The organism is Microbispora sp. KK1-11 (assembly GCF_006874435.1).
GTDB classification, from domain to species: domain Bacteria; phylum Actinomycetota; class Actinomycetes; order Streptosporangiales; family Streptosporangiaceae; genus Microbispora; species Microbispora catharanthi.
This window is the reverse complement of record NZ_VIRJ01000035.1, coordinates 57,672-100,060: the sequence shown is the minus strand read 5'-3', so window position 1 is coordinate 100,060 and position 42,389 is coordinate 57,672. Positions and strand designations below refer to the sequence as shown.

The 42,389-nt window shown below is 71.0% G+C and carries 41 protein-coding genes, 1 tRNA gene and 1 pseudogene; 18 read left to right on the top strand and 25 right to left on the bottom strand.

Features of this window, described 5'->3' with window-relative positions; translation table 11 throughout:
• On the top strand, positions 1-470 hold a 470-nt coding region (locus FLW16_RS36195; protein ID WP_142565150.1), incomplete at its 5' end, for an IS5 family transposase.
• A gap of 8 nt (positions 471-478) precedes the next feature.
• On the opposite strand, the gene FLW16_RS36190 is transcribed toward FLW16_RS36195, so the two are convergent.
• Positions 479-1,264, bottom strand: a complete 786-nt coding sequence (locus FLW16_RS36190; protein WP_142565148.1) for a Bax inhibitor-1/YccA family protein — start codon at positions 1,262-1,264, stop codon at positions 479-481.
• Positions 1,265-1,671: 407 nt separating this feature from the next.
• Between FLW16_RS36190 and FLW16_RS36185 the strand changes: the two genes are divergently transcribed.
• Both FLW16_RS36185 and FLW16_RS36180 read left to right on the top strand, forming a co-directional pair.
• Complete coding sequence (locus FLW16_RS36185; RefSeq protein ID WP_142565146.1) at positions 1,672-2,007, top strand: hypothetical protein; 336 nt, start codon at positions 1,672-1,674, stop codon at positions 2,005-2,007.
• Positions 2,008-2,025: 18 nt separating this feature from the next.
• Positions 2,026-3,177: a HAMP domain-containing sensor histidine kinase gene (locus FLW16_RS36180; protein WP_142565144.1), complete on the top strand. Its 1,152-nt coding sequence runs from the start codon at positions 2,026-2,028 to the stop codon at positions 3,175-3,177.
• Between the two features lie 6 nt (positions 3,178-3,183).
• Here FLW16_RS36180 and FLW16_RS36175 read toward each other — a convergent pair whose 3' ends face one another.
• From FLW16_RS36175 to FLW16_RS36165, 3 genes are read right to left on the bottom strand one after another with little or no spacing between them, the layout of a single operon-like run.
• Positions 3,184-4,155, bottom strand: a complete 972-nt coding sequence (locus tag FLW16_RS36175) for an asparaginase (protein ID WP_142565142.1) — start codon at positions 4,153-4,155, stop codon at positions 3,184-3,186.
• Positions 4,152-4,973, bottom strand: coding sequence for a Clp protease N-terminal domain-containing protein (locus FLW16_RS36170; RefSeq protein WP_142565140.1), 822 nt, complete (start codon positions 4,971-4,973; stop codon positions 4,152-4,154). Before FLW16_RS36170 ends, FLW16_RS36175 begins: the two co-directional genes overlap by 4 nt.
• Positions 4,974-5,028: 55 nt before the next feature.
• On the bottom strand, positions 5,029-5,691 hold the full coding sequence (locus FLW16_RS36165; RefSeq protein ID WP_185949741.1) for a trypsin-like serine protease: 663 nt from the start codon (positions 5,689-5,691) through the stop codon (positions 5,029-5,031).
• 755 nt (positions 5,692-6,446) lie between these two features.
• On the opposite strand from FLW16_RS36165, the gene FLW16_RS36155 reads away from it, so the two are divergent.
• Positions 6,447-7,100 carry a class I SAM-dependent methyltransferase gene (locus FLW16_RS36155; RefSeq protein WP_142565134.1) on the top strand — a complete coding sequence of 218 codons (654 nt, stop codon included), beginning with the start codon at positions 6,447-6,449 and terminating at the stop codon, positions 7,098-7,100.
• A 348-nt stretch (positions 7,101-7,448) separates the two neighbouring features.
• On the opposite strand, the gene FLW16_RS36150 is transcribed toward FLW16_RS36155, so the two are convergent.
• The gene (locus tag FLW16_RS36150) at positions 7,449-7,730 is read right to left on the bottom strand and encodes a GntR family transcriptional regulator (RefSeq protein ID WP_260615972.1); all 282 of its coding nucleotides are present in this window, start codon (positions 7,728-7,730) and stop codon (positions 7,449-7,451) included.
• Positions 7,731-7,812: 82 nt separating this feature from the next.
• On the opposite strand from FLW16_RS36150, the gene FLW16_RS36145 reads away from it, so the two are divergent.
• On the top strand, positions 7,813-8,127 hold the full coding sequence (locus tag FLW16_RS36145) for a hypothetical protein (protein ID WP_142565132.1): 315 nt from the start codon (positions 7,813-7,815) through the stop codon (positions 8,125-8,127).
• Between the two features lie 45 nt (positions 8,128-8,172).
• Here FLW16_RS36145 and FLW16_RS36140 read toward each other — a convergent pair whose 3' ends face one another.
• The 5 genes from FLW16_RS36140 to FLW16_RS36120 form a co-directional block, all read right to left on the bottom strand.
• Positions 8,173-8,565, bottom strand: a complete 393-nt coding sequence (locus FLW16_RS36140; protein ID WP_142565130.1) for a hypothetical protein — start codon at positions 8,563-8,565, stop codon at positions 8,173-8,175.
• 75 nt (positions 8,566-8,640) lie between these two features.
• Positions 8,641-9,600: a hypothetical protein gene (locus FLW16_RS36135; RefSeq protein WP_142565128.1), complete on the bottom strand. Its 960-nt coding sequence runs from the start codon at positions 9,598-9,600 to the stop codon at positions 8,641-8,643.
• Positions 9,601-9,748: 148 nt separating this feature from the next.
• Entirely contained in the window at positions 9,749-10,123 is a 375-nt protein-coding gene (locus FLW16_RS36130) for a hypothetical protein (RefSeq protein WP_142565126.1), read from the bottom strand.
• A 685-nt stretch (positions 10,124-10,808) separates the two neighbouring features.
• Positions 10,809-11,756, bottom strand: a complete 948-nt coding sequence (locus tag FLW16_RS36125; protein WP_142565124.1) for a sulfotransferase domain-containing protein — start codon at positions 11,754-11,756, stop codon at positions 10,809-10,811.
• A 443-nt stretch (positions 11,757-12,199) separates the two neighbouring features.
• Positions 12,200-12,409: a hypothetical protein gene (locus tag FLW16_RS36120; protein ID WP_221891452.1), complete on the bottom strand. Its 210-nt coding sequence runs from the start codon at positions 12,407-12,409 to the stop codon at positions 12,200-12,202.
• Here FLW16_RS36120 and FLW16_RS36115 point away from each other — a divergent pair.
• Genes FLW16_RS36115 through FLW16_RS45640 form a run of 3 tightly spaced genes read left to right on the top strand, consistent with a single transcriptional unit; the run spans position 12,354 to position 14,598 of the window.
• Positions 12,354-13,601 carry a replication initiator gene (locus tag FLW16_RS36115; protein WP_260615970.1) on the top strand — a complete coding sequence of 416 codons (1,248 nt, stop codon included), beginning with the start codon at positions 12,354-12,356 and terminating at the stop codon, positions 13,599-13,601. The two genes, FLW16_RS36120 and FLW16_RS36115, sit on opposite strands and share 56 nt — an antisense overlap.
• A complete protein-coding gene (locus FLW16_RS36110) occupies positions 13,598-13,798 on the top strand; it encodes an AlpA family transcriptional regulator (RefSeq protein WP_260615969.1) in 201 nt (66 codons plus the stop codon). Before FLW16_RS36115 ends, FLW16_RS36110 begins: the two co-directional genes overlap by 4 nt.
• On the top strand, positions 13,795-14,598 hold the full coding sequence (locus tag FLW16_RS45640) for a hypothetical protein (protein ID WP_260615968.1): 804 nt from the start codon (positions 13,795-13,797) through the stop codon (positions 14,596-14,598). Before FLW16_RS36110 ends, FLW16_RS45640 begins: the two co-directional genes overlap by 4 nt.
• 697 nt (positions 14,599-15,295) lie before the next feature.
• Here the strand turns inward: FLW16_RS45640 and FLW16_RS36100 are convergent.
• The 3 genes from FLW16_RS36100 to FLW16_RS36090 all read right to left on the bottom strand — a co-directional run bounded on the left by FLW16_RS36100 (position 15,296) and on the right by FLW16_RS36090 (position 17,923).
• Positions 15,296-15,368: transfer RNA gene (locus tag FLW16_RS36100), tRNA-Leu, on the bottom strand.
• A gap of 241 nt (positions 15,369-15,609) precedes the next feature.
• Positions 15,610-16,968: an NAD(P)/FAD-dependent oxidoreductase gene (locus FLW16_RS36095; RefSeq protein WP_142565120.1), complete on the bottom strand. Its 1,359-nt coding sequence runs from the start codon at positions 16,966-16,968 to the stop codon at positions 15,610-15,612.
• Positions 16,969-17,119: 151 nt separating this feature from the next.
• Positions 17,120-17,923 carry a uracil-DNA glycosylase gene (locus tag FLW16_RS36090; RefSeq protein ID WP_142565118.1) on the bottom strand — a complete coding sequence of 268 codons (804 nt, stop codon included), beginning with the start codon at positions 17,921-17,923 and terminating at the stop codon, positions 17,120-17,122.
• 226 nt (positions 17,924-18,149) lie between these two features.
• Between FLW16_RS36090 and FLW16_RS36085 the strand changes: the two genes are divergently transcribed.
• Both FLW16_RS36085 and FLW16_RS36075 read left to right on the top strand, forming a co-directional pair.
• A complete protein-coding gene (locus tag FLW16_RS36085) occupies positions 18,150-19,355 on the top strand; it encodes a cytochrome P450 (RefSeq protein WP_260615967.1) in 1,206 nt (401 codons plus the stop codon).
• Positions 19,356-19,506: 151 nt separating this feature from the next.
• Complete coding sequence (locus tag FLW16_RS36075; RefSeq protein ID WP_142565116.1) at positions 19,507-19,935, top strand: MarR family winged helix-turn-helix transcriptional regulator; 429 nt, start codon at positions 19,507-19,509, stop codon at positions 19,933-19,935.
• Between the two features lie 14 nt (positions 19,936-19,949).
• Here FLW16_RS36075 and FLW16_RS36070 read toward each other — a convergent pair whose 3' ends face one another.
• The 9 genes from FLW16_RS36070 to mfd all read right to left on the bottom strand — a co-directional run bounded on the left by FLW16_RS36070 (position 19,950) and on the right by mfd (position 30,208).
• Positions 19,950-20,948, bottom strand: a complete 999-nt coding sequence (locus FLW16_RS36070; RefSeq protein ID WP_142565115.1) for an HAAS signaling domain-containing protein — start codon at positions 20,946-20,948, stop codon at positions 19,950-19,952.
• On the bottom strand, positions 20,945-21,274 hold the full coding sequence (locus FLW16_RS36065; protein WP_030507598.1) for a PadR family transcriptional regulator: 330 nt from the start codon (positions 21,272-21,274) through the stop codon (positions 20,945-20,947). Before FLW16_RS36065 ends, FLW16_RS36070 begins: the two co-directional genes overlap by 4 nt.
• A 73-nt stretch (positions 21,275-21,347) precedes the next feature.
• Positions 21,348-22,289, bottom strand: coding sequence for a Ppx/GppA phosphatase family protein (locus tag FLW16_RS36060; protein WP_185949740.1), 942 nt, complete (start codon positions 22,287-22,289; stop codon positions 21,348-21,350).
• A gap of 71 nt (positions 22,290-22,360) precedes the next feature.
• Positions 22,361-22,981, bottom strand: a complete 621-nt coding sequence (locus tag FLW16_RS36055; protein ID WP_142565110.1) for a DUF501 domain-containing protein — start codon at positions 22,979-22,981, stop codon at positions 22,361-22,363.
• Positions 22,978-23,439 carry a septum formation initiator family protein gene (locus FLW16_RS36050; RefSeq protein WP_260615965.1) on the bottom strand — a complete coding sequence of 154 codons (462 nt, stop codon included), beginning with the start codon at positions 23,437-23,439 and terminating at the stop codon, positions 22,978-22,980. Before FLW16_RS36050 ends, FLW16_RS36055 begins: the two co-directional genes overlap by 4 nt.
• 161 nt (positions 23,440-23,600) lie before the next feature.
• Positions 23,601-24,881, bottom strand: a complete 1,281-nt coding sequence (eno, locus tag FLW16_RS36045) for a phosphopyruvate hydratase (RefSeq protein WP_142565108.1) — start codon at positions 24,879-24,881, stop codon at positions 23,601-23,603.
• Between the two features lie 82 nt (positions 24,882-24,963).
• Positions 24,964-25,947 (bottom strand): MazG family protein, encoded by a 984-nt coding sequence (locus FLW16_RS36040; RefSeq protein ID WP_142565106.1) that lies wholly within the window; start codon positions 25,945-25,947, stop codon positions 24,964-24,966.
• Between the two features lie 66 nt (positions 25,948-26,013).
• Positions 26,014-26,658 (bottom strand): SurA N-terminal domain-containing protein, encoded by a 645-nt coding sequence (locus FLW16_RS36035; RefSeq protein WP_185949739.1) that lies wholly within the window; start codon positions 26,656-26,658, stop codon positions 26,014-26,016.
• A 52-nt stretch (positions 26,659-26,710) separates the two neighbouring features.
• Positions 26,711-30,208 (bottom strand): transcription-repair coupling factor, encoded by a 3,498-nt coding sequence (mfd, locus tag FLW16_RS36030; protein ID WP_142565102.1) that lies wholly within the window; start codon positions 30,206-30,208, stop codon positions 26,711-26,713.
• Between the two features lie 227 nt (positions 30,209-30,435).
• On the opposite strand from mfd, the gene FLW16_RS36025 reads away from it, so the two are divergent.
• Entirely contained in the window at positions 30,436-31,167 is a 732-nt protein-coding gene (locus FLW16_RS36025) for a methyltransferase domain-containing protein (protein ID WP_185949738.1), read from the top strand.
• 18 nt (positions 31,168-31,185) lie between these two features.
• On the opposite strand, the gene FLW16_RS36020 is transcribed toward FLW16_RS36025, so the two are convergent.
• Positions 31,186-32,448: a hypothetical protein gene (locus tag FLW16_RS36020; RefSeq protein WP_142565100.1), complete on the bottom strand. Its 1,263-nt coding sequence runs from the start codon at positions 32,446-32,448 to the stop codon at positions 31,186-31,188.
• Positions 32,445-32,963 carry a SigE family RNA polymerase sigma factor gene (locus FLW16_RS36015; protein ID WP_142565098.1) on the bottom strand — a complete coding sequence of 173 codons (519 nt, stop codon included), beginning with the start codon at positions 32,961-32,963 and terminating at the stop codon, positions 32,445-32,447. The genes FLW16_RS36020 and FLW16_RS36015 overlap by 4 nt, the downstream gene beginning before the upstream one ends.
• A gap of 104 nt (positions 32,964-33,067) precedes the next feature.
• Here FLW16_RS36015 and cysC point away from each other — a divergent pair.
• Positions 33,068-34,306, top strand: a pseudogene (cysC, locus tag FLW16_RS36010) (adenylyl-sulfate kinase); the annotation flags it as partial.
• 16 nt (positions 34,307-34,322) lie between these two features.
• Here the strand turns inward: cysC and FLW16_RS36005 are convergent.
• Positions 34,323-35,354, bottom strand: coding sequence for a glycoside hydrolase family 26 protein (locus tag FLW16_RS36005; RefSeq protein ID WP_142565094.1), 1,032 nt, complete (start codon positions 35,352-35,354; stop codon positions 34,323-34,325).
• Positions 35,355-35,675: 321 nt separating this feature from the next.
• Here FLW16_RS36005 and FLW16_RS36000 point away from each other — a divergent pair, with 321 nt between their 5' ends.
• From FLW16_RS36000 to FLW16_RS35975, 6 genes are read left to right on the top strand one after another with little or no spacing between them, the layout of a single operon-like run.
• Positions 35,676-36,926, top strand: coding sequence for a YveK family protein (locus FLW16_RS36000; protein ID WP_142565092.1), 1,251 nt, complete (start codon positions 35,676-35,678; stop codon positions 36,924-36,926).
• Positions 36,923-38,290, top strand: coding sequence for a hypothetical protein (locus FLW16_RS35995; RefSeq protein ID WP_260615963.1), 1,368 nt, complete (start codon positions 36,923-36,925; stop codon positions 38,288-38,290). The genes FLW16_RS36000 and FLW16_RS35995 overlap by 4 nt, the downstream gene beginning before the upstream one ends.
• Entirely contained in the window at positions 38,287-39,228 is a 942-nt protein-coding gene (locus FLW16_RS35990) for a hypothetical protein (RefSeq protein ID WP_142565090.1), read from the top strand. Before FLW16_RS35995 ends, FLW16_RS35990 begins: the two co-directional genes overlap by 4 nt.
• Positions 39,225-40,094 carry a sulfotransferase domain-containing protein gene (locus tag FLW16_RS35985; RefSeq protein WP_221891451.1) on the top strand — a complete coding sequence of 290 codons (870 nt, stop codon included), beginning with the start codon at positions 39,225-39,227 and terminating at the stop codon, positions 40,092-40,094. Before FLW16_RS35990 ends, FLW16_RS35985 begins: the two co-directional genes overlap by 4 nt.
• Positions 40,061-41,410 carry a lipopolysaccharide biosynthesis protein gene (locus FLW16_RS35980; RefSeq protein WP_260615962.1) on the top strand — a complete coding sequence of 450 codons (1,350 nt, stop codon included), beginning with the start codon at positions 40,061-40,063 and terminating at the stop codon, positions 41,408-41,410. The genes FLW16_RS35985 and FLW16_RS35980 overlap by 34 nt, the downstream gene beginning before the upstream one ends.
• The gene (locus tag FLW16_RS35975; protein WP_142565088.1) at positions 41,407-42,315 is read left to right on the top strand and encodes a sulfotransferase domain-containing protein; all 909 of its coding nucleotides are present in this window, start codon (positions 41,407-41,409) and stop codon (positions 42,313-42,315) included. The genes FLW16_RS35980 and FLW16_RS35975 overlap by 4 nt, the downstream gene beginning before the upstream one ends.
• Positions 42,316-42,389: the final 74 nt, after the last annotated feature.

The following is a 42,389-nucleotide window of genomic DNA, read 5'->3' as shown; positions in this document are numbered from 1 at the left end:
GCGGTGGCCTGTCGACCAAGCTGCACCTGGCCTGCGAGCAGGGCCGGCGGCTGCTGTCGCTGGTACTGACCGCCGGACAGCGGGGCGATGCCCCACAGTTCGAGGCGGTCATGGCCGGCATCCGCGTCCCCCGGCTCGGACCCGGCCGGCCCCGCACCCGGCCCGAGATCGTCCGCGCCGACAAGGCCTACTCCTCCCGGGCGATCCGCGCCCACCTACGCAGTCGCGGGATCAGGTGCACCATCCCCGAGCCAGCCGATCGCATCGCCGCACGCCTACGGCGCGGCAGCCGCGGCGGTCGACCCTTCACCTTCGACGCCCACGACTACCGCGCCCGTCATGCTGTGGAATGCGGCATCAACCGGCTCAAACGCCACCGCGCCATCGCAACCAGATACGACAAACTCGCCGTCCGCTACCAAGCCGCCATCCACATAACCGCCATCAACGACTGGCTCACCAGGCTTTGAGACAGGCCCTAGTCGTTGTTCGTGAAGTAGCTGATGAAGCGGAGGATCTCCAGGTAGAGCCAGACGAGGCTCAGGGTCAGGCCGAAGGCCATCAGCCACGAGTAGCGCTCCGGCACGCCGGCCCGCACCCCCTGCTCGATCTCGCTGAAGTCGAGCAGCAGGAAGAAGCAGCCGAGCAGGATCATGCCGATGCTGAAGACCCAGCCGATGGGGCTGTCGGTGCGCAGGCCCAGGCCACCGCTGACGAAGAAGCCCGCGATCCAGTTGATCAGCATCAGGCCGACCGCGCCGAACGCGGCGGCGATCACGTACTTGGCGAACTTCGGAGTGGGCCGGAAGATCTTCAGTGCGTACACGGCCAGCGTGCCGCCGAACGCGACCATCGTGCCGAGCACGGCCTGCAGGACGATGCCGTTGTAGACATAGTCGTACATGTGGCTCAGCACGCCGATGGCGACGCCGTAGCACACGGAGTAGCCGAGGATCAGCGCCGGATTCGTGCTCTGCCGGAACGACACGATGAGCCCGAGGATCAGGCCCACGATCATCGCCGGCGCCGCCAGCCCCCAGCCGACGTTAAAGTACCAGGCCAGGGCCGCCGACACGACGAGCGTGCCGAGGGTCATGAAGCCGCGCACCACGACGTCGTCGATCGTCATGGTCCGCGCCGCCGGGGGAGCGTACGAGGGGGTGGCGTACATCTGGTTCAGCTGCTGCACGCTGGGCGTCGGACCGGCCCACGCCTGCTGACCAGCCGCCCCGCGCCGACTGAATATGGGGTTCTTGCTCTCCATTCGCTTCCTCCAGGACGCGACTCACTGATCAGCCGCTGCGCGGCCTAGTGGGATGGTGCCCGAGGAGCGGTACCCCTACAAGTGGGAGCGCCACTCCACCATAGTGGCAACGATCAGACTTCCGGGCGAGTTCCCGCCGTCGCCCACGGACGGAAACGACCGACGCCGACCACAGAACAAACTTGAACATTTCCTTTACTTGAGTTCTTAAAGTCTAGTGCTAGCGTGGTGCGGAGCCGAGAAGTAGCGGCCTGACCAGGCAGAACGCCACAGCGACCACTCCGCCTGCCGTTGCGAGCCTCATTCCGAACAGACCGGCACAGCAGGCCGTCCGGACGGCCACCTCGACACCGGAGACCCGTCCGCCGCCAGTGCCGCAAGGGAATGTCATCGCGAGGAGGACGGCGATGAACGTCAGCGGCCCACCGCTATTGCGAAGGTTTCGGCCTCATTCCATCCGAGGACGCATCACCGTCCTCATCACGGCGCTCGCCACCCTGCTGCTGATCCCCACCGGGATCCTGGGCAGCATGCTGGCCCGGCAGGCGTTCTCCACCGCGGTCTGGCTGGACGCCCGGCAGGAGGCGGCGCTCACGGCAGCCGCGTGGCGTGCGGGCCATTTCCGCCACATCATCACTCCGCAGGTCGCCGGGATCGACCTGGTCCAAGTGGTGGCTCCGAATCGGCGGGTGCTCGCCGCGTCGCCCGCCGCCCGGGGGAGGCCCCCGCTGACTTCCTTCTGACCGTCCCAGCAGGACCCGATGCAGGACCTGCAGGCCTGTACGCACGACGGGTTCGGCTGCCTGCGTCTGTCGGCGCTGCGGGTGACGCCGGGGCCCGACTCCCCCGTCGTGTACGCGGGACGCCCCGTCGAGGGCTTCACTCCCGTCGCGATGTTCGATCTGCTCTTCACCGCGGAGGTCGCCGTGCTCGTGCTGCTCACCGCCTGGGCCACCTGGAAGGTGGCCGGACGCACCCTGCGCCCCGTCGAGGCCATCCGCAGCGACCTGGCCGCCGTCAACGTGAACGACCTAGACACCCGGGTGCCCGTACCGGCCGGGGACGACGAGATCGCGCGGCTCGCCCGCACCGTGAACAGCACGCTCGCCCGCATCGAGCAGGCGAAGCTCACCACCGAGCGGGCGCTGCGGCGGCAGCGCGAGTTCGCCGCGGACGCCTCCCACGAACTGCGCACTCCGCTCGCCGGCCTGCGCACGCAACTGGAGGAGGCGCAGCTTCACCCCGACGAGACCGATCTGCGGTCGCTGCTCAGGGACGCGCTGCTCGACGTGGAGCGACTGGAAGCGATCATCGACGACCTGCTCCTGCTGGCGAAGGTGGGGGCGACGGCCCCGGGCCGCAAGCCCGTGGACGTGTCGGCACTGGTCAGGGAGGAGGTCGCCCGCCGGACCGACCGGATACCCGTGCGCCTTCTGCTGGAGGACGGCGTCAGGATGCACGCCGCGCCGCGCCACCTCGCCCGGCTCCTGACCAACCTGCTCGACAACGCGCAGCGGCACGCCCGGAGCGTGGTCGAGATCGGGCTCCGGCGCGACGACGGCTTCGTCAAGCTGTGGGTCGGCGACGACGGTCCCGGCGTCCCGGTGCGCGAACGGGAGCGGATCTTCGAGCGGTTCGCCAGGTCGGACACGGCGCGCAGCCGGGGCCGCGGTGGCGCCGGGCTCGGCCTGGCCATCGCCCGCGACATCGCCCGCGCCCACTGCGGCACCTTGGTTGCGGCCGAGTCGCCGTACGGCGGCGCCATGTTCGTGCTGTGCCTGCCGGTCTCCGGCTGCCCGCCGAACACCGACGCCGCGCCCTCGCGGGCGGCGGTCCGCCGCACCGCGGGCCCGTACGCCGAGCCGCCGCAGGTGGAGGAGGCGTCGGCGCCGGTGAACGAGGGACATGCCTGACGGCGGTCAGAGGCGGGCGAACCAGTCGCGGACGGCGCGCCGCCCACCCCCGCCGAGCGCCACCATCAGGGCGTACCGGGCCTTCACCGGAGCCAGCCCGCGCGCTCCGATGGCGCCGACCTTCGCGGCCAGCCCCAGGGCCGGCGGCAGGTCCTCCAGCGCGACCGGCCGGGTGCGGCACCGCGAGGCGACCACCACGGGGATGTCCCACTCCGCCAGCTCACTCAGGGTCGCGTACAGGGTGATCGGGATGTTCCCGGCGCCGGTGCCCTCCAGCACCACACCCCTGGCTCCGGCGTCCACGACGGACGTGACGAGCACGGGGTCCATCTCCGGATAGGTCTTGATCAGCGCGACGTGCGTCTCCGGCTCTCCCCGCGCGTCCGGGGGCCGCGGCGGCGGCGTCGCCGTCATCTCGGCCCTGCCGTCCGCCACCCGGCCGAGGATCGGCGCGGGCGCGGACGAGAAGGCCGCCACGCCCGTCGCGTCGGCCATCGTGACCCAGCGGGCCGCGTGCAGTTCGTCGTTCACGCAGACCACCGCGCCGACGCCGCGAAGGGCGGGATCGGCGGCGGCGACCAGGGACGACGCGAGGTTGCGCGGGCCGTCGCTCGACAGCTCGTCCAGCCCGCGCACGGCGCCGGTCAGCACGATGCCACCGCGTAGAGCGGCGGGGCCCGCGAGCAGGTCCGTGAGGAAGGCCGTCTCCTCGATCGTGTCCAGGCCGTGGGTGACGACCACGCCGTCGAACCCCTCGTCGACCAGGGCCGAGCGGGCACGCCGGGCCAGCCGCAGCATGGTGGAGGGCGAGGTGTCCCAGCTCGGCTCGGCCTGCACGTCCTCGGTCACGACCTCCACACCGAGATCCACGGGTATGGCCGCCAGCAGATCGGCCGCCGTCGCGAGCCCCGGGCGGCCGGTGTGACGGGCGTACGCCATGACGTCGCCCGTCGCCACCAGCAGCACACGTCCGGTCACGAGGCATCGTCCTCGGCGGGCGCGGCGACTCCGGCGTGCTGCTCGAGCCGCTCGATGCGCCGCAGGAGCGGAGCGATCTCCTGACGGACGACCGCCGCCACGGCCTGCGCGGCGGTCTGGGAGGCGGCCTGAGGGGCGGCCTGGGATGCGGAGGCGTCCTGCGCCTGGGCCCGGAGGTGGACGTAGCCGGCGAGCGCCGCGACGACCGCGCGCCGCGTGAGCCGCGGCTCGGCGCCCCGATCCCGCAGCACCTGCCCGCCGATCCCGTCGGGCTCCGCGACCAGGCCGAGTAGCAGGTGCTCGCACCCGATGTAGTTGTGCCCCAGCGCATGGGCCTCGGTGACCGCCAGTTCGAGGGCGTTGGCCGCGTGCGCGTCGAACCGGCTCGGACCGTCCTTCCGCGTTCCCTCGTCCCCGGGCTGCTCTGGGCCGGCCGCTGCGGCGGGTACGGACGGGTGGCGGCTCGCGAGGTCGCGCTCGACCAGGGTGGGCTCGACCTCCATGGCACGCAGGACGTGCAAGGCGAGGTTCTGCCCCTCGGCCAGCATCGCGGCGAGCAGGTGCTCGGTGCCGATGCCGGCGGCGTTCTCGGCCCGGGCCCGTTCCAGCGCCATCCGGAAGACGGCGCGGGTCCTGGGCGTGAAGTGCGACAGCCGGGGGTCGTCGATCTCGAAATCGCCGAGGATGCTCTCGCGGATGGCGCTCACCCGGCGCACCGCCTGCTCCAGCGCCCGCTGGCAGATCGCGGACACCGGCAGTGCCGCTTCCTTGACCGCCTCCGCGAGATCGTCCGGCAGATACACGTTGATCTTAGGCATGCATAATTCATACCCCCATTGGGGTTATCCGTCTACCCCCAACTTGGGATCGAGGTCAGGGAAGCGTGACGTACTTGCCGATGAACTCCCGGACCTCGGGGATGTCCAGGCGGTAGTCGACGTTGGTCGTCCGGCAGGCGTCGTCCACTCCGCTGATCGTCGTGGCGACGAGCAGGTTCGAGTCGGGGCCTCCGAGGTAGTTGGGGCCGCCCGAGTCGCCGTAGCAGGTTCCACCCTCCCCCCGGGAGGGGTTCGGCGTCAGGTCGAGCCACCTGCTGCCGAGGCGCTTGAAGGAGATGGAGGTCTGGCTGCGCGTGTCGATGTAGTGGTACCGCCATCCGTGCCGCTTCTTCGTGGGGTCCAGCGAGCCGTACCCGACGGGGGTGAAGCGCGCCGTCTGCAGAGTGCCGTCGGCCTTGAGTTGGTCGAGCAGGCCCAGAGTGGGCAGCTTGGCCGGCGTGATGCCGCTGACGGGCTCGGGGAAGATCACCACCGCCAGGTCATAGGCGTCGCCCTTGTATCTCGAGTCGGCCACGTACCGACCGGTGTACAGCTTCTCGCCGGGCTGGTAGTGGCTGGCGAAGGAGACCCGGGCGGTCTTCTGGCCCTTGTTCCCGCAGTGGGCCGCCGTGAGGAAGACGGTCGGCGAGATGAGGGTGCCGGTGCAGTACGACCACGTGCCGTCGCTTTCCGGCTTGTCACCGATGAGGGCTCCCACTTCCGGGTGATTGGTCTTATCGACCGAGCCGTGGGTGATGGCCGACGCAGGCGAGGCAACACCTGTCACCAAACCCACAAGAATCATGACAAAAGGGACGAAACGCATGCACGAATGTATCCGAGCATGGGCTCCCTATGACAAAAGTGGACGAAAAGATCTACGGTCGGCCGTCAGGGGCGAACCTCCGGAATCAACGTCCGCGGTGCCGGAACACGTAGCGGGAGGCCGCCACCCACAACCCCCGCACACGCGAAGACCGCCCCTCCGATCGAAGGAGGAGCGGCCATGGTGATGCGGTCCGAGTCGCCTACCTCGACATCCGGCCCCGGTGGTCATGCCCGCGATGGTCGTGACCCCGGTGGTGATGCCCACGGTGGTCATGCCCGCGATGGTGGTCCCGGCCGCGCCCGTCGTCCTGCGGCGATGTCGCCGCCACCGCAACCGCGAGACCAGAGACCGTCGAGGGCGAGGCCAGGGCACCCTGTGTCGGCCACAGCACGAGCGTGCCGAGGAGGGCCGCACCTAAGATGCCGCATCGTTTCCCGTACATGTGATTCCTTCCGGCGGGGGCCTCTGTAGCGCCGCACGAGCGCGGCCCGGTAACAGCGGTGATCTCGCCCGCGGTTCGCCATGACGGCCTATGGCCTCGGGGACGCCACTCGTTGACGTCGCGGCCGACCGGACCGGAACGGACGCGCCCACCGGTCGGGCAACGACGATTTTTGCCGGCCGATGAACTACAGTCGTCCGCCGTGGCCGAATCCTCCCCCTATCTGACCGCGACGGCGGACGCCTACGACGCCGTAGCCGACCTCTACGCCGACCTCGCCCGAGACTCGCTGGACCGCCTGCCGCTGGATCGCGCGATAGTCGCCGTGTTCGCCGAACTCGTACGGGCCGCCGGACCCCGGCCCGTCGCCGAGGCCGGCTGCGGTCCCGGGTACATGACCGCACACCTGCGTGACCTCGGACTGGACGCCTTCGGCGTCGACCTGTCTCCCGCGCTGATCGACATCGCTCGCAAAGACCATCCTGACCTGCGTTTCGAGGTCGGTTCGATGGGCGCCTTCGACGTGGCCGACGGCGAGCTGGGCGGTCTGCTCTCCTGGTACTCCGCCATCCACATCCCACCACCGGAGCTGCCGCCGTACTTCGCCGAGTTCCGCCGGGTGCTGGCCCCGGGTGGCTACCTCCTGCTCGGTTTCTTCGAATCCGAGGGCGGTCCCGTCCAGCAGTTCGACCACAAGGTCTTGCCGGCCTACCGGTGGCCGATCGACGACTTGGCCGATCTGGCCCGCAAGGAAGAGTTCGTCGAGGTGGCGCGCATGTTGCGCGAGCCTCTGGAGGGTGAACGATTCCGCCGCGGCCACCTGCTGATGCGCAGACAAACCGCCGCCGTAAGCTGATGCGCGCGCTACAGGGCGCGGGGCCGTACACGCCGCCCGGCACAGGCGGCGGCCTGATTCCGTAAGGGACTTGTCACCACGCCTGAACGTCGCCCGGTGACGCCGATCTCCTCGGACCGGCCGGATCAGCCGGTGGCCTGGATCACGCAGGTCACCGGCTCTTTCATGCTGGGAGGCGCCAGTGCCCCCGGTGGGACTCGAACCCATACCACAGCCCTTTTAAGGGGTCCCGCTACCCCGCCTCGGCGCACCCGCTGAGCTGGCGCAACCGCTCTCGGATGCGCCTCTTGCCGCCATCCTGGGCATGCATGGGGCACAGTCTCGCGTTACCGACCTCTCCGGCCGGGCTCACTCGTCCGTGATGGCTTCCGTAGCCGGCGGCGTCTGAACGTAGGTGCCCTTGCCGTGCACGCTGCGGATGAGACCCCGTTCCCGCAGCTCCTTCATGGCGCGTCTGACGGTCATCCGCGCCACGCCGTACTGCTCGGAGAGATCCAGCTCCGAAGGTAGCCGCTGTCCCGGCTTGAGGTCGCCTCGCTCGATCCGGCCTGCGATGTGGTCGGCCACGACCATGTAGACGAGCTCCGGGCCGTCGCGGTCGATCTCAGGGAAGTCGCTCTCCTCCACCACGGCGACCAACCATAGATGCCTGCTGACCTGCAAAAACACCTAGATACCTCTACTAAGGTCTATAGAGGTCTATGCTCGATCTATGGAGCCTGCCAGCTTGCCCCAGGATGACGAAGTCGACTGGGACTGCCCGGGCATTGCCCTCCACCTCTGCAGGGCTCTTCCCAACCGCGTGAAGCTGCTTTGGTCGTCAGAGCCGCAGGGCCGTCGACACCGGGTGGTGGAGTACACCTGCGCCTGCGAGGCCCTGGTCTATGAGCTGGTCTCCTGCGGCGGGCTCTACATGGTCCACAAGGTCATCCAGTTAGACCCGCTTGAGCACGCATACACCGGTGGCTGGCAACATGCGGAAGCCCGCCTCTGGTGGCATCGTCTTCTCGTCGGCCTCGCGCGGTAACAGATGGACGGTGAGGTGATTCGGACGGTTGGCGCTCCGACCGAATTAGGGGTGTATGTCGAGTAGTCGTTCGGCGAACTGCAGGAGGCTTTCCAGGGCGCCTATCGCTACCGCCGCCTGAATGGCCGGTTTTATCGCGTCAAGCCAAACCCGGGCCATTTTCACCTCGGGGACCGGGGGAAGCGGCGGCAGTGAGACCTCGCCAGAGAAAGAAGCTGTGATCGCTGGGAGCGAGATGTTGGCGGTTGCGTGAATGGTCTCAGGGTGAGCGGTCACCGAGACGCTTTCCGTCAACGTTCCGCCATCGGTGGCGCTTATCCAGACGACAGTTGGCGGCGCTTGAAGCGATTCGAGAAACTCGACCGACGCGTCGGCAACGGCCTTGATCTGTCGGAATACGGCTAAAACTTCGGCTGGTATCTCGATTGGATCAGTCATGGAACGTCCCCCTCTTACCTAGCTGATCGGCATCCTGGGACTTCCCGCACGCTATCGCGTTGCCCCACAGCTTGTTCATGAGGTCTGCGGGCTGTGGCGGAAGGCAAGCGCATCGAAAAACTCCGTCAACAGTCGCTCCGACGCCGGCCCTGCCCTCAGCTCATGTCCACCGAAGCGGTAGACCTCATAGCCCCGCAGCCGCAGCTCGCGGTCCTCGGCGACCATCTCGGCGTAGCGGCGCGGGTCGGCCTGGCGATGCTCGTTGGAGTAGTGCTGGATGCCGTCGCACTCGATGACAATGCGCACTCGGTTGGGCATCAGGAGTAGAAAGTCCATGCGCTGCCGCGGGATGGACGGCCTGCTGCCGCGCCTCCACTGTTGTGGCGATGGGTCGTAATGGAGGTAGACCTGCGGGATGAGAGCCGGGATGTTGCTTCCGTGAGACCGGTAGCGCTGGACGTAATTGCGCAGGATGCACTCCTCCGCCTCGTTGGCCAGTGATGCCACCAACCGCTGATACAAGCTAGTCCAGACGTGCCGTTCAGGGGCGCCAGTCAGGCCTTCGCGTTCGGCCCACCACTCGGTGAGATCCCGCCAGGTCAACCCGGCCGGACCGAGATGCCGATCGTAAACCAGGCAGTACTGCTCGTTTTCCAGCACAACTATGTCGTTGTTGATCGCGTCCCGAAACCCGAGCTTCGGCTTGGGGCCGTCAGCGGCGAAGATGAGGTTCTTCAGCTCCCCGGCAACGCCGGTCAGCCTGGCCTGTTGCACCAGTTCTACGAGCTCCGGCGCCCCGACTTCCTCACTCACCTGCGTCGCGATGATCAGAAGCTCGGCGAGGCTTTTACCAGTGAGGAGCGCCTTGACATACTCGAACTTGCTGTAGAAGACGAGGTCATCCTCGCTTACACCGGTTGGCGGGGTGAGGGCCAAGTCCTCGGCACAGAACTCGTTGATCTGCACACGCGTCATCCCGTCACGCAGCACCGCCGCGATAGTCTCGCGCAGCTTTCGGGGTGTTACAGCCGACACAACGACGACCTTACGGTTCCCGGCCGACACTCGCGATGCCCGAGATTCCGCTCCGGCGCTAGCATGCCCACCCTCTGCCGACCTCTAGGACCGGGTACGGTCGCGCGCAACCTGGCCGAGAACTCTGAACTCCACCAGCATTCAAATATCAATCATTCTTCTCAAGCCGATCGGCCTCCATGAGGTACTTAGGCCTGCTTCGGCCTGCCCTTCGCCCTTTGGTAGCAAGTTCCCACCGAGTGTAGGCACCGCTGATGGACAAGCCAGTTGCTGCGGAAATCTGTTTCCAACTCAGTCCTGCGGCGCGCATCTTCACAATCTCTTCCGTTTTCACGTCCGCACGTTCTTCACGCCCGCGCCGCCGACGCTCAACAAGAGCATTTGCAAGATAAGATCGGATTGTCGATTCGTCGACGTCCATCTCTTTGGCTACTTGCTCCAAAGTTTTGTGTTCCTCCAAGTAGAGGGTTGCAGCCCGCTCCCAGCGTTGAACCTGGGCGTCTTCGTCGTCAATGAACGACATAAGCACAATCCACTCTTCCAGAAATACCAAGTAAGCATGCCCGCAGTGAAACGCAAATCTTATCGAAGTAGACGAGGCTCCGAAAGATAGCTAACGCGGTTGTTGCGACCATACGCACGCTTTCCCTGCCTGATCACCTCGTACGCCGTCGACCCACCGCGGAGCGGCAGCGGGCCGGGGACGGAGGGGCAAGGCCGGCCTCGCGTGTACGTCAACCTGGTCGCGGTTCCTCGGTCATCGGATGCCATCGGTCACGGCCGGCCTTGAGCCGGAGGAGCCGGTCTGCTGGGCTTGCCTGGGTCGATGGCGGGCGAAGCGATCAGGGCCCCAGCCACCCCACGAACTTTGGCTTGCGCGCCGTGATCACCTCGGGGCCGGAGATCCCCCGCCGGAGGCAAAGAAGGACCTCGGCCAACTGCGGCGCGTCCGTGTGGCCGCGGCGGCTGGCGTCGTGCTCGTCCTGGTGGTCGTGCTTCCCGCGGGCGTCATGCCTCTGCCTGGGATCGGGCGCGGCTGGCGTCGGCGCGGACGGGACCGGCCCGAAGAGGCCGCACGCCCGGCCGCGTCCGGACGCGCCGCGCCACCGCCGCCCGGCACGGGCGGCGGCTTGAACCCGTAAGGCAACTTGTAACCACGGCGGATTCCGCGGTCAGCTCCGGCGCGTCTTCACTCATGCGCCGCGCCCTTAGAGGTTGCCTGCCGCCGGCAGCGCGGGCCGATGGATCCAGGCGGCAAGGTCCGCGGGCGCGCATTCGGCGACTCGGGCGGCGTACCGGGGAAGCTCCTCCTCGCTGAGGACCTGCCGCCATTGGCCTGTTGATCCGCTGTGGAAGAACTGGCTGGGGTCGTGATAGAAGCCGTCGTGGCTGGCTTCGGGCGCGAGCTCGCCGGCCCGGCCCTTCATGACCGCGAACGTGGCGGCCTGGACCAGGTCCGGCCAGGCTGTCTCGGTGATGGCGATCCCGAGCCGGGCGGCTATGTAGCGCATCTGCCCTTCGAGGTCATCAAGGAGGTCCTCGTAGCGCAGCAGCACGATGTTCGGCTGGTCGCGGACCTGCCAGAACGTGTCCAGATGGTGAAGCATGATCTCCAGGTCGGACACGGTCTTTCCGGGCGCGGCCGGATTGACCCAGGACCAGAAGCGCTCGCGCGCGGTCCCGCTCGGCAGGGACGGAGCGGCGGCCAGCAGCTCGTCAAGGACCACGGCGCCCACGGCATCCTCCCGCAATGCGAGGGACACGGCCCGGTCGGTGTTGCTGGTATGGCTGTCCAAGGACACGGCCACATCCCGGGGGTCCCGGCTTGCGCAGAGGTAGGTGACCCGGTCGTCGAAGGGCAATCCATCGAGGGGCGTATGGGTCTTGATGAATCGCCGGTGCGCTTGTGCCTCGAGGTCGGCCAGCACTCCGGTGAGCGGGCGCAGCAGGACGTCCAGCCACGGCGAGATCTGGTCGAGCGGCCGGTCGAATGTCGCGCTTTTGAAGATCTCCAGGGCGCAGATCATCTGCAGCCAGGTCGTGCCGCACTTCGCCGGGGTGCTGATCACGATGTCGCCGGGGCGGAACACGAACCCATCCCAGCGGGCCGAGTCCGTAAAGGAGGTCTGGTAGCGAACGTGTTCCCCCAAGCCCATGCGGGGAGAATGGCTGCAACCAGATCGGGCCGTCAACCGTGCCGTGAATGACCGGGGCGCCCCGCAAGCGCAATGACCGGAACGCGGCGCGGACCTCGGTGGTAAGCAGCGTCGGTTCCTGCCAGGCAGCGAAGTGATTGCCCGGTTGCTCGAACGTGCGGTTTTCCGGGCGTCTTTCGCGGCGCCGGCTCAGCATGCGTCAGCGCCTCCCGCACCACCAGACCCTCCCGACGCCGCGCAGCACCACGAGGCTCCCGCGCGCAACCCGCCCTCAGCCCGGCCGGGGTTCCCCGGCAAGATCGCCAGGTACGCACTAATTTGGCCTAAGAGGCCGCGCAGATAGGCGGCGTGGAAGCCTCGGCATCAAGGTGGGCACAGGCCCCAGTGAATATGGAGTTGCGACGCTCTGTGACCGCTGGCGAGACCTGTGCGCATCCTTCGTTTCAGGTCGCCTGCGTGGCCAGCCTGCGCAGGGCCCGCACGGCAGGCGATCCGGGGTCGGCCGTCATCAGGACAACCTCCTGGTCATCCTCGGGCACGAGCAGGACGTCGCAGTTCAACCGCAGCGCACCGGCCTCCGGATGGTCCAGGGTCTTGGTGCGATGCCCTGGAGCGTGGACCGGACGCGCCTCCCAGATCTGCCGCGAACCCATCCGCCTGAGCGGACACACCCATACCCTCGACGCCCACACCGGCGAGGTTCTCGGCCAGTACAGCACCCGCGCCGAACCACACGGGCAGCTGCTCATCCGCTGCGGCAATCGCCGCGCCACCCGCTACCCCGCCTGCGCCGAGGTCTATCGCCGCGACACCTTCCACCTCATCCGCTCCGGCCTGCTCGGCGGAGACAAGGGCGTCCCCGAAACCGTCCGCACCCATCCGCGCGTGTTCGCCACCCTGACCGCGCCGAGCTTCGGCCCAGTGCATCGCGGCCCGGGCAAGGACGGCCAGGCCGACGTCTGCCACCCGCGCCGTACCGGCCCGGCCTGCTTCAAACGGCATGCCGCGGGCGATCCGCGCATCGGCCAACCCCTCGACCCGGACACCTACGACTACACCGGCCACGTCCTGTGGAACGCCCACGCCGGGAACCTGTGGCGCCGCTTCACGATCTACCTGCGCCGCCACCTGGCCGCCTCGGCCGGGCTCACCCGCAAAGACTTCGACCGCATGGTCCGGGTGTCCTTCGCCAAGGTCGCCGAATTCCAAGCGCGCGGAGTCGTCCACTTCCACGCCGTGATCCGGCTCGACGGCCGCAGCGACGAAGGCGTCATCCCGCCTCCGGCCTGGGCCACCGTCGACCTGCTCACCGACGCCATCCGCACCGCCGTCAAGGCCGTACGGATCGATGCCCCCGATCTCGGCCAGCCGACCCGGCACCTGGTGTGGGGCGAGCAGGTCGACGTACGGCCGATCGACCCCGGCGACCTTCACGACGGACCGCACCTGTCCGAGCGCGCCGTGGCGGCCTACGTCGCCAAGTACGCCACCAAGGCCGCGGAGACCTCCGGCACCCTCGACCGGCGAATCAAGCCGCGTGACCTGCCCACGCTCCACGAGCAGGGCGTCTCCGCGCGCCACTTCTCCACCAAGAGCCGCACCTACTCGACCACCCTCACCAGGTTGCGCCAGGCCCGGGCCGAGTTCCGCCTGCGCATGACCTTCGCCCGGCTGCCCTACGACCCCGACAGCACCCTTGTCGTCGGCTCCTGGGCCTATGCCGGCCAAGGCTTCACCCCTGGTGAGGCAGTTCTGGCCGCGCAGATTACTGACGATCCACCGTCCCCGGTGATCTCGACGTCGGTTCCGACACCAGCTCATTCCACGAAAGGAGTCAGCCAGTGACGACGGCCACCAAGACCAAGTCGATGCTCACGGTGGCCGAGGTCTGCGCTGAGCTGCAAATCTCCCGGTCCACCTTCTACGAGTGGCGCGCCAAGAGGCGAGCCCCGCGTTGCGTCACGCTTCCGAACGGAAGTCTTCGGGTTCGCCGTGGCGACCTCGATCGCTGGCTCGATGCGCATGAGGACGGCGCCCGGTGAAGGACATCTCCTACAGCGTGCGCATCTACAAGCTGGAGACGCGCAAGCGGGCCAACACCACGAACTACCGAGTCCGCTGGAGTGTCGACGGGCGGATCTACCGTGAGCCGTTCGCCACGGTCGCCCATGCCAAGAGCTACCGGTCCGATCTGCTGTCGGCCGCTCGCCGAGGAGAGGCGTTCAGCACCGTCACTGGGCTTCCGGTCTCCTGGGGGCGCGAGGAGCGCGCGATGAGCTGGTTCGACTTCGCCTGCGCCTATGTCGACATGAAGTGGCCTGGGCTGGCCGGGCACTCGCGGCGCATCACGGCCGGTGCGCTCCGCGACGCGACGCCGGCCTTGCTCACCAGCACGCGGGGCCGCCCAGACGACGAAACGCTCCGTCGCGCCCTCCTGGAGTGGGCCTTCAACTCGCCTCGCAGGAAGGGCAGTGCTCCGCCGGAGGACCTCCGGAAGGCGCTGGAATGGCTCAAGCAGCACACACGACCGGTGGGGGACCTCGACGACCCTGCCGTGGCCAGAAAGGTCCTGGAGGCTCTCTCACTCCGGCGAGACGGCAAGCGGATGGCCGCCAGTACCGTGCAGCGGACTCGCGGCGTTCTCGTCAACGCGATGGAGTACGCGATCGAGCTTCGGTTGTTGTCCCGTAATCCGATCAAGGACCTGCCGTGGAAGTCCGCCAAGTCGGTCCGTCAGGTGGACAAACGCGTCGTCGTCAATCCGGCCCAGGCCCGGAACCCCCTGGAGGCGGTTCGCGCCCAGAACCGAGCGGGCCGCGGCTGGTCGCGTTCTTCGCCGTGATGTACTACGCCGGGCTTCGACCCGAGGAGGCGGTCAACCTCTTCAAGCGCAACCTCCTGATCCCTGACGAGGGATGGGGCGAGCTGATCGTGGAGGAGGCCAGTCCTGCGCCTGGAGCCGCCTGGTCGAACAGCGGGCAGCGACGCGACCCGGGGCCTCTCAAGCATCGTGAGAAGGGCGATAGCCGGGTCGTGCCCTGCCCGCCCAAGCTGACACGGATTCTCCACGCTCATCTCGAGAACCCCTGGGCCCGGCCCGGATGGCCGGCTGTTCCGCGCCCTGCGGAACGGCGGAGACCTCCAGGAGAGCACCTATCACCGGGTCTGGCGCAAGGCCCGGCATGCCGCCTTGTCTCCGGAGGAGTTCGCCTCACCGCTTGCCAAACGGCCCTACGATCTCCGGCACGCCGCCGTCTCCACGTGGCTCAACGCCGGAGTGCCCGCGACCCAGGTCGCCGAATGGGCGGGGCACAGCGTCGCCGTGCTGCTGCACGTTTACGCCAAGTGCATTGCCGGTCAGGAAGAACAAGCGCGAAAGAGGATCTCCGATGCCCTCGGTGGGTTCTAATTTCGGGGGCACGCCGGGGGCAGGACCCGTCGTAGTCGATCGTTGTCAGTCGTAGACAGCCGGACTGAGTAGATCAGCCGGTGGCCTGGATCACGCAGGTCACCGGCTCTTTCATGCTGGGAGGCGCCAGTGCCCCCGGTGGGACTCGAACCCACACCACAGCCCTTTTAAGGGGCTTGCCTCTGCCATTGGGCTACGGGGGCGCCGCGATCATATGTCACGGATCACTCCTCTGTAAGCAAGTTACGTCTTACGCGGCTTGTCCCCCTTTCCACAGCGCGTGAACGGCACCCCTGGGAGCCACCCGGTCAAGGTCCGGGAGACCGTCCGCACCTTCTCCCCCGTCCACCACACCAGCATGTCAGAGCGCAGGAACACGCACACGGCCCGGCGGTGTGCGCCGCCGGGCCGTGTGCGTCCTTCGATCCGCCCGCGCCGAGCGGGTCAGCGCTTGAGGCCGCTCTTCGCGGCCGCCCTGAACTCGTCGCGCGGGTGCTCGATCTCGCCGAGGGAGATGGTCTCCCGCTTGAAGAACAGCGACAGCGTCCAGTCCATCACCACGCGGACCTTCCGGTTGACCGTGGGGACCCGCGACAGGTGGTAGGTGCGGTGCATGAACCAGGCGGGGAAGCCGCGCAGCTTCATGCCGTAGACGTTCGCGACGCCCCGGTAGAGGCCGAGCCCGGCGACCGACCCGGCGTACTTGTGCCGGTAGTCCTGCAGCTTCTCCCCGCGCAGGTACGCGGTGATGTTGTCGCCGAGGACCTTCGCCTGCCGTACGGCGTGCTGGGCGTTGGGCGCGCAGTACTGACCGGGGTTGGTGACGTCGGGGACACCGGCGATGTCGCCGGCGGCGAAGGCGCCCTTGACGCCCGCCACGGTCAGGCGCGTCGTGGTCTTGATCCGGCCGCGCTCGTCGAGCGGCAGGTCGGTGGAGTTGACGATCGGGCTCGCCTTGACCCCGGCGGTCCAGACGATCGTGGCCGACTCGAACTCGTCGCCGTCCGAGGTCTTGACCAGGCCGCCCTCGCACGACTGGAGGAACGTCTCCATCTTGAGCTCGATACCGCGCTCGCGCAGCTGCTCGGCGGTCCACTCGCCCATCTCGGGGCCGACCTCGGGCAGGATGCGGTTGGACGCCTCGATCAGGACCCAGCGCAGGTCCTTCTTGTCGATGCTCGGGTAGTACGTGACCGCGTCCTCGGTCATGTCCTCGAGCTCGGCGAGGGCCTCGATGCCCGCGAAGCCGCCGCCGACCACGACGAAGGTCAGCGCGCGGCGGCGCACGTCCTCGTCGTCGCTCGACTCGGCCCGGTCGAGGAGGGCCAGGACCCGGTTGCGCAGCGCGATGGCCTCGCCGACGGTCTTGAAGCCGATGGCCGCGTCCTCCAGGCCGGGGATCGGCAGCGTACGCGAGATCGAGCCGGCCGCCATGACGACGACGTCGTACTCGATCTCACGGGACTGGCCGGCGGCGGGCTCGAAGGTCAGCGTGCGCGCCTCGTGGTGCACCTTGGAGACCTTGCCGTTGAGGATGCGCACCTTGGGCAGCACCCGGCGCAGCGGGGCCACGACGTGGCGCGGCGAGATGTTGCCGGCCGCCGCCTCGGGGAGGAACGGCTGGTAGGTCATGTACGACTGCGGGTCGATGAGCGTGATCCGCACGCTGCCGTCGCGCAGCTCACGGCGGAGCGTGCGCTGGAGACGAAGAGCCGTGTAAAGGCCCACGTACCCACCGCCGACGATGACGACGTGTTTCCAGTTGCGGTCTGCCACGATGCCCTCCGAAGCTTGTGAAAGCATTCACAAGCCTACGTCACGAGTTGGCAACCGCACCAACGGGCTAGGGCCAAAGGTCCAGTGATTTTCCCCACTTAGTCATCTCTTGACGACATTTCTCAGGAAAATTCCCGCAATCTTCTCTCAGTGACCGACTTCACACTTGTGAATTGGTTCACAAGGCTGCGGTCCCCAGTGCGGCGGCGCGGGCGAAGACCGCGTCGAGCATGTCCGCGGTGACCCGGCCGGTGAAGGTGTTCTGCTGACTTGGGTGGTAGCAGCCGATGAGCGTGACCGGAGCCGCGCCGTGGGAGAGGGGCACCTCCACCGCGTGGCCGAACGGCGGCCTGCGGGGCGGCAGCGTGAACCCGGCCTCGCGCAGCGCGGGCCACACCGCCTGCCAGGCGAAGCCACCGAGCGCCACGATCACCCGGGTCGTGCCGGCCACGAGCGCGAGCTCCCTCGCGAGCCAGGGGAAGCAGGCGTCGCGCTCCTCCGGGGTCGGCTTGTTGGCGGGCGGGGCGCACCGCACCGCCGCCATCATCCGGGCGCCGATCAGCCGCTGGCCGTCGCCCGCGTGGACGCTGGTCTCCTGCGCGGCGAGGCCGGTGCGGTACAGCGACGCGAACAGCCAGTCGCCGCTGCGGTCGCCGGTGAAGATCCGGCCGGTCCGGTTGCCGCCGTGCGCGGCGGGCGCCAGTCCCACGATGAGCGTGTGCGGCGCCTCGTCGCCCCACCCCGCGATCGGCCGGCCCCAGTAGGTCTCGTCCGCGAACGCCCGCCGTTTGACGTCGGCGACCTCCTCCCGCCACTCGACGAGACGCGGACAGGCGCGGCACACCGACTGCCTGGCGGTCAGTTCGGTCAGCGTGCGGCTCTCTGCGGCCAGTTTGGCGACCTCGTGGGCGTCGTGGGCGACGGGGGTGTCCGGGCACGCGGGGTCGTCCGGCCAGCCGGAACCGGGAGGAACGGAGCTCATGACACCGATCGTGCCAGGTCAAATGGCGTGCGTCGGCCAGACGCCGGCTCTTGCGACACCGCCGCCCGCGTACGCCGATCGCGCCGCCCGCAGCCTGCGTCCGGTGCCGCGCCGTCGCGCGATCTCCACCCGGTGTACGCAAGGCATCCGCGCCGTGTCACAAAGAGGTCATGCCGAGAAAGATTCCAATCTTTTCCGTCGCGCCGGAGGTGGGTACGTACGGCGCGTGTCGACCGACTCGATCCCCCCGCTGTTCGGCCCGGCGTTCGACGCCGACCCCTACCCCGCCTACGACTGGCTGCGCCGGAACGCCCCGGTGACCCGCGTGCCGCTGCCCGGCTGCGAGGCGTGGCTGGTCACGCGGTACGAGGACGCCGTGACCGCGCTGACCCATCCCGCCCTCGCCAAGGACCCGGCGGCCGGCTCGCCCGAGTGGCGGGCCGCCTCTCTCGGCCTGCCCCTTGACCACCGGCCAGGTCTCGCCCGCCACATGATCAATGCCGACGGAGCCGACCACGCGCGCCTGCGGCGGCTCGTGAGCGCGGCCTTCACGCCCCGGCGGATGGCGGGGCTGCGGACGCGGGCGCTGGAGGTGACCGACACGCTGCTCGACCGTCTCGACGGCCCCGAGGCGGATCTGATCGCCGGCCTCGCCTATCCGCTGCCGATCACGATCATCTGCGACCTGCTCGGCGTGCCCGAGGAGGACCGGGCCACCTTCCACCACCACGCCTCCGTCATCGACTCGGCGGCGGCGTCCGAGGTGGAGGAGATCGCCCGCGCGACGGACGCACTGGAGAGCTTCCTGGCCGACCTGGTCGAGCTCAAGCGCTCCCGGCCTGGCAACGATTTGCTCACCGACCTCGTACGGCGATCCAACCAGGGCGAGATCGACAAGGACGAGCTGACCTCGACCGCGTTCCTGCTGCTGATCGCCGGCCACGAGACGACCGTGGCGCTGATCGGCAACGGCCTGCTCGCGCTGCTGAGGCATCCCGGCCAGGCGGCGGCCCTGCGCGCCGACCTCTCCCTGCTGCCCGACTTCATCGACGAGATGCTGCGTTACGACGGTCCCGTACGGAACGCCACCTGGCGCTTTCCCACCGAGCCCGTGGTCATCGGCGGCCAGGAGATGCTGCCGGGGGAGCCCATCCTCGTCTCGCTGCTGGCGGCCAACCGGGACCCGGCGGCGTTCGCCGACCCGGACGCGTTCTCCCCCGGCCGGGTCGGCGAACCGCACCTCGCCTTCGGCCGGGGGCCCCACTACTGCGTCGGCGCTGCCCTGGCCAGGGTGGAGGGAGAGGCAGCGATCGGCCGGGTGCTCGAACGATTCCCCGATCTGGCTCTCGCCGCCGACCCCGCCGAGCTGAGGTGGTGGCCCAGCGCCATCATGCGCGGCCTGTTCTCCCTGCCTGTCCGCCTGCGCGGCTGACGTCCCGCCCGGCTCCGTCCGTACACGGAGCCGGCCTGTGGACACCGGCCCGGCCGCCGACGAGGTCGGCCCCCAGCTCGGCCCGGCCATCACCGCCGACTTCCCCGACGTGCTGGCCGCGCTGGTGCGGCTGGCAGAGGAGGGCTAGGCCATGCCCCCGCTGGACCCCGAGGAGAGCCCGGGGTTCCTGCTGTGGCACGCCACCCTCCGTTGGCAGCGCGACATCGCCGCGGCCCTCGCACCGCTGGATCTCACGCACGTGCAGTTCGTCCTGCTGGCGAGCACCTGGTGGCTGAACTCCCACGGCGAGGATCCCAACCAGCTCACGCTGGCCCGGCAGGCCGGCACGGACGTGAAGATGACCTCGCAGGTCATCCGCAAGCTGGAGGCCAAGGGCCTGGTCCTGCGCGAGGTCGACCCCGCCGACACCCGAGCGAGGAGGCTGCGGGTGACCGAGCGCGGCGCCGCCCTCGCACAGGAGGCCATCACCGTGGTCGAGGGGGTGGACCGGGCCTTCTTCCGGCCCGTCTCCGACCGCACGACGCTCCTGACCATGCTGCGCGCGCTCGGGTCCGGCTGACGCCGCCCTTCCCCCTACCCCCGGGACGGCGTAGCGGAGGGCGACGGCGAGGCGGAGGGCGTCGCGGAGGCCGTGGCGTCCGCGGGCGCCGGCGCGGTGGGTGCGGGCGCGGCGGGCACGCAGGTCGCCTCCGGTTCGGTGGGATCGGCGCGGCGCTCCACGGGCTTCAGCGGCAGCGGGTAGGCGTTGCGCATGGGCGGCTCCCCGTCGCAGGGAATGACGAGCTCCTGGTCGAACCCCGGCTCCAGCATGATCGGATTGCCGTCCTGGTCGTAGAGCCGGACGTTGTGCAGCGGCGTCCCGTCCTCCGCGTACGGGAAGATGTTGGAGACGTCCCGGCCCAGCGACGCGACGCTCTCCACCTGTATGCCCAGCGTGCGCACATCCGGCCGGGGGCCGTAGTCGAACGCCACGTCGCGCGACGACGTGCTCGGGACGTCGGCCATCGCCGTGATCACGAGGACCACGGCCAGCAGGTTGGCCCCGAGCAGCAGCACGCGGCCCCAGCGCGACGCCCCCGTGCGGCCCCGCCGGCCCAGCCACACCGACCCCCAGACGACCGCGAGCGTGAACACCCAGGCGGGAAGGTCGCCGGGGATCAGCCCGGGGGCGCTGATCGGCGCGAGCACGGCCAGCGCGATCGCGTAACCCCGCAGCACCCACCACGCGGGGCGCAGTTCGGGGGCGAAGGCGGCGGCCTGCCGGTAGGGCGGGAGCACGAGCAGCCGCGTGTGGACGCGCCGGGCGGCTCCGCTCATCCGCCCGCGCAGCCGCCCGCCGAGGGACGAGGAGCCGCCGCCCGACGGCCGCCCGCCGTAGGCGGCCCGCAGCTCGGCCGCGTACGCCTCGGGGCTGCCGAGGCGTTCCTCCAGCGACATGCCCGGCTCGGCGGCGACCTCGGCGAGATGCTCGTCCAGGTCCTCCAGCAGCGCGTCCCTGTCGCGGGCAGGGAGATCGGCGAGCGCCTCGCGTACGGCGGCGGCGTAGTTCTGGGGCGTCATTGGGGGATTCATCCCGGATCGACCTCCTTGAGCAGGTCGTTCATGGTGGCGGCGAAGGACGTCCAGGTCTTCGCCGAGGTCTGGAGGAGCGAGCGGCCCACGTCGTTCAGGCCGTAGTACTTGCGGTGCGGTCCCTCGTCGGAGGCGACCACGTAGGAGGTGAGCGCTCCGGCCTTGAAGAGCCGCCGCAGCGTCCCGTACACCGAGGCGTCGCCGACGTCCTCGAGCCCCACCTCACGCAGGCGGCGTACGACGTCGTATCCGTAACTGTCGCGCTCGGCGAGCACCGCGAGGACCGCCAGGTCGAGGACTCCTTTGAGGAGCTGGCTACTGTCCACGCATCGCACAGTACTATGCATTGCGCAGTACCGACAAGATCTCCTCCTGGGAGGAGCCGGACAGGGCGGGCGGTCAGGCGGTGAGCGACCAGGCGATGCCGTCGAGGATGTCGTGCTCGCTGACCACGACCTCCGGGAAGCCGTAGCGGCGGACGATGCGGTCGAGGATGAGCGCGCCCGCGCCGATGACGTCGACCCGGCCCGGGTGCATGACCGGGATGGCCGCCCGCTCGTCGTGCGTCATGCGCAGCAGCCGCGCGGACACCTCGTGCACCCGCTCGGCGGGGATATGCGAGTGATGGATGCGCGCGGGGTCGTAGGCGGGCAGATCGAGCGCGATCCCGGCGACCGTGGTGACCGAGCCCGCCAGGCCGACCAGCGTCCGCGCCGTGCGCACGGGGACGCTCTCCTCGACCCGGTCCATCGCCGCCTCGATGTCGGCGACGGCCGCCTCCACCGTCCCGGCGCTCGGCGGGTCGTCGCGCAGGTGGCGCTCGGTCAGCCGTACGCAGCCGATGTCCACCGACAGCGCGCCCTCGACCGACCGGGAGCCGACGACGAACTCGGTCGAACCGCCCCCGATGTCCACCACGAGATAGGGGGTCTCGGCTTCGGCGCCCGAGCGGGCCAGGCCCCGGGTCGCGCCGGTGAAGGACAGCCGCGCCTCCTCGTCACCGGTCACCACCTCGGGCTCCACCCCGAAGATTTCCCGTACGCCGGAGACGAAGTCGGCCCGGTTGGCGGCGTCGCGGGTCGCCGAGGTGGCGACCACGCGGACCGGCACAGGGCCGTCCTGGGCGTGCTCCCTGATCAGCTTGGCGTACCCGCGCATCGCCGTGAACGTCCGCTCCAGAGCCTCCGGCGCGAGCCGTCCCGTACGGTCGACGTCCTGGCCGAGCCTGACGATCTCCATGCGCCGTTCGACGTCGGCGAGGTCGTCGCCGGAGATGTCCGCGATGAGAAGGCGGACCGAGTTGGTCCCGCAATCGATGGCCGCGACCCGCTTCGTCTTCACGCTCATCCCCTCCGGCCTCCGGTCGGCTCCCCGCGCCACGACGGCGCTCCCGTTTCGGTCCCCCGCACGGCCTATGGCTGCTCTTCGGAATTCTCCACGACCACGCAGGGGCCGCCGGCCCACCAGTCGGGCAGCGCGTCGAGGGCCTCCCGGCCGAACGGGTTGACCCCCGGCGCGGCCAGCTCGTGGGCGACCAGCGCGTGCAGGCACTTGACCCGGCCCGGCATGCCACCGGCGGTCTGCATGTCGCGCGGCAGCGGCTCCAGGCCCTCCTCGTCGGCCGCGCGGTCGCGGCGGGCGACGTAGTCCTCGTGGGCCGCCCGGTAGGCCTCGGCCAGCTCGGGGTCCTCGGAGAGCCGGGCCTGCATGCTCTTCATCAGGCCGGACGACTCCAGCGTGCCGATCGCCGAGGCGGCTTTCGGGCAGGTCAGATAGAACAGCGTGGGGAACGGCGCGCCGTCGGGCAGCCGGGGCGCGGTCTCCAGCACGTCGGGCAGGCCGCAGGGGCACCGGTGGGCGACGGCCCGCACCCCGCGCGGCTGTCGCCCGAGCTGCGCCCGCGCCGCCGCCAGGTCAGCGGGGTCCACACGGCCCGCGTGGCCCACGTGGTCCGCCCGGTCGTCCGCCACGTCGATCTCCTCGCCCTTCACGCTCTCCGCCACGCCGTTCCCGACGACGTCCCCGGTCCTCATCCCGCCGGCGCCGGCGCGGACGCCGACGCGGACGCCGTCGGTGCGGGGCTCCGCCCTGCCGCGGGCGCGGCGGGCCGCCCCTTGTCGGCCGCCTCGAACGACCGCCAGAGAGTGACGTACCAGGCGGGCCGCTCCGGCGGCTTGGTCCCCGCCTTGGCGGCGGCGGTCCCGGCCGTCTCCTCGTCGATCACCTGGTAGCAGTCCGCGCCCGGCTCGCAGTAGAACAGCCGTTCCTTGGCCAGGCGCTTGATGTAGTCCGGATCCTCCAGCCGCCGGCGCCGCTGCTCCAGGTTCTGGAGCTTGCGCAGCGCGTTCGCCTGCTGCGCCTCCAGCTGGGCGATCTGCCGGCGCTGGGCGACGTACTCCCGCACGGGGTAGGCCAGGCTCATGGCGATGGCGCACACGACGACCGCGAGGATCGCCGCGCGCCCGGTGAGCTGCGGCCGCTTCGCCGCCACGAAACCACCCCTCCCGGTCGGTCAGCGCAAGGCCCGATCAACGGCCACACTAACCGCCCGCCCCGGCCGTACACGCCCGGACGGGCACGGCGTCGCCGCGCCCGTCGCCACACCAGGCGTCCGGAACGTGTCCAGCCGGGGTTACCGCCGTCTGCCGCCTACTAGCCCTGGAAGCGCGGGAAGGCGGCGCGACCGGCGTACCGCGCCGCGTCGTCGAGCAGCTCCTCGATGCGCAGGAGCTGGTTGTACTTGGCCACCCGGTCCGACCGGGCCGGGGCGCCGGTCTTGATCTGGCCGCAGTTGGTGGCCACGGCGAGGTCGGCGATCGTGGTGTCCTCGGTCTCGCCGGAGCGGTGGCTCATCATGGAGCGGTAGCCGCTGCGGTGGGCCAGGTCGACCGCGTCGAGGGTCTCCGACAGCGTGCCGATCTGGTTCACCTTCACCAGCAGCGCGTTGGCCGCGCCCTCGGCGATGCCGCGGCCGAGCCGCTCGGGGTTGGTGACGAACAGGTCGTCGCCCACGAGCTGGACCTTGGCGCCGAGGGACGTGGTGATGGCCTTCCAGCCCTCCCAGTCCTCCTCGTTCAGCGGGTCCTCGATGGAGACCAGCGGGTAGGAGCGGACCAGGTCCTCGTAGAAGGAGATCAGCTCGGCGGCCGACACGCCCTTGCCGTCGATCGTGTAGACGCCGTCGTTGTGGAACTCGCTGGCCGCGACGTCGAGCGCGAGCGCGATGTCCTGGCCCGGCGTGTAGCCGGCCTTCTCGATCGCGACCATGATCAGGTCGAGCGCGTCGCGGTTCGACGGCAGGTTCGGCGCGAAGCCGCCCTCGTCGCCCAGGCCGGTGGCGTAGCCCTTCTCCTTCAGCACGCCCTTGAGCGTGTGGTAGGTCTCCGCACCCATGCGCAGCGCCTCGGAGAACGTCTCGGCGCCGATCGGCGCGATCATGAACTCCTGGATGTCCACGTTGGTGTCGGCGTGCGCGCCACCGTTCAGGATGTTCATCATCGGCACGGGCAGGATGTGCGCGTTCGGCCCGCCGACGTAGCGGAACAGGGGCAGGTCGGCGCTGTCGGCGGCGGCCTTGGCCACGGCCAGCGAGATGCCGAGGATCGCGTTGGCCCCGAGGCGGGCCTTGTTGGGCGTGCCGTCCAGGTCGATCATCGTCTGGTCGATGAGACGCTGCTCCTCGGCGTCGAACCCGATGAGCTCGTCGGCGATCTCGTCGGTCACGCCGAGGACGGCCTTCTCGACACCCTTGCCGAGATAGCGCTTCTTGTCGCCGTCGCGCAGCTCGACGGCCTCGAACTGACCGGTGGAGGCGCCACTCGGAACGGCGGCACGGCCGGTGCTGTAGTCGTCCAGCAGTACCTCGACCTCGACCGTGGGGTTCCCACGGGAGTCGAGGATCTCGCGGGCGGTGATGGCCTCGATGGCAGCCACGAACGCTCCTAGCAAAATGGCGGGCGGTTTGCCACCCGAGCCTATCGGTCCCTACTACCCGGTACGGCGCAGGGCCGCCCGTTCACGGCGTGTCCGCGGCGTCCTCCCACTGCTCCACGCGCCGCCGGTACTCCCTGGCCGCAGCCCTCAGCTCGGCCTCGGGGTCGAGCCCCGCGTCCTGGGTCTCCCGTACGAGCGCGAACAGGCGGGCGCCGGCGGGCGGGGTGAGGTCGCCGGCGAGAGAGGCGGGCGCCCCGGCCCGGCCGGCCCGGCGCAGGAGCTGGGCGGCCAGGGAGATCGCCGGCTGGCCCATGGGCACGCCGCTGAGCGCGGAGGCGGTCTCCCCCTTGGCGGCCCGCTCGGCCGCCTTGATCGTCTCCCAGTTGTCGGCGACATCACCCGCGCCGGAGACCTCGACGTCCGCGAAGACGTGCGGATGGCGGCGGACCAGCTTCTCCACGATCCCGGCGGCGACGTCGTCGATGTCGAAGCCGTCCCCGGCCGTCCCCTCCGGGCCCATTCGTTCCTGGGCGAGCCGGGCGTGGAACATGACCTGGAGCAGCAGGTCGCCGAGCTCCTCGCGCAGCGGCGGGCCGTAGGCGCCCTCGTGGATGGTCTCCAGCACCTCGTAGGCCTCTTCGACCAGGTAGGGCACGAGCGACTCGTGGGTCTGCTTGCGGTCCCACGGGCACTCGCGGCGCAGCCGGTCCATGACCTGGACGAGGTCGAGCAGCCGGGCGCCGGGCAGGTCGTAGGAGCCGGGGACGACCTCGATCTCCGGCGGCTCGTCCAGGGAGATCGCGGCGTGGCCGACCGCGCGCATGAAGTCCTCGTCGCCGTCCTGCGCGGCCAGCCACACCACCGTCCCCGTACGGCTCTCGCGGGCGATCGCGCCGGGGTCGGGGGTCACCACCTCGACCTGAACGCCGGCCTCGTCGAGATAGGGCAGGTAGGGGTGGTCCGGGGTTCCGGTGAGCACCCGCCCTCGGGTGAGGGCCTTCCACGCCGCGGGCGCGAGCAGGCCCGGAGCGACCCGGGGCGAAGTGGTCACCACGATCAACGCCATGGCCTCAGCCTATTGAGCCCGCCCACCCGGCGTCGCCGGGACGCCGGTGGTTCGGGAGATCGCGCCTCAGCCGGCCTGGGGGGCGCCGGCCGCACCCGCGGCGGCCTCGCCCGCCGTGGCCCCGCCCGCCGAGCCGAAGCGGTCGTCGGCGACGAAGCCCTGCTGGGGGTCGAACTTGCCGTAGCGCGGGCTGTACTTCACCGGCACGGTCGAGTCGGCCTCCTGGATGACCTTCTGGAGGGCGGCCTGCTGGCTCGCCTGGTCCTGACCCGCCCCGGAGCCCTGCGCCAGCTTGTTGCGGATGACGACGGCGCGGATGAAGTCGCGGCCCTCGTCCAGCGGGATGCCGTTGGCCAGCAGCACCTTGTTGAACTGGTCCCAGCCGCCCTGCGCCGTGGCGACGTCGTCGACCTCCCGGTCGGTGACCGTGATGCCCTTGTTCCGGCCGAGCTCCCTGAACTGCCTGCTCGTGGTCATGTTGAGCAGGACCGTCTGCGGCAGCGAGAAGGACAGCTGGAGCTGATCCTCGGGGATCTTGTTGGCGGCAAGGTCGGCACGCAGCGCGCGGACCTCGTCGTTCAGCTCGCTGGAGGTGATGCGCTCCTTGCCCACGATGGCCGCGGAACCCGCCTGCACGGGGCCGCCGCACGCGGTCACGGCGATCCCGGCCGCCGCCAGCGCCACGGCGACGCGCACTCGATACGACTTCACGGACGATCCTCCCGAACGACACCGGCCACGCGTATGTTGACAATTTCGCGGGTCACTGTACCCGCATCGGCTCCAGGAACAGGGCCTCGACCAGGTCCCCACACCATTTCAGCAGGTCGAGGTCGCGTAGTGGCTGACCGCCGATCGGTTTGGTCTTGGGCACCGGCACGAGCAGGATGCCCGCCGCCTGCTTCCAGAGGGAGCGGGGGTAGAGCCGCTGCAGCCGCACCTGCTGAGAGTCTCTCAGCTCCACGGGCGCGAACCTGATCTGCTGGCCCTGCAGCGTCACGTCGGTCAGCCCGGCCTTGCGGGCCTTGATCCGGAAGCGCGCCACCTCCAGCAGGTTGTCCACCTCCTGGGGCGGCCTGCCGTACCGGTCGGTGAGCTCGTCGCGGACCGCCGCGATGTCCTCCTCCGAGCCGATGGCCGCGATCCGCTTGTACGCCTCCAGGCGCAGCCGCTCGGAGGTGACGTAGTCGTGCGGCACGTGGGCGTTGATCGGCAGCTCGACCTTGACCTCCGGCCGCTCCTCCACCTTCGCCTCGCCCGCGAGCTTGGACTTCTGCTCCTGGACGGCCTCGGCCATCATGCGGACGTACAGGTCGAAGCCGACACCGGCGATGTGGCCCGACTGCTCGGCCCCGAGGATGTTGCCGGCGCCGCGGATCTCCAGGTCCTTCATGGCGACGTACATGCCGGCGCCCATCTCGGTGTGCTGGGCGATCGTGGCGAGCCGCTCGTGCGCGGTCTCCGTCAGCGGCGACTCGGGCGGGTAGAGGAAGTAGGCGTAGCCGCGCTCGCGGCCCCGGCCGACCCGGCCGCGCAGCTGGTGGAGCTGCGACAGGCCGTAGTTGTCCGCGCGGTCCACGATGAGCGTGTTGGCGTTGGGCACGTCCAGGCCGGACTCGACGATCGTGGTGGAGACGAGCACGTCGAAGCTGCGCTCCCAGAAGTCCACCATGATCTTTTCGAGCTGGCTCTCGTTCATCTGCCCGTGGGCCACGGCGATCCGCGCCTCCGGCACCAGCTCGTGCAGCCGCGAGGCCACCTTGTCGATCGTGCGGACCCGGTTGTGGACGAAGAAGACCTGCCCGTCGCGCATCAGCTCGCGCCGGATCGCCGCCGCGATCTGCTTCTCGTCGTACGGCCCGACGAACGTGAGGATCGGGTGCCGCTCCTCCGGCGGCGTGAGGATCGTCGACATCTCGCGGATGCCGGTGAGGCCCATCTCCAGCGTCCGCGGGATCGGCGTCGCCGACATGGCGAGCACGTCCACCTGCGTGCGCATGTGCTTCATGGCCTCCTTGTGCTCGACGCCGAACCGCTGCTCCTCGTCCACGATGATCAGGCCGAGGTCCTTGAACTTCACCTCGGGCGACAGCAGCCGGTGCGTGCCGATGACCACGTCGACCGCGCCCGTACGCAGGCCGTCGAGGGTCTCCCGCACCTCGGAGTCGGTCTGGAACCGGGAGACGGGCTTCACGGTGACGGGGAAGCTGGCGAAGCGCTCGCCGAACGTCGACAGGTGCTGCTGCACGAGCAGCGTCGTCGGCACCAGCACGGCGACCTGCTTGCCGTCCTGCACCGCCTTGAACGCCGCCCGCACCGCGATCTCGGTCTTGCCGTAGCCGACGTCGCCGCAGATCAGGCGGTCCATCGGGACGGGCCGCTCCATGTCGCGCTTGACCTCGTCGATCGCTTCGAGCTGGTCGCCCGTCTCGGCGTACGGGAAGGCGTCCTCCATCTCCCGCTGCCAGGGGCTGTCGGACCCGAACGCGTGGCCGGGAGAGGCCATCCGCGCCGAGTAGAGCCGGATCAGCTCGCCCGCGATCTCCCTGACCGCCTTCTTCGCCCTGGTCTTGGCCTTGGCCCAGTCGGCCCCGCCCATGCGGTTGAGCGTGGGCGCCTCGCCGCCGACGTAGCGCGTGACCTCGTCGAGCTGGTCGGTCGGCACGTAGAGCCGGTCGCCCCTGGCGTACTCGATCACGAGGTATTCGCGGGTCGCGCCCTGGATCGTGCGCTGCACCATCTCGATGTAGCGGCCCACGCCGTGCTGCTCGTGCACCACGTGGTCGCCGACCTTGAGCTGGAGGGGGTCGACCATGTTGCGGCGGCGCGACGGCAGCCGCCGCATGTCCTTGGTGGACGCCTTCTGACCGACGAGGTCGAGGTGGGTCACCACGGCGACGTCCGGCGTGACGAAGCCGTGGTCGATGCGGCCCGTCGTGACCTGCACGACGTCCTTCGGCGGCGGACCGTCGAGGGACGGCACCAGCCGCGCCGCCACGTCCACGCCCTTGAGCAGCTCGACCATGCGCTCGGCCGGGCCGTGCCCCTCGCTCAGCAGCACGACGGACTTGCCCGCGCCCATCCAGCCCTTGATGTCGGCGAGCGCCCGCTGCGTGTCGCCCCGGTAGGCCTCGACGTCCTGCGCGTCCAGCTCCACGCCCTCGCCGAAGGGGGCGATGCTCCACCACGGCTGGCCCAGCTCGCCGGCGTGGTCGCGCACCTCCTCCAGCGTGCGGAAGGCGGCCGCCTCCAGGTCGATCGGGGCCTCGCCGCCCGCCGCCGCGGCGATCCAGGACGCCTCCATGAACTCCTGGCTGGTGTGGACCAGCTCGACGGCCCGGCCGCGGATCCGCTCGGGGTCGCAGACGAACACGGCCGACCGGATCGGCAGGTGGTCGAGCAGCAGGTCCATCTCCCCGGCCAGCACGGGCGCGAACGCCTCCATGCCCTCCACCGGCACACCCTCGGCGAGCTGGTCGAGCACGTCCTTGAGCGCCGGGTGCTCCTCCCCCAGCTCGCGGGCGCGCCGGCGTACGTCGTCGGTGAGCAGCAGCTCACGGCAGGGCGCGGCGAACAGTCCGTCCTGGGCGACCTCCAGCGAGCGCTGGTCGGCCACCTTGAACCAGCGGATCTCCTCGATCGTGTCGCCCCAGAACTCCAGCCGCAGCGGGTGCTCCTCGGTGGGCGGGAACACGTCGAGCAGGCCGCCGCGCACGGCCACCTCGCCGCGCTTCTCCACCATGTCCACCCGGTGGTAGCCGTTCTCGACCAGCCGGGCCACCACGTCGTCCAGGTCGGCGTCGTCGCCCGCGCGCAGCCGTACGGGCGCCAGATCGCCGAGCCCGGCCACGATGGGCTGGAGCAGCGAGCGGATCGGGGCCACCACGATCCGCAGCGGGCCTGCCGCGGGGTCGCCCTCGATCGGGTGCGCCAGCCGCCGCAGCACGGCCAGGCGCTGACCGACCGTGTCGCTGCGCGGCGACAGGCGCTCGTGCGGCAGCGTCTCCCAGGCGGGGAAGACGGCCACGGAGTTCTCGTCGACCAGGCTCGTGAGCGCGGCGGCGAGATCCTCCGCCTCACGCCCGGTCGCCGTGACGGCGAGCACCGGCCGTACGCGGGACAGCGCGGCCACGGCGAACGGCCGCAGCGCGGGCGGCGCCACCAGCTCGGCGCCGGGGTGGGCGGCCTGCCCTGCGGCGTCGAGCGCGGCGGCCAGCCTGGGTTCGGCGGATACGAGGTCGAGCAGTCCGGAAAGAGACATCGATGCCTTCAAAAGCCCCGTGACAAAGACAGCCGGCGTGCGGACGCGACCCCGTTCATCCGGCCGATCCCCCTGACGGAGGAGATCCGCGAGACGCTCCCAACCGGGCCGCGGCTACCAAGGCTACGCCCTGTCCCCCCGCCTCGCTCCGCTCGCTCCTCGGTCGGGACATGATGGGTGACGGCAAATGCGCAACTGCACGTCGTCAAATGATTACTCTCAGTGGCATGACAGAGGTTCGTTTGTCGTCCGCGGATCAGGACGACGTGTTCAGCCAGCGGATTCGCGAGCAGTGGACCGACCAGCTCGGACGGCGGCTCGACATCCTCATCGCCGGATGCGGCCGGGGCGGCGCCCTCGACGTGGGGCGCTACGAGCCGAGGATGACGGGGGTGGACGAGGATCTGCCGCCCCTGCGGGCCCACACCGCCAACCGCGGCGACCTGGAGGCGTCCTACCTGGGCGACCTGCGTCTCGTGCCGATCCCGCCCCGCTCCTTCGACGTCGTCTACGTGTCGTTCCTCCTCGAACGCATCCGCCACGCCGAGCTCGTGCTCGACCGCCTCGTGGCCGGGCTCCGCCCCGGCGGGCTGCTGCTGCTGAAGATGCGCGACCGCAAGTCGGCGTACGGCTTCTGCGATCGGGTGACGCCCCGCTGGCTGCGGCGGGCGCTGTGGCGCACGCTCGCCCCGGCCGGGTCCGTGGGGCCGCTTCCGGCGATGTACGAGCCGCTGGCCTCCCGCGAGGGCATCCAGGCGTACTGCCTGATGCGAGGGCTAATGATCGCCGAGGACTACTCGGCGGTGAGCGGCCCGGCCCGGCGGGGTCCGCACGGCGGTCTGGTCGCCGTGGTCTGCCGGGCCGTGGCCGCGCTCTCGCGAGGCGGGCTCAACGGGACCGAGGACGAGATCACCATGGTGATCCGCCGTCCGCAGAACCACTTCGCCCGCCTCATCTGAGCCGCTACATCTGGGCCGCTACCTGAGGGTCAGCACCGGCTCCCACGCCTCGGGCTCCTGGCTGTTCTTCCGGTACGCCGACAGCGGGACCGCGTCCTCGCCGTCGACGTTCACCAGGACCAGGCCGTTGTGGAACTCGTTTCCGCACGTGTCCGCGCAGCCCAGCGCGACCAGGCGGCGGTCGTCGGCCCAGGCGAGAAGCTGGAGCACCTGCTGGCGGCCCACGGTCTCGCCCGTCGACAGCTCGGTGACCTTGGTGGGCATGCCGTCAGGGCCGGCGAGCAGCGTGCCGTCGGGCGACACGCCCGCCTTCGACTCGGTGGCGACGTAGCCGGAAGGCGCGTCGTGCGGTCTGCCCTCCAGGTCCAGGAAGGCGTCCGGCTGCTTCCAGACGTTGCTGCGCTCGCGGATCAGGGTGCCGTCGTCGCTCCACTTGAAGTCGCGCCTGACGTTGCTGTTCTCGGTCCAGCAGGGATCGACGGCGTGGAAGTCCCCCGCCGTCGCGGTCGCCGCGTCGACGAGGTAGAAGCCGATGCGGCTGGTAGCGATCATCTGGAACGGCGGCTGCCGGGGATCCTCAGGCGTCGCCGCGACCCGCGCCGGGCACCGCCGCTCGTCGACGGACGTCATGTCCAGGTCGGGGGACTCGTCGTAGGCGGTGGCGAGCAGGCGCGTGCCGTCCGGGGACCAGGCGACGCCGCCCACGGGGTGGTCCACCGGCACCCACGCCCGCACCTGCCGGGTCTCCATGTCGAAGATCCCGATCCTCCGCACGGGCAGGTCCCTCTCCAGGACCGCCGCCCAGCGCAGGCCGGGCGCGACCTCGGCCCAGCCCCACTCCGTCTTCTCGTAGCTCTCCGTCGCCGGATCGAGGAGATACCACGTGCGGTCCAGCACCTTGCGCCCGGCGACCGTACGCGACCGCCACGTGTAGTAGGCGGAGACGGCCACTCTGCCCGCCGCGATCATCGTCTTCGGCGGGGAGTTCCCGGTGTCGGCGAGCACGTCCTGCACGGGGATCGTCTGCCGGTAGGGCTGGACGGGCACCACCACGGGCGGGCCGCCGACCTGCGAGATCGGCTCCGCGGTGAAGAGGGGGACCACGGCCAGCGGCACCAGCAGGGCCACGGCCGCCACGACGGCCGCACACGAGACCGCCCCCGCGAATCTCGTCAGGCGCAGCCGCGACCGGCGGCGCAGCGCCCGGTCGGCGAGGTCGCCGGGCACGTGGACCTCTCGCGACCACTCCTCCAGCGTCTGCTTCAGCATCCGGGGCGTCATGAGATCACCTCACTCAGGCGCAGATCGGCGAGTTCCGGCGCGGTCGTCCGCAGCCGGGCGAGGGACCGGTGCGCGGTGCTGCGCACGGTCCCGACGGAGCAGCCGAGGACCTGGGCCACCTGGTCCTCGGGCAGGTCTTCGAGATAGCGCAGCACGAGCACGGCGCGCTGGCGGGGCGTCAGCCGGGCGAGCGCCTTGCGCAGGATCATCCGCAGCTCGGCCTCGTCGGTGCCCGCGCGGCCGGCCGGGTGCTCCGGCACGTCGGCCATGCTGGTCTCCCGCTGCCGCCAGGCGAGCCGCCACCAACTGATCTGCTGCCGGTACATGACCTGCCGCACGTACGCCTCGGGCTCGTCGAGCCGCCCCCACCGTGTGACGACCTTGGCCAGGGCGGTCTGCACCAGGTCCTCTGCGGAGTGCTGGTCCCCTCCGGTCAGCAGATAGGCCAGCCGCATGAGCGCCGGCGCGCGGGCCGACACGAATTCGCGGAATCGTCGCTCCTCTGCGGCGTCCACGAGCACCTCCTCGGATTAATGTCTGCCTGTAGACGCCCCGAGCACCGGCACGCTATGCGTGCGGTTGCCAGTAGGGTGCGTATCCGACCCACCGAGCTGCGAACAAGCGAGCGGAAACGGAAGCCATGACCGAGTGGACGCCCGACGCACGTGAGCTGGCGGACCTGGAGCTGCTGCTGTCCGGGGCGTACGCGCCGCTGACCGGCTTCCTCACCTCGGCCGAGGTGGAGAGCGTGGTCGAGCGCGGGCGGCTGCCCGGAGGGACGTCCTGGCCCGACCCGATCACGATCGCGCTCCCGGAGGAGTTCGGGCCCGGCGCCCGGGTGACGCTCAGGGACCCCGAGGGCGCGGCGGTCGCGGTGCTGACCGTGGAGGAGCGGGACGGCCACCATGCCGCCGGGCCGGTCGAGGCGCTCGACGCCCCCGTGTACGGCCCGTTCTCCCGGCTGCGCCGCACGCCGGAGGAGGTCCGCAAGGACCTGCCGGACGGCGAGGTCCTCGCGGTGACCATGCGCGGGCCGCTCGACGGCGCCGCGCTCGACGACATGGCGGCGACCGCCGAGGAACTGGACGCCACCGTGCTCCTCATGCCCCTCGTCTTCGGCGAGGGCGGCCCTGCCGTGGTGCGCGCCGCGCTCAAGGCGGCCGAGCGGCTTCCGGGGGCGACGGTGGTCGCGGTGCCGCTCGCGCCGCGCGAGGACACCGAGATCGACCTCGAACTCCGCGAGCACGTGGCCCGCAACTACGGCGCCACCGAGCACTACGCCGGTCCCGCGCCGGTCACCATCCCCGGGCCGCCGCACAAGCGGGGGCTCGTGGTGTTCTTCACCGGCCTGTCCGGCTCGGGCAAGTCGACGATCGCCCGGGGCCTGCGCGACGCGCTGCTCGAACGGGGCGGCCGCACGGTCACCTACCTGGACGGCGACGTCGTGCGGCGGATGCTGTCGGCGGGGCTCACGTTCTCTCGCGAGGACCGCGACCGCAACATCCGCAGGATCGGCTTCGTGGCCGCCGAGGTCGCCCGCCACGGCGGCCTGGCGATCTGCGCGCCCATCGCGCCGTACGCCGCGACCCGGGACGAGGTGCGGGCGATGGTCGAGGAGGTCGGCGGCGACTTCCTGCTGGTCCACGTGGCCACGCCGCTGGAGGAGTGCGAGCGCCGCGACCGCAAGGGCCTGTACGCCAAGGCGCGGGCCGGGCTGATCCCGGAGTTCACCGGGATCTCCGACCCGTACGAGGAGCCGGAGGACGCCGACCTCGTCCTCGACACCACGGACATGACGATCGAACGCGCGGTCGGCGCCGTGCTGAACCTCGTCACCTCGGGCGGCTGGGTCCGCTGAGGCGTCCGCCGAAGGCTCAGGAGGGCGGCACCGGCGTCGACGTGAAGCGCGGCAGCCGCCCGAGCTGCGCGAACGCCCGGGTGGCGCCCGGCGTGGTGTCGAACCTGGTGTCGCCCCTGGGCGCCAGCGGCGAATCGAAGTAGACCAGCGCCTTGATCTGGGGGTAGTCCCCGATCTGACGCCGGACCGACTCGAAGAAGTCGCGCTTGAACGCGGGCGCCCCGCGCCGCTCGAAGGCGCCCCACTCGGCGACCATGATCGGCTTGGCGGGGAACCTGGCCTGCATCCACCGGTAGAACCCGGGCCAGCCCGGCGCGTCGGGCCGGGTCTTGTCGACCAGCCCGGCGAAGTCCGTCACCCGGTCGTCCGCGTACGGGTCGAAGGCCACCCAGTCGACCACGTCGTCGCCGGGGTAGAGCCTGCCGAACCACGGCTTGGCCGCCCAGTTGGGCGCGCCCATGTAGGTCATCACGGTCACCGCGTTGCGCACCCCCTGCTGCCGCAGGCGGGTCACCACGTGGCGGTACATCGCGACGTAGTCGGCGGCCGAGTAGCCCCCGCCCTCGCGCACGTCGTTCTCCGGCTCGTGGTGGATCGTGAGGAAGAACCGGCCGGGGAACGTGCGCCGGATGTGCTCGGCGAGCCTGTCGACGCGCCCGTCCACCTCGCCGCGCGCGACCTCGGCCCACGTGTGGTCGAGCGCCGGCTTCCAGTTCACCAGCAGCAGGCGGGGCCCCTTGGCGATCTCCCGCTCCTCGGCGGTCGGGAAGAGCTCTCCGCCCCGGTGGTAGACGTGCACGATGTCGGCCCGGCGCCCCATGCGCCGTTCGGCCAGGTCCACCGCGCGGATCGGGCCGCGTCCGGAGAAGACGTCGGGCGCGATCCCCCACCACGCCCCGCACGTCGGGATGAGCTTGTCCGTGACCACGCAGGCGACCGGCCTCGTCCCGGCGCCGCCGCCCGGCACCCGCCCGCTCGTGGCGGTGCCCGTGCAGGCCGTCGCGCACACCCCCGCCACCAGTACGGCCAAGCCGGCGATGAGTCTCATCGCGCCCCCTTCCTCGGCAGACCACGCAATGAACGGATGGGCAAACACCATCCCATCAATCCCCGTGGTTTCGGGGGCCGTTTCCCCATCTCACGAGTACGGATATTTCCGTTTTCATCGGCTAATTGAGCGGCCATCGCCTGACGCGAATTCGGCAATAGCCGGGGACGAAACTCCGTGGCGGCTTATAGTTCGAGACCGGATCCCGCGGACCGCCGCCGGGACCACGAACGCGCCCGGCTGCCCCTTCCTCATCCGGGGGGCACCGGTGGCCCCACCGCCGGCCGCGGCCGCGTGACGAACGAGGGCACGGGGAGTTCGATGAGCCTGCCGCCGCACAGCCGCGACCTGTCCGAATACGGCTCCGTGCTCGGGCGCAGGCGCCTGGTCGCCGCCGTCTGCCTGCTCGCCGGAGTGGGCGGCGGGGCCGCGGCGCTCGCGATGACCCCCGAGCGTTACACCGCGGTCGCGCAGGTGCAGGTATTGCCGACCGGCGCGCAGGAACAGTTCAACGTGCCGAGCTCCCGGCAACGGGAAACGCTCAACCTCGACACCGAATCACAGGTCGCCCGATCGGCGGTCGTCTCCACCCTGGCCGCCGCGATTCTGAAATATCCGGATCCGGAGGAATTGCGGGAGCACGTGACAGTGGACGTTCCTCCCAATTCCGCCATTCTCTCCATTTCTTACTCGGCGTCGGATCCCCGGGCCGCGGCCGCGGGGGCCCAGGCGTACGCGGAGGCGTATCTGCGCAACCGCGCCCGCGCCGCCGAGGACGCGATCGACGCCCAGCTGAAGCTGATCGCCGCGCGACTGCGCGAGGTCAAGGACGACCTCGACGAAGCCACCACGACCCAGGCGGCGACCACCCAGACCGCCCAGACCACACAGACCGCGGCGGGGCCGGGAACGGCCAGGCGGCAGGCCATGCTCGCCCGGCAGATGTCGGACCTCACGCTGCGCTACGACGCGCTCAAGACCGTCGCGGTGACGCCGGGCACGGTGATCAGCCCCGCCAGGCCTCCCGCGCGGCCGGCCCATCCGAGCCCGCCGCTCTTCCTCGGCAGCGGCCTGTTCCTCGGCATACTCGCCGGGGCGGGGGCCGCGTTCGGCCGCGACCGGCTGGACACCCGCATCCGCACCTGCGCGGACGTCGAACGGCTGTGCGGCCTGCCGCTGCTCGCCGAGCTTCCGGCCAGGCCGGACACGGCGTTCCTCGACGAGATGGCCGCCGCCGTCGCCACGTCGCTGGGCGGCGGGCCCCACCGGCTGCTCCTCGAAGGCGTGGGGGCGGGGAGCCTCGACGGCGTCGGCGCACAGGGCAGGGCCAGGCAGCTCGCCAAGGGCCTGGGCTCCGCGCTGGCGCATCTCGTGCCGGTGACGGTCGTGACCGGCCGGTCCGCCCATCCCGACGCCGCCCTGCTGCTGATCACCCTGCGCCGGACGACCTCCCCGGAGGTCACCCGGGCCGTACGGCAACTCGGCCGGCAGGGCGCCCGCGTGCTCGGCGCCGTCGCCGTGCCGCCGGGGTTCGTCGCGCCCGTCCCCGAGACGGCGGAGTGGGGCGCGTGAGCATCCCCGCCCCCCGCGCCGCCGCCCTGCCTGCGGCGGCCCGCCCCCGCCCCCGCCCCCGGCGCCGGCGCCGTCCCGCGCGGGCGGCGTGGCCGATCGCGGCGTTCCTGCTCGGCTATCCGGTCTGGTGGGCGCTCGGCCTGGGCGGGCTGTCGGTGGTGGTGCTGGCCGTGCCGATGGCGGTGGCGTTGTGGCACAGGCGGCCGATCCGCGCGCCGAAGGGCTTCGGCCTGTGGGCGCTGCTGCTGGCGGGCTACCTGGTCAGCGCGCTCGCGCTCGCCGAGACGCCGGACGGCACGTACGGCGAGCTCGCCGCCGGCCGGGTCGTCGGCTACCTGATGCGGCTGGCCGTCTACGTCTCACTCCTGATCATGGTGCTCTACCTGGGCAACCTCACCCATGACGAGCTGCCGCAGCGCACCTTGGTCAGGTGGCTCGGCGTGCTGTTCCTGACGGCCGTCGCGGGCGGGCTGCTCGGCGTGCTCGCGCCGGGCTTCGCGTTCACCTCGCCGCTGGAGATGGCGCTGCCGTCGTCGATCGGCGGCAACCCGTTCGTCGCCAACCTGATCCACCCGACGGCGGCCCAGATGCAGCACGTGCTCGGGCACGCCGCGCCGCGCCCGGAGGCGCCGTTCGAGTGGGCCAACGCCTGGGGCAGCGACGTCTCGGTGCTCGTGATCTGGTTCGTGGTCGGCTGGTGGACCTACGGCGGGCCGTACCGCCGCGCGGCGGCCGTGCTCGTGCTCGCCGCTGCCGCCGTCCCGGTCGTCTACTCGCTCAACCGCGGCCTGTGGATCGGGCTCGGGATCTCGGCGGCCTACCTGGTGATCCGGGGCGCACGCCCCCTCCTGGCCGGAGCGGTCGCGGCCGTCGCCGCGGCGGCGTTCCTGCTGTCGCCGCTGAGCACGATCGTCGCGCAACGGCTGGACAACCCGCAGAGCAACGGCATCCGCGCCTTCACGGTCGCGGCCACCGTCCGGGTCGCGGCCACCTCGCCGGTCATCGGGTATGGCAACACGCGCAACGCGTACGGCAGCCACCGCACGGTCACGACGGGCCGCAGCCCGTGGTGCGTGGAGTGCGGCCATCCCCCGCTCGGCAGCGACGGGCAGCTGTGGCTGCTGCTGATCAGCCAGGGCTTCGCGGGAGCCCTGCTGTACGTCGCCTTCTTCGCCGGCGCGGTGCGGCGCTACTGGGCCGACCGGACGCCGATCGGCAAGGCGGGGACGCTCGTGATGATCCTCGTGCTGCTCTACATGGTCGTCTACGACGGGCTGATCAGCGCCCTGACCCTGTATCTGATCTCCTTCGCCCTGCTCTGGCGCAACGCCGCCAGGACATCCGACCCCGGGGAGGCGCGATGAGAGACGCGGCCGATCGTCTCCACTACCTGGACGAGGTGATGGACCTGCTGTTCCCCCCTTCCCTGCCCGGCGCTTGCCCGGGCGTCCGCAGCGTGCTGCCGCACCGCCTCGTCCCCCGGCGGGTCGTCCCGCGCGCGTGGTGGCACACCGCGCTGGGGCGCGGCCTGCCCGTCGGAGGCGCCGGGACCGACACGATCGAGACGCACCTGAGCGACGTCCTCAGCCGCCGGATGCGGGTCGTCGTCCACGTCAGGCCCGCCCGCCGCGCCAACCGCAAACCGATCCTGGAGGCGTACGACGAGTCGGGGCTCGCGGGATTCGTGAAGATCGGCGACTCGCCGCGGGCCAGGCGGCTGGTGCGATACGAGAGCGAGGTGCTGCGCATGCTCGCCGGGCGGCCGTTGAAGGTCGTCGTGCCGCCCGACGTGCTGTATCACGGCGCGTGGCGGGGTCTTGAGGTGCTGATGCTGTCGCCGCTGCCCGTGACCTCCCGCCGCGTGCCCGCGCGCCTGCTCGCCTCGGCCGCGCGGGAGATCGCCGCCATCCGCCCGTACGACGAGGAGACGGATTCCGGGGAGGCCGCGGCCTGGCACGGCGACTTCACCCCCTGGAACGTCGCCGCGGGGGCGGACGGGCGGCTGCTCGTGTGGGACTGGGAGCGGTTCGCCGTGGGCGTGCCGCTCGGCTTCGACACCCTGCACCACTTCTTCCACCGGGCGCTGCGCCGGATGCCGCCTCCGGTCGCCGCCCGATCCTGTCTCGCCCAGGCGGGCGGGCTCCTGGAACCGTTCGGCGTCGAGGTCGCCCAGGCACGACGTACGGCGGTCCACTACCTGGTCGCCCTGGCCGAGCGGCACCGCCGCGACGGCCAGGAGCCGCTCGGGCCCCCCGCCGTCTGGCTCAACCCTCTGGTCGACCACCTGGAGTGCCTGCTGTGAGGTCAACGCTGAAACACCCCGCGCTGAAACACTCGGCGCACGCCGTCTCGCTCGCCGCCGGGAGGGCGACCAGCGCGGGCAGGGTGCTGCCGTCGTTCCTGATCATCGGGGCGCAGCGGTGCGGCACCACCTCGCTGTACCGCGCCCTGTCCCGGCACCCACTGATTATGAAGCCGGTGCTGCGCAAGGGCGTCCACTACTTCGACATGGCCTACGAGCGGGGCCTGCCCTGGTATCGGGCCCACTTCCCGCTGACGTCCGGGGCGCAGGCGCTCCGATTCCGGTGGGGCCATGCCCCCCAGGCGTTCGAGTCGGCCCCCTACTACCTGTTCCATCCCCTGGCGGGGGCCCGCATCGCGAGGGACCTCCCCGGGGTCAAGCTGATCGTCTTGGTCCGGGACCCGGTCGAGCGGGCCTGTTCCGCCCACGCGCACGAGCTGGCGCGGGGGTTCGAGACCGAGCCGTGCTTCGAGCGCGCCCTCGCGCTGGAGCCGGAGCGCCTCGCCGGCGAGGCAGAACGGCTGCGGACCGTCCCCGGATACGCGAGCCACGCGCACCGGCACCAGGCGTACCTCGCCCGGGGACGGTACGCCGAGCAACTGTCCCGCCTGGAGCCGCTCGTGGGGCGCGACGGGATTCTGGTCCTCGACAGCGGACTGCTGTTCCGCGACCCCGGCGCCGCGTACGACCGGGTGCTGAGGTTCCTGGGGCTGCCCCGGCTCGGCGGCGTGGAGTTCGAGCGGCACAACGCCCGGCCGCGCGAGGCCATGCCCGCGTCGGTCCACCGGCGGCTTCGGGAGCACTTCGAGCCGTGGGACGCGCTGCTCGTCCCGTGGCTGGGAGCGGTGCCCTCGTGGCGGCGCTGACCGATCTTCCGCGGCCGGGCGGCCTTCTCCGTCATGGAGTCGCCGGTCTGGCCACGGCGGGCGCCACGGCGGGCGGGCAGTTCGCGCTCGTACTGGTGGTGACGCGGTCGCTCGAACCGGCGGCCGCCGGGGCGTTCTTCACGGCCACCGCGCTGTGCCTGATGCTCGCGGGCGTCGTCCGCCTGGACACCGGCAACGGCCTGGTCCACGCCCTGGCCCGCAACCGGTCGGTTGACGGCGCCGGCCGGGACGGGGGGCGGCGGCTGGTCCGCGGGATCCTCGCGCCGGTGGCCGCGCTCGCCGCCGTGACGGGCGCCGGTGTGGTTCTGGCCTCCGGGCCGCTGGCCGGGCTCACCGGCGTGCCCGGCGGCGTCTGGGTCGTGCTGGCCGCCGCCCTGCCGTTCGTCGCCGTGTCGGACGTGCTGATCTGCGCCACCCGCGGCCTCGGCACCATGCGGCCGACGCTGCTGCTCGCCGGGGCCGTCCAGCCGCTCGGGCAGCTCGCCCTCGTCACCGTGGCCGTGCTCGCCGGGGCCCCGCCGCCGGTGCTGGCCGCCGCCTGGGCGCTTCCCTCCGTGGCCGGCGCGGCGCTGGCCGCCGTACGGCTGCGCGGGCTCGGGCCGTACGACGTGGGGGAGGTGGGCGCCTTCTGGCGGCACACCGCCCCGCGGTCGGCCGCGGCGGCCGTGCAGTCGGTGTTCCAGCGGCTCGACGTGGTGATCGTCGCGCTGCTCGCGGGTCCCGCCGCCGCGGCCGTCTACACGGCGGCGACCCGGTTCAAGGTGCTGGGGCAGCTCGCCGGACAGGGGCTCGCCCAGGCCGCGCAGGCGCGGCTGGTGAGGGCCCTGGCCGAGGGCGACCTGGACGGCGCCCGCGCGCTGTATCGGACCACCACCAGATGGCTGGTCGTGCTCACCTGGCCGCTCTGGCTGGGGTACGCGGCGCTCGCGCCGTGGCTGCTCCCGCTGTTCGGGCCCGCCTACGCCGGCGGCGGCGCGATCGCGCTCGTCCTTTCTGCCACGATGATGGTCGCGACCGCCTGCGGCATGGTCGACGTCGTGCTCGTCGCGGGCGGGCGCACGGCGGCCAGCCTGGCCAACGTGACGACGGCCGTCGCCGTGACGATCGCCCTGGACGTGCTGCTCGTGCCCGCGTACGGCGCGCTGGGAGCGGTGCTGGGCTGGTCGGGCGGCGTGCTCGTGAAGAACCTGCTGCCCGCCGTACAGGTCCACCGCCGCTACGGCCTGCGCCCCTTCGGCAGAGGCCGTCCGGTAGAGGTCACGAAGGCGGCCGGGGCTGCGAGGGCGGTCTCGTGACCGCGGAACCGCCCGTGCTGGTCACCGGCCTGCCGCGCAGCGGCACGAGCTGGGTGGGCCGGATGCTCACGGCGAGCGGGCGGCTGGTCTACGTCAACGAGCCGCTCAACCCGCAGCGCCCGCCGGGCCGCTCCCCCGGCGTGCTCGACGCGTCGGTGACCCACCGCTTCCAGTACATCTGCCCCGACAACGAGACGCCCTGGCTGGCGGCGTTCTCCCGTACGGTCGCGCTGCGCTACAACTGGCGCGCCGAGATCCGCCGCAGCCACGGGCCCGGCGACCTCGCGCGGATGGCCAAGTACGGCACGGCGTTCACCATGGGCCGCCTGCTGACCAGGCGGGCGCTGCTCGACGACCCCTTCGCGCTCCTGTCCGCCGAGTGGTTCGCGCGCCGCCTCGGGTGCCGGGTGGTGGTCGTGGTCCGCGACCCCGTGTCGTTCGCCGGGAGCTGGCGGCGGCTCGGCTGGCGGGTGGACGCGCGCGAACTGCTCGACCAGCCCCTCCTGCTGCGCGACCACCCGTACGTGGCCGAGCTCGGAGCACTCGCGGGGGACCGGGACGTGGTCACGGGCGCGGCTCTGCTGTGGAAGGTCGCGCGGCGGGTCACCGACACGGTGGCCCGGCGCGCCGCCGGTATCAGGGTCGTGCGGTACGAGGATCTGTGCGCCGCGCCCCTCGACGGCTTCCGCGACCTGTACGACTGGTGCGGCCTGTCCTGGACCCGCCGCGCCGCCCGCCGGATCACCGCCGCCTGCACGTCCTCCCGCTCTGGATCCCGCGCCGCCTTCGCCTGGACCGGCCTGTCCCGTACGGCCTACCGCCCGATGGACTCCCGGCAGGCGCTCACGTCGTCCTCCCTCCCCCACGAGGACACCGCCCGCGTACGGGCCCTGGTGCACGACTGATCGGCCTATCGTCCGTTGAAGGTTGGCCCGTTCCTCGAAACTCCGGGACTTGCCGGCCCAAGCGTTGCGAACGA

Coding starts and splice junctions, on each gene's coding strand:
- FLW16_RS36190 (WP_142565148.1), bottom strand. CDS start 1,264: ATGGAGAGCAAGAACCCCATATTCAGTCGGCGCGGGGCGGCTGGTCAG.
- FLW16_RS36185 (WP_142565146.1), top strand. CDS start 1,672: ATGAACGTCAGCGGCCCACCGCTATTGCGAAGGTTTCGGCCTCATTCC.
- FLW16_RS36180 (WP_142565144.1), top strand. CDS start 2,026: ATGCAGGACCTGCAGGCCTGTACGCACGACGGGTTCGGCTGCCTGCGT.
- FLW16_RS36170 (WP_142565140.1), bottom strand. CDS start 4,973: ATGCCTAAGATCAACGTGTATCTGCCGGACGATCTCGCGGAGGCGGTC.
- FLW16_RS36145 (WP_142565132.1), top strand. CDS start 7,813: ATGGAGCCTGCCAGCTTGCCCCAGGATGACGAAGTCGACTGGGACTGC.
- FLW16_RS36140 (WP_142565130.1), bottom strand. CDS start 8,565: ATGACTGATCCAATCGAGATACCAGCCGAAGTTTTAGCCGTATTCCGA.
- FLW16_RS36130 (WP_142565126.1), bottom strand. CDS start 10,123: ATGTCGTTCATTGACGACGAAGACGCCCAGGTTCAACGCTGGGAGCGG.
- FLW16_RS36125 (WP_142565124.1), bottom strand. CDS start 11,756: ATGGGCTTGGGGGAACACGTTCGCTACCAGACCTCCTTTACGGACTCG.
- FLW16_RS36120 (WP_221891452.1), bottom strand. CDS start 12,409: ATGGGTTCGCGGCAGATCTGGGAGGCGCGTCCGGTCCACGCTCCAGGG.
- FLW16_RS36095 (WP_142565120.1), bottom strand. CDS start 16,968: ATGCTTTCACAAGCTTCGGAGGGCATCGTGGCAGACCGCAACTGGAAA.
- FLW16_RS36090 (WP_142565118.1), bottom strand. CDS start 17,923: ATGAGCTCCGTTCCTCCCGGTTCCGGCTGGCCGGACGACCCCGCGTGC.
- FLW16_RS36075 (WP_142565116.1), top strand. CDS start 19,507: ATGCCCCCGCTGGACCCCGAGGAGAGCCCGGGGTTCCTGCTGTGGCAC.
- FLW16_RS36070 (WP_142565115.1), bottom strand. CDS start 20,948: ATGAATCCCCCAATGACGCCCCAGAACTACGCCGCCGCCGTACGCGAG.
- FLW16_RS36055 (WP_142565110.1), bottom strand. CDS start 22,981: ATGAGGACCGGGGACGTCGTCGGGAACGGCGTGGCGGAGAGCGTGAAG.
- FLW16_RS36040 (WP_142565106.1), bottom strand. CDS start 25,947: ATGGCGTTGATCGTGGTGACCACTTCGCCCCGGGTCGCTCCGGGCCTG.
- mfd (WP_142565102.1), bottom strand. CDS start 30,208: ATGTCTCTTTCCGGACTGCTCGACCTCGTATCCGCCGAACCCAGGCTG.
- FLW16_RS36025 (WP_185949738.1), top strand. CDS start 30,436: ATGACAGAGGTTCGTTTGTCGTCCGCGGATCAGGACGACGTGTTCAGC.
- FLW16_RS36020 (WP_142565100.1), bottom strand. CDS start 32,448: ATGACGCCCCGGATGCTGAAGCAGACGCTGGAGGAGTGGTCGCGAGAG.
- FLW16_RS36005 (WP_142565094.1), bottom strand. CDS start 35,354: ATGAGACTCATCGCCGGCTTGGCCGTACTGGTGGCGGGGGTGTGCGCG.
- FLW16_RS36000 (WP_142565092.1), top strand. CDS start 35,676: ATGAGCCTGCCGCCGCACAGCCGCGACCTGTCCGAATACGGCTCCGTG.
- FLW16_RS35990 (WP_142565090.1), top strand. CDS start 38,287: ATGAGAGACGCGGCCGATCGTCTCCACTACCTGGACGAGGTGATGGAC.